The organism is Litoribaculum gwangyangense, assembly GCF_039543505.1.
Classification (GTDB): Bacteria; Bacteroidota; Bacteroidia; order Flavobacteriales; family Flavobacteriaceae; genus Litoribaculum; species Litoribaculum gwangyangense.
This window is the reverse complement of record NZ_BAABJW010000002.1, coordinates 633749-691419: the sequence shown is the minus strand read 5'-3', so window position 1 is coordinate 691419 and position 57671 is coordinate 633749. Positions and strand designations below refer to the sequence as shown.

General features: G+C 33.5%; 57 protein-coding genes and 1 other RNA gene (2 of these 58 running past the window's edge). 27 read left to right on the top strand and 31 right to left on the bottom strand.

The window, feature by feature from the left end; translation table 11 throughout:
• From ABD963_RS08670 to ABD963_RS08650, 5 genes are all read right to left on the bottom strand, one after another.
• Positions 1 to 586: the start of an acyl-CoA carboxylase subunit beta gene (locus ABD963_RS08670; protein WP_345276556.1), read on the bottom strand. It extends 965 nt beyond the left edge of the window; the window shows 586 of its 1551 coding nt (coding positions 1–586); the start codon lies at positions 584 to 586; its stop codon lies off the left edge, out of view.
• A gap of 68 nt (positions 587 to 654) precedes the next feature.
• Positions 655 to 2094, bottom strand: a complete 1440-nt coding sequence (gene accC / locus ABD963_RS08665; RefSeq protein WP_345276555.1) for an acetyl-CoA carboxylase biotin carboxylase subunit — start codon at positions 2092 to 2094, stop codon at positions 655 to 657.
• Between the two features lie 4 nt (positions 2095 to 2098).
• A complete protein-coding gene (locus tag ABD963_RS08660; protein ID WP_345276554.1) occupies positions 2099 to 2581 on the bottom strand; it encodes an acyl-CoA carboxylase biotin carboxyl carrier protein subunit in 483 nt (160 codons plus the stop codon).
• 149 nt (positions 2582 to 2730) lie between these two features.
• Entirely contained in the window at positions 2731 to 3285 is a 555-nt protein-coding gene (locus tag ABD963_RS08655; RefSeq protein ID WP_345276553.1) for an NUDIX hydrolase, read from the bottom strand.
• A 32-nt stretch (positions 3286 to 3317) separates the two neighbouring features.
• Entirely contained in the window at positions 3318 to 4406 is a 1089-nt protein-coding gene (locus ABD963_RS08650) for a M42 family metallopeptidase (protein WP_345276552.1), read from the bottom strand.
• 103 nt (positions 4407 to 4509) lie between these two features.
• Here ABD963_RS08650 and ABD963_RS08645 point away from each other — a divergent pair, with 103 nt between their 5' ends.
• Genes ABD963_RS08645 through ABD963_RS08635 form a run of 3 tightly spaced genes read left to right on the top strand, consistent with a single transcriptional unit; the run spans position 4510 to position 6319 of the window.
• Positions 4510 to 5193 carry a DUF4294 domain-containing protein gene (locus ABD963_RS08645; protein WP_345276551.1) on the top strand — a complete coding sequence of 228 codons (684 nt, stop codon included), beginning with the start codon at positions 4510 to 4512 and terminating at the stop codon, positions 5191 to 5193.
• Between the two features lie 3 nt (positions 5194 to 5196).
• Positions 5197 to 5823, top strand: coding sequence for a PAQR family membrane homeostasis protein TrhA (gene trhA / locus ABD963_RS08640; protein WP_345276550.1), 627 nt, complete (start codon positions 5197 to 5199; stop codon positions 5821 to 5823).
• Position 5824: 1 nt separating this feature from the next.
• A complete protein-coding gene (locus ABD963_RS08635; RefSeq protein WP_345276549.1) occupies positions 5825 to 6319 on the top strand; it encodes a GNAT family N-acetyltransferase in 495 nt (164 codons plus the stop codon).
• Here the strand turns inward: ABD963_RS08635 and ABD963_RS08630 are convergent.
• The 3 genes from ABD963_RS08630 to ABD963_RS08620 form a co-directional block, all read right to left on the bottom strand.
• Entirely contained in the window at positions 6316 to 6744 is a 429-nt protein-coding gene (locus ABD963_RS08630; RefSeq protein WP_345276548.1) for a DUF4268 domain-containing protein, read from the bottom strand. The genes ABD963_RS08635 and ABD963_RS08630 overlap by 4 nt on opposite strands.
• Positions 6745 to 6828: 84 nt before the next feature.
• The gene (locus ABD963_RS08625) at positions 6829 to 7503 is read right to left on the bottom strand and encodes a ZIP family metal transporter (protein ID WP_345276547.1); all 675 of its coding nucleotides are present in this window, start codon (positions 7501 to 7503) and stop codon (positions 6829 to 6831) included.
• Positions 7504 to 7554: 51 nt separating this feature from the next.
• Positions 7555 to 8286 carry a class I SAM-dependent methyltransferase gene (locus tag ABD963_RS08620; RefSeq protein WP_345276546.1) on the bottom strand — a complete coding sequence of 244 codons (732 nt, stop codon included), beginning with the start codon at positions 8284 to 8286 and terminating at the stop codon, positions 7555 to 7557.
• A 197-nt stretch (positions 8287 to 8483) separates the two neighbouring features.
• Between ABD963_RS08620 and ABD963_RS08615 the strand changes: the two genes are divergently transcribed.
• Positions 8484 to 9641, top strand: coding sequence for a THUMP domain-containing class I SAM-dependent RNA methyltransferase (locus ABD963_RS08615; RefSeq protein WP_345276545.1), 1158 nt, complete (start codon positions 8484 to 8486; stop codon positions 9639 to 9641).
• A 43-nt stretch (positions 9642 to 9684) separates the two neighbouring features.
• On the opposite strand, the gene ABD963_RS08610 is transcribed toward ABD963_RS08615, so the two are convergent.
• The 3 genes from ABD963_RS08610 to ABD963_RS08600 all read right to left on the bottom strand — a co-directional run bounded on the left by ABD963_RS08610 (position 9685) and on the right by ABD963_RS08600 (position 14419).
• A complete protein-coding gene (locus tag ABD963_RS08610; protein WP_345276544.1) occupies positions 9685 to 12054 on the bottom strand; it encodes an alpha/beta hydrolase in 2370 nt (789 codons plus the stop codon).
• Positions 12055 to 12142: 88 nt separating this feature from the next.
• On the bottom strand, positions 12143 to 13168 hold the full coding sequence (locus tag ABD963_RS08605) for a glycosyl hydrolase (protein ID WP_345276543.1): 1026 nt from the start codon (positions 13166 to 13168) through the stop codon (positions 12143 to 12145).
• A 30-nt stretch (positions 13169 to 13198) separates the two neighbouring features.
• Complete coding sequence (locus tag ABD963_RS08600; protein ID WP_345276542.1) at positions 13199 to 14419, bottom strand: acyltransferase family protein; 1221 nt, start codon at positions 14417 to 14419, stop codon at positions 13199 to 13201.
• 233 nt (positions 14420 to 14652) lie between these two features.
• Between ABD963_RS08600 and ABD963_RS08595 the strand changes: the two genes are divergently transcribed.
• Positions 14653 to 14859: a hypothetical protein gene (locus tag ABD963_RS08595; protein WP_345276541.1), complete on the top strand. Its 207-nt coding sequence runs from the start codon at positions 14653 to 14655 to the stop codon at positions 14857 to 14859.
• Positions 14860 to 14871: 12 nt separating this feature from the next.
• Here ABD963_RS08595 and ABD963_RS08590 read toward each other — a convergent pair whose 3' ends face one another.
• Both ABD963_RS08590 and ABD963_RS08585 read right to left on the bottom strand, forming a co-directional pair.
• Positions 14872 to 15912: an agmatine deiminase family protein gene (locus tag ABD963_RS08590; protein WP_345276540.1), complete on the bottom strand. Its 1041-nt coding sequence runs from the start codon at positions 15910 to 15912 to the stop codon at positions 14872 to 14874.
• Positions 15912 to 16799, bottom strand: a complete 888-nt coding sequence (locus ABD963_RS08585) for a carbon-nitrogen hydrolase (protein ID WP_345276539.1) — start codon at positions 16797 to 16799, stop codon at positions 15912 to 15914. The genes ABD963_RS08590 and ABD963_RS08585 overlap by 1 nt, the downstream gene beginning before the upstream one ends.
• A gap of 114 nt (positions 16800 to 16913) precedes the next feature.
• Here ABD963_RS08585 and ABD963_RS08580 point away from each other — a divergent pair, with 114 nt between their 5' ends.
• Positions 16914 to 18434: an energy transducer TonB gene (locus ABD963_RS08580; protein ID WP_345276538.1), complete on the top strand. Its 1521-nt coding sequence runs from the start codon at positions 16914 to 16916 to the stop codon at positions 18432 to 18434.
• 1 nt (position 18435) lies between these two features.
• On the opposite strand, the gene ABD963_RS08575 is transcribed toward ABD963_RS08580, so the two are convergent.
• From ABD963_RS08575 to rlmD, 3 genes are read right to left on the bottom strand one after another with little or no spacing between them, the layout of a single operon-like run.
• On the bottom strand, positions 18436 to 19161 hold the full coding sequence (locus ABD963_RS08575) for a DUF6048 family protein (RefSeq protein WP_345276537.1): 726 nt from the start codon (positions 19159 to 19161) through the stop codon (positions 18436 to 18438).
• Positions 19127 to 19675 carry a DUF6452 family protein gene (locus ABD963_RS08570; protein WP_345276536.1) on the bottom strand — a complete coding sequence of 183 codons (549 nt, stop codon included), beginning with the start codon at positions 19673 to 19675 and terminating at the stop codon, positions 19127 to 19129. The genes ABD963_RS08575 and ABD963_RS08570 overlap by 35 nt, the downstream gene beginning before the upstream one ends.
• Before the next feature lies 1 nt (position 19676).
• Positions 19677 to 21089, bottom strand: coding sequence for a 23S rRNA (uracil(1939)-C(5))-methyltransferase RlmD (rlmD, locus tag ABD963_RS08565; protein ID WP_345276535.1), 1413 nt, complete (start codon positions 21087 to 21089; stop codon positions 19677 to 19679).
• A gap of 137 nt (positions 21090 to 21226) precedes the next feature.
• Between rlmD and ABD963_RS08560 the strand changes: the two genes are divergently transcribed.
• From ABD963_RS08560 to rocD, 3 genes are all read left to right on the top strand, one after another.
• A complete protein-coding gene (locus tag ABD963_RS08560; protein WP_345276534.1) occupies positions 21227 to 21784 on the top strand; it encodes an RNA polymerase sigma factor in 558 nt (185 codons plus the stop codon).
• Entirely contained in the window at positions 21774 to 22160 is a 387-nt protein-coding gene (locus ABD963_RS08555) for a DUF6768 family protein (protein ID WP_345276533.1), read from the top strand. Before ABD963_RS08560 ends, ABD963_RS08555 begins: the two co-directional genes overlap by 11 nt.
• Before the next feature lie 205 nt (positions 22161 to 22365).
• Positions 22366 to 23646 carry an ornithine--oxo-acid transaminase gene (gene rocD / locus ABD963_RS08550; protein WP_345276731.1) on the top strand — a complete coding sequence of 427 codons (1281 nt, stop codon included), beginning with the start codon at positions 22366 to 22368 and terminating at the stop codon, positions 23644 to 23646.
• A 69-nt stretch (positions 23647 to 23715) separates the two neighbouring features.
• On the opposite strand, the gene ABD963_RS08545 is transcribed toward rocD, so the two are convergent.
• The 3 genes from ABD963_RS08545 to ABD963_RS08535 are packed head-to-tail and all read right to left on the bottom strand — an operon-like array spanning position 23716 to position 26324.
• The gene (locus ABD963_RS08545; RefSeq protein ID WP_345276532.1) at positions 23716 to 24033 is read right to left on the bottom strand and encodes a CCC motif membrane protein; all 318 of its coding nucleotides are present in this window, start codon (positions 24031 to 24033) and stop codon (positions 23716 to 23718) included.
• A 9-nt stretch (positions 24034 to 24042) separates the two neighbouring features.
• Positions 24043 to 24318 carry a DUF2752 domain-containing protein gene (locus ABD963_RS08540; protein ID WP_345276531.1) on the bottom strand — a complete coding sequence of 92 codons (276 nt, stop codon included), beginning with the start codon at positions 24316 to 24318 and terminating at the stop codon, positions 24043 to 24045.
• Positions 24319 to 24377: 59 nt separating this feature from the next.
• Complete coding sequence (locus tag ABD963_RS08535; RefSeq protein WP_345276530.1) at positions 24378 to 26324, bottom strand: T9SS sorting signal type C domain-containing protein; 1947 nt, start codon at positions 26322 to 26324, stop codon at positions 24378 to 24380.
• 141 nt (positions 26325 to 26465) lie between these two features.
• On the opposite strand from ABD963_RS08535, the gene ABD963_RS08530 reads away from it, so the two are divergent.
• A complete protein-coding gene (locus ABD963_RS08530) occupies positions 26466 to 26660 on the top strand; it encodes a hypothetical protein (RefSeq protein ID WP_345276529.1) in 195 nt (64 codons plus the stop codon).
• A 2-nt stretch (positions 26661 to 26662) separates the two neighbouring features.
• The gene (locus ABD963_RS08525) at positions 26663 to 27226 is read left to right on the top strand and encodes a Smr/MutS family protein (RefSeq protein ID WP_345276528.1); all 564 of its coding nucleotides are present in this window, start codon (positions 26663 to 26665) and stop codon (positions 27224 to 27226) included.
• On the opposite strand, the gene ABD963_RS08520 is transcribed toward ABD963_RS08525, so the two are convergent.
• Positions 27219 to 28118 (bottom strand): hypothetical protein, encoded by a 900-nt coding sequence (locus tag ABD963_RS08520; RefSeq protein WP_345276527.1) that lies wholly within the window; start codon positions 28116 to 28118, stop codon positions 27219 to 27221. The genes ABD963_RS08525 and ABD963_RS08520 overlap by 8 nt on opposite strands.
• 100 nt (positions 28119 to 28218) lie before the next feature.
• On the opposite strand from ABD963_RS08520, the gene ABD963_RS08515 reads away from it, so the two are divergent.
• Positions 28219 to 29358 (top strand): cysteine desulfurase family protein, encoded by a 1140-nt coding sequence (locus ABD963_RS08515; protein ID WP_345276526.1) that lies wholly within the window; start codon positions 28219 to 28221, stop codon positions 29356 to 29358.
• A gap of 214 nt (positions 29359 to 29572) precedes the next feature.
• On the opposite strand, the gene ABD963_RS08510 is transcribed toward ABD963_RS08515, so the two are convergent.
• The 3 genes from ABD963_RS08510 to ABD963_RS08500 are packed head-to-tail and all read right to left on the bottom strand — an operon-like array spanning position 29573 to position 34936.
• Positions 29573 to 30760 carry an aspartyl protease family protein gene (locus ABD963_RS08510; RefSeq protein WP_345276525.1) on the bottom strand — a complete coding sequence of 396 codons (1188 nt, stop codon included), beginning with the start codon at positions 30758 to 30760 and terminating at the stop codon, positions 29573 to 29575.
• A gap of 14 nt (positions 30761 to 30774) precedes the next feature.
• Positions 30775 to 33237, bottom strand: a complete 2463-nt coding sequence (locus ABD963_RS08505) for a TonB-dependent receptor (RefSeq protein WP_345276524.1) — start codon at positions 33235 to 33237, stop codon at positions 30775 to 30777.
• A 13-nt stretch (positions 33238 to 33250) separates the two neighbouring features.
• Entirely contained in the window at positions 33251 to 34936 is a 1686-nt protein-coding gene (locus ABD963_RS08500) for a M23 family metallopeptidase (RefSeq protein ID WP_345276523.1), read from the bottom strand.
• Positions 34937 to 35111: 175 nt separating this feature from the next.
• On the opposite strand from ABD963_RS08500, the gene ABD963_RS08495 reads away from it, so the two are divergent.
• The 4 genes from ABD963_RS08495 to rny all read left to right on the top strand — a co-directional run bounded on the left by ABD963_RS08495 (position 35112) and on the right by rny (position 37507).
• The gene (locus ABD963_RS08495; protein ID WP_345276522.1) at positions 35112 to 35402 is read left to right on the top strand and encodes a hypothetical protein; all 291 of its coding nucleotides are present in this window, start codon (positions 35112 to 35114) and stop codon (positions 35400 to 35402) included.
• Between the two features lie 15 nt (positions 35403 to 35417).
• The gene (locus ABD963_RS08490) at positions 35418 to 35711 is read left to right on the top strand and encodes a cell division protein ZapA (RefSeq protein ID WP_345276521.1); all 294 of its coding nucleotides are present in this window, start codon (positions 35418 to 35420) and stop codon (positions 35709 to 35711) included.
• 57 nt (positions 35712 to 35768) lie between these two features.
• Positions 35769 to 35875, top strand: a non-coding RNA gene (ssrS, locus tag ABD963_RS08485) — 6S RNA.
• A gap of 57 nt (positions 35876 to 35932) precedes the next feature.
• Entirely contained in the window at positions 35933 to 37507 is a 1575-nt protein-coding gene (rny, locus tag ABD963_RS08480) for a ribonuclease Y (protein WP_345276520.1), read from the top strand.
• Positions 37508 to 37555: 48 nt separating this feature from the next.
• On the opposite strand, the gene xerD is transcribed toward rny, so the two are convergent.
• On the bottom strand, positions 37556 to 38452 hold the full coding sequence (xerD, locus tag ABD963_RS08475) for a site-specific tyrosine recombinase XerD (RefSeq protein ID WP_345276519.1): 897 nt from the start codon (positions 38450 to 38452) through the stop codon (positions 37556 to 37558).
• Between the two features lie 161 nt (positions 38453 to 38613).
• Here xerD and ABD963_RS08470 point away from each other — a divergent pair, with 161 nt between their 5' ends.
• Both ABD963_RS08470 and ABD963_RS08465 read left to right on the top strand, forming a co-directional pair.
• Positions 38614 to 39192 (top strand): porin family protein, encoded by a 579-nt coding sequence (locus tag ABD963_RS08470; protein WP_345276518.1) that lies wholly within the window; start codon positions 38614 to 38616, stop codon positions 39190 to 39192.
• A 214-nt stretch (positions 39193 to 39406) separates the two neighbouring features.
• Entirely contained in the window at positions 39407 to 40027 is a 621-nt protein-coding gene (locus tag ABD963_RS08465; RefSeq protein ID WP_345276517.1) for a porin family protein, read from the top strand.
• Positions 40028 to 40409: 382 nt separating this feature from the next.
• Here the strand turns inward: ABD963_RS08465 and ABD963_RS08460 are convergent, their stop codons facing one another.
• Positions 40410 to 40742 (bottom strand): TM2 domain-containing protein, encoded by a 333-nt coding sequence (locus tag ABD963_RS08460; RefSeq protein WP_345276516.1) that lies wholly within the window; start codon positions 40740 to 40742, stop codon positions 40410 to 40412.
• Between the two features lie 48 nt (positions 40743 to 40790).
• Between ABD963_RS08460 and ABD963_RS08455 the strand changes: the two genes are divergently transcribed.
• From ABD963_RS08455 to ABD963_RS08445, 3 genes are read left to right on the top strand one after another with little or no spacing between them, the layout of a single operon-like run.
• Positions 40791 to 41669: a hypothetical protein gene (locus ABD963_RS08455; RefSeq protein ID WP_345276515.1), complete on the top strand. Its 879-nt coding sequence runs from the start codon at positions 40791 to 40793 to the stop codon at positions 41667 to 41669.
• A gap of 24 nt (positions 41670 to 41693) precedes the next feature.
• Entirely contained in the window at positions 41694 to 42113 is a 420-nt protein-coding gene (gene aroQ, locus ABD963_RS08450; RefSeq protein WP_345276514.1) for a type II 3-dehydroquinate dehydratase, read from the top strand.
• Between the two features lie 39 nt (positions 42114 to 42152).
• Complete coding sequence (locus ABD963_RS08445) at positions 42153 to 42635, top strand: porin family protein (protein ID WP_345276513.1); 483 nt, start codon at positions 42153 to 42155, stop codon at positions 42633 to 42635.
• A 49-nt stretch (positions 42636 to 42684) separates the two neighbouring features.
• Here ABD963_RS08445 and lpdA read toward each other — a convergent pair whose 3' ends face one another.
• The gene (gene lpdA, locus ABD963_RS08440) at positions 42685 to 44061 is read right to left on the bottom strand and encodes a dihydrolipoyl dehydrogenase (protein WP_345276512.1); all 1377 of its coding nucleotides are present in this window, start codon (positions 44059 to 44061) and stop codon (positions 42685 to 42687) included.
• Between the two features lie 106 nt (positions 44062 to 44167).
• Here lpdA and ABD963_RS08435 point away from each other — a divergent pair, with 106 nt between their 5' ends.
• Together ABD963_RS08435 and ABD963_RS08430 are read left to right on the top strand one after the other, a co-directional pair.
• On the top strand, positions 44168 to 45445 hold the full coding sequence (locus ABD963_RS08435) for an NAD(P)/FAD-dependent oxidoreductase (protein WP_345276511.1): 1278 nt from the start codon (positions 44168 to 44170) through the stop codon (positions 45443 to 45445).
• Between the two features lie 90 nt (positions 45446 to 45535).
• Positions 45536 to 46468, top strand: a complete 933-nt coding sequence (locus tag ABD963_RS08430; protein ID WP_345276510.1) for a nuclear transport factor 2 family protein — start codon at positions 45536 to 45538, stop codon at positions 46466 to 46468.
• A gap of 66 nt (positions 46469 to 46534) precedes the next feature.
• Here ABD963_RS08430 and ABD963_RS08425 read toward each other — a convergent pair whose 3' ends face one another.
• Positions 46535 to 47086, bottom strand: a complete 552-nt coding sequence (locus ABD963_RS08425; protein ID WP_425562795.1) for a DUF1572 family protein — start codon at positions 47084 to 47086, stop codon at positions 46535 to 46537.
• Between the two features lie 13 nt (positions 47087 to 47099).
• The gene (gene msrB / locus ABD963_RS08420; protein ID WP_345276509.1) at positions 47100 to 47573 is read right to left on the bottom strand and encodes a peptide-methionine (R)-S-oxide reductase MsrB; all 474 of its coding nucleotides are present in this window, start codon (positions 47571 to 47573) and stop codon (positions 47100 to 47102) included.
• Between the two features lie 157 nt (positions 47574 to 47730).
• On the opposite strand from msrB, the gene ABD963_RS08415 reads away from it, so the two are divergent.
• Together ABD963_RS08415 and ABD963_RS08410 are read left to right on the top strand one after the other, a co-directional pair.
• Entirely contained in the window at positions 47731 to 48567 is an 837-nt protein-coding gene (locus ABD963_RS08415) for a M48 family metallopeptidase (protein ID WP_345276508.1), read from the top strand.
• 51 nt (positions 48568 to 48618) lie between these two features.
• Positions 48619 to 49917, top strand: a complete 1299-nt coding sequence (locus ABD963_RS08410; RefSeq protein ID WP_345276507.1) for an MFS transporter — start codon at positions 48619 to 48621, stop codon at positions 49915 to 49917.
• Between the two features lie 215 nt (positions 49918 to 50132).
• Here the strand turns inward: ABD963_RS08410 and ABD963_RS08405 are convergent, their stop codons facing one another.
• A complete protein-coding gene (locus tag ABD963_RS08405) occupies positions 50133 to 52679 on the bottom strand; it encodes an ATP-dependent Clp protease ATP-binding subunit (RefSeq protein WP_345276506.1) in 2547 nt (848 codons plus the stop codon).
• A gap of 260 nt (positions 52680 to 52939) precedes the next feature.
• Here ABD963_RS08405 and gyrA point away from each other — a divergent pair, with 260 nt between their 5' ends.
• Positions 52940 to 55498 (top strand): DNA gyrase subunit A, encoded by a 2559-nt coding sequence (gene gyrA / locus ABD963_RS08400; RefSeq protein ID WP_345276505.1) that lies wholly within the window; start codon positions 52940 to 52942, stop codon positions 55496 to 55498.
• Between the two features lie 17 nt (positions 55499 to 55515).
• On the top strand, positions 55516 to 56763 hold the full coding sequence (locus tag ABD963_RS08395; RefSeq protein ID WP_345276504.1) for a tetratricopeptide repeat protein: 1248 nt from the start codon (positions 55516 to 55518) through the stop codon (positions 56761 to 56763).
• 47 nt (positions 56764 to 56810) lie between these two features.
• Here the strand turns inward: ABD963_RS08395 and ABD963_RS08390 are convergent, their stop codons facing one another.
• Complete coding sequence (locus tag ABD963_RS08390) at positions 56811 to 57560, bottom strand: C40 family peptidase (protein ID WP_345276503.1); 750 nt, start codon at positions 57558 to 57560, stop codon at positions 56811 to 56813.
• 6 nt (positions 57561 to 57566) lie between these two features.
• Positions 57567 to 57671 carry the 3' end of an acetyl-CoA C-acyltransferase gene (locus tag ABD963_RS08385; RefSeq protein ID WP_345276502.1) on the bottom strand. The gene runs 1074 nt beyond the window's last position, so the window shows 105 of its 1179 coding nt (coding positions 1075–1179); its start codon lies beyond the right edge, outside the window — the gene reads right to left on this strand; it ends in the stop codon at positions 57567 to 57569.

The window sequence follows — 57671 nt, the reverse complement described above, 5'->3', positions numbered from 1 at the left end:
TAACAAACATATAACTGGTGTTTTCAACCATAAAAGTAAAATCAGTCATGGCTGGAGAATATACCGCTCCACCAGCACAGGGTCCCATAATCGCTGATATTTGAGGAATCACCCCGGAAGCTTGCACATTTCTGAAAAAGATATCGGCATATCCACCAAGCGAACGAACCCCTTCTTGAATGCGAGCCCCACCAGAATCATTTAACCCAATAATAGGCGCACCTACTTTCACAGCCAAATCCATAATTTTACAAATTTTTTCAGCATGGGTTTCAGATAAAGCACCTCCAAAAACCGTAAAATCTTGGGCATAAACATAAACCAATTTGCCATGTACTGTGCCGTAACCAGTAATGACCCCATCACCATAATAAATCTCATTTTCCATACCAAAATCGGTCGTTCTGTGGGTCACTAATGCACCAATTTCTTCAAAAGAGCCTTCATCCATAAGATAGCTTACACGTTCCCTGGCGGTTAGCTTCTTTTTAGCATGTTGCTTATCAATACGTTTTTGTCCACCACCTAAATGTGTTTTGGCATTAAGTTCGTTAAGTTTGCTTATTTTATCTTTTTTTGAATTCATGTTTTTATAGTGAATTAGGATTCCTTCATTTACTTCGATAAAATCGGTTTTATGATTCGGAAAGATTACTAGTTAGGTAACCGTAACAACTTTTTATCTGCTAAATATTGCTTTACAGCTATTAGAGCAGCAATTCTTGCTTCATTTTCTGTTTCTGATCTCAACGCTTCAGGTGAATAATATTTTTTTACGAAATGCGTATCAAAATTACCCGACCTAAAAGCCTCATGTTCGCAAACATATTTCCCAAAAGGTAAGGTAGTTTCAACACCTTCTACATGATAATCTTCAATAGCTTTTATCATTAACTGAATGGCTTCTTCACGGGTTTTTCCATATGTAATTAATTTTGACAGCATGGGGTCGTAATATATAGGAATATCCATACCCTCTTCAAAACCATTATCTACACGAATACCTTTTCCAATAGGAAGTTTATAAACATCCAAATGTCCTACACTTGGTAGAAAATCATTCAAAGGGTCTTCGGCATATACACGCAATTCCAGTGCATGTCCATTAATTTTTAAATCCTCTTGTTTGATGTTGAGTTTTTCACCACGTGCTACTTTAATTTGCAACTCGACCAAATCGACTCCAGAAATTAATTCTGAAACAGGATGCTCCACTTGCAGTCGGGTATTCATTTCAAGGAAATAAAAATTGTGGTCGGCATCTAGTAAAAATTCAACCGTTCCAGCCCCTAAGTAATCACAAGATTTGGCTACTTTTATAGCAGCTTCACCCATTTTAGCCCTTAATTCTGGGGTTAATACTGAAGACGGGGCTTCTTCGACTACTTTTTGATGTCGGCGCTGAATACTACATTCCCGCTCAAAAAAATGCAAAACATTACCATGGCTATCTGCCATGACCTGAATTTCAATATGGCGCGGTGAGGTTACGTATTTTTCTATAAATACGGAACCATCCCCAAAAGCGGAGGTTGCTTCACTAATAGCACGATTCATTTGCGATTCCAAATCACTTTCTTTTTCAACAATGCGCATTCCTTTTCCACCGCCTCCTGCAGACGCTTTGATAAGAATAGGAAATCCAATTTTTTTAGCAATGGTTTTCGCTTTGGCAACATCTGTTATAGCTTCATCAATACCAGGAACCATGGGGGTATGGTATGTTTTCACGGCTTCTTTTGCTGCCAATTTACTCCCCATAATTTTTATAGCTTTGGATTTAGGACCAATAAAAATGATGTTTTGTTCTTCACACAATTCCGCGAAAGACGCATTTTCACTTAAAAAACCATAACCTGGGTGTATAGCATCTACATTCAGTTTTTTTGCTACTTCAATGATTTTATCGGCTTTTAAATAGGATTTATTGGATGGTGGTTCACCAATGCATACCGCTTCGTCAGCAAATTTAACATGTGGTGCATTTCTATCGGCAGTTGAAAACACAGCCACGGTTTTAATACCCATTTTTTGAGCCGTTTTCATTATTCTAATAGCTATTTCGCCACGATTGGCAACTAGTATTTTTTTCATAACATTAAAACGTGATTAATAACTGATTTTTATCTACGGCATCTCCTTTAACTACCGAAATTGATTTTATAATTCCAACTCTTGGTGAGGTAATTATATTTTCCATCTTCATAGCCTCCAAAATTATAAGGGGGTCATTTTCTTTTACTTCTTGTCCAACTTTTACATTAATTTCTAAAATTAAACCAGGCATAGGAGCTTTAATTGTATCAATATGTTTTGTACTACCAATGCCAAACCCCATGTCTTTTATCAATAAGTCTAAATCATTATAAATGTTTATGTTATAGTTATTATTGTTAACTTTTACTTCATATGATTTATTATTGAAATTAGATTTGGTTATTTCTGTTTTATAGGGTTTGTTTTCCTCGAGAACATGAAATGTTGAATCAGAAGTTTGTAAGATATCTAAATTAAAAACATCATTTTCAAGTATATCAAATTCTAACGTGTTATTTACCTTGGTTTTAAAAATTTTACTCATTGCAATTATGGATTATTGGATAGTAAATATAAGAATTATTATGAGCGAAACTTGCTTAAAAATTAAGCTGAATAATTACATTGGAAGATATCTCTAAATTAATTTATTAATCATAGATTGAAATGAAGCAACTTAAAAATGAACAGTACTTATTTGGATATTCTTTTTATCGAGTCTAGAACTATTGAATAATATGATTTATTTGATGGCACAAAGTGATTGCCATTATGACCAATAGTCTGTATTAATTTTTGGAATTCTTTAAAAGACACCAATTTCAAGGCTTCAACTTCTTCTTCTTGAGGTGTTAATTCTGAAATAGGAACTTTGAGTAAGGCTATATAAGTGTTATGGAATTCGTAATCTTTTAGTCCGGTTTCATACGATTGAAAACATTCGAAAACTCCTATTTTATTTAAATCTTCTTCCAAAATCCTTAAACCTATTTCCTCCAAAGTTTCTCTTATAACTGCTGCTTCTGGGGTTTCTCCAGCATCAATATGACCTGCAACCGATACATCCCACATCAAAGGGCAGATGTTTTTTTTGGCTGAACGTTGCGATAATAAAATCTCATCATTTTTAGAGTAAAACCAAACATGCGCCGTATGGTGGTAATACCCATTTTTATGAACCTCACTTTTAGGTTTTGAAAAACCTAAACTTTTGCCTGATTTATCAACAATGTCTATATATTCTTCCATAATAAAAAAGCCTCGATTAAGAGGCTTGAGTTTTATTTAAAATAACTAAACGTTTCACCGTACTTGATATTTAATAATGTTTCGTAAATCAGTTTTATCACATTTTCAACATCGCTTTTGTGCACCATTTCTACAGTAGTATGCATATAACGAAGTGGAAGTGAAATTAATGCTGATGCAACGCCCCCATTACTATATGCGAAAGCATCCGTATCGGTTCCTGTGGCTCTGGATAGAGCAGATCTCTGAAATGGAATTTTTTTGGCTTCTGCGGTATCCGTAATCAAATCACGAAGCTTTTGTTGTACTGCTGGAGCATAAGCTATTACTGGTCCTAAACCAATTTCTAAATGTCCTTCTTTTTTTCTGTCTATCATGGGTGTTGTGGTGTCGTGTGTTACATCTGTAACGATGGCCACATTGGGTTTTATGGTTTGTGTAATCATTTCAGCACCACGTAAACCAATTTCCTCCTGGACAGAATTGGTAATATACAAACCAAAAGGTAATGTCTTTTTGTTTTCTTTCAATAAACGTGCTACTTCGGCAATCATAAATCCTCCCATTCTGTTATCCAGTGCGCGACACACAAATTTATCACCGTTTAGAATATGGAATTCATCTGGGTATGTGATTACACATCCTACAAAAACCCCCATTTTTTCGACTTCTTTTTTATCTTTTGCACCAATATCTATGGTAATATTTTCTGGTTTTGGAGGTTCTTCCTTCGATTTATCTCGAGTGTGGATTGCTGGCCATCCAAAAACGCCTTTAACAATGCCCTTTTTTGTGTGAATATTTACAATTTTACTAGGTGCGATTTGGTGGTCGCTGCCACCATTTCGAATCACATAAATCAAGCCTTCATCTGATATATAATTAACATACCATGAAATTTCATCGGCATGTCCTTCAATAACTACCTTATATTTAGCTTTGGGGTTTATAACGCCTACAGCTGTTCCGTAGGTATCCGTTATAAATTCGTCAACATAAGGTTTTAGGTAATCCATCCACAGTTTTTGTCCTGTCCATTCATAGCCTGTTGGGGCTGCATTGTTTAAATATTTTTCTAAAAAGTCCATCGACTTTTTGTTAAGAATGCTTTTGTCTACCATTTGTAAAAGTTTTGCACTAAAATAATAATATTAATAAGAATTTAAGGTTAATGAATATGTAAATTAGTAATTTTGATGTGTTAAAAGCTCCAGTATTTTTTCGATGAACTTTTTAAAATATATTTTCTTACTATTCCCTTTTTTTTTAGATGCTCAAGTGAATAAGGTTGAACAAGATACTATAGCTGTGGAGTATTTAATTATTGAAGGTGATTCGGTTCCTCGCACTACCATAAATTTGGATGAGGTCATGCTTTTGCACAAGCTAAAGTTTGATAGTAGGGATGACAGGATTAGGTATTTAATTCTAAGAAGAAAAACGCTTAAAGTATATCCATACGCTAAATTGGCATCCCAACGATTGGATTCTATGAATGCGAGGATGGCCACTTTAAAAAGAAACCGCGATAAAAAAAAGTACACCAGAAGGGTGCAAAAATATATAGAAGGGGAGTTTTCGGATGAATTGAAGAAACTCACAAGAACCGAAGGACAGATTTTGGTTAAGTTGATTCATCGCCAAACGGGTACTACTGCATTTGACTTGATTAAAGAACTTCGAAGTGGATGGCGTGCTTTTTGGTACAATACCACAGCAAGTATGTTCGATATTTCTTTGAAACGGGAATTTGACCCATGGAATGACAAGGAAGATTATTTAATTGAAGATATTTTACAGAGAAACTTCCAAAGTGGGGTTTTGGAAAGGCAGGAATCAGCCTTAAAATTTGATTTTTTTGAACTAACTAATAAATGGTTGCATTCTGAAGAACCAAAGAAAGATTAATCCATGCGTAATCAAACTCCTTTTGAAGAAAAACTAAACGCCTTATCGCACGGCATAGGAGCTCTGTTTGGTATCGTTGCATTGGTACTCCTCATTATCCACAATGAAAACAAAACTGATTGGAGTTTATTTAGTGTGATTGTTTATGGTATTTCTATCATCATTTTATTTAGTGCCTCTACGTTATATCATGCTGTAGAAGGCGAGAGGCGAAAGCATTATTTTAGGATTGTAGATCATATTAGTATTTATTTATTAATAGCTGGTACTTATACCCCGGTATGTTTAATTGCGTTAGAGCAAAGTTTGGGTTGGCCACTCTTTTGGGCGGTATGGGCAATAGCTGCTTTTGGGGTGATTTTAAAACTGTTTTTTACAGGTAAGTTTGAAATATTTTCTACATTATTATATTTAATAATGGGTTGGCTCATTGTTTTCGATTTTTCATATTTATCGGGTGCTATGGGTAATTATGGTGTTTTGTTGCTGTTTTCAGGAGGTTTGGCATACACGGTAGGTATCATATTTTACGTCATTCAAAAAATACCTTTTAACCACGTTATTTGGCATTTGTTTGTTCTAGCTGGGGCCGTTTTTCACTTTTTTATGATTTTCTTTTACGTGATTTAATATGATTGACATAATCCCAGCGAAAAACCAAAAAGACTATTTAATGATAGAGCGATTGGCTGATATCATTTGGCGCGAACATTATATTTCCATCATCAGTTTAGAACAAATTGAATACATGCTCGAAAAGTATAATTCTGTGAAAGCTATTACCCAAAAGGCACACCAGGGCACCTTGTTTTATTACATGAACTATCAAAATACCCCTGCGGGTTACTTTGCGATAGAAATAAAACCCGATTATCTATATGTAAGTAAGCTCTATGTTTTAAGTGAATATAGAGGTAATAAAATTGCTAAAAAGACAATGCTGTTTGCTGAATCGATGGCCAAAGAACAAGGCAAAAAAAGCATTAAATTGCATGTAAATAAATACAATGCTAACTCGATTTCAGCCTACAAAAAAATGGGATTTGTTAATTCAGAATCGGTGGTTACAGATATTGGTTGTGGATTTATTATGGACGATTATTTGATGATTAAGCAGTTGGATTAATCCTCAATAACCTCTCTATATTCCTCAAAAAAAGCCTCAAACAAACTCATCTTCTCATTAAAAAATTCCATCACCTCTCGCCAAGTGTTCTTATCATGAATGGAGACTTTTTGTTCTAAAGGCACATAAATACGGGAGATTTCTTTATCGTTGTCCAAAATATATTCTTCCTCAAAAATGGCCTCAGGTAAATAATCATCCAATAAAATAGATTTTAGAGCTATTAATTTCCCCCAAAATTTTATACGATTTTCAAGATCATCTTCAATGTCTAATGCTACCAAAGCGATTTTGGTATCAAAATGAAATTTAAAACTAAAGCCTTTCAACTTGGTATTGTACAAAATCCATTTTCGAGTAAACGATTTTCCAAAACTCGTCCAAAATTCTTGTCGTAATATGCGTGATTCTTCTTTGCTAAACATAAACTACTTTAGAGAAAAGGCTACCATAAGAGGCGATATAAGTATTTAGTAACAATTCTAACTTATTTTTTGTTCTTTCTCATTTTAAATCATATAAGCTACCACCACCCCTAAAATTATGGTAATGAATTTGGATAAGTTAAACTTATGTCCTTCACCACTTTCGAATAATATAGTGGTTGAAATATGGAAAAAGATTCCAATAACGATGGCATTAATAATATTGATATAATTGGTGACCACTTCAGAATTATTGGAAATAAACGTCCCTAAAGGTGTCATACAGGCGAAAACTGTCAAAAACACCCCAATTTGCCATTTGCTAAAGCTAGATTGGAACAAAAATACACTTATTAAGGTTGCAATAGGAATTTTATGCACCAATACCCCGTAAACCATATCGTTGTGATCATGAATGGAAAACCCTTCCAGAAAGCTGTGGATGCATAAACTAATAAACAATAACCAAGGAAAAGCAGTTTCGTGTTTGTGGATATGGATATGTCCATGTTCGGCACCCTTGGAGAAAAGTTCCAAAACAATTTGTAACAAAATACCTACCATGATAAACAGTCCGGTAACTTTGGTTTCTAAATGCTCATAAACTTCAGGTAAAAGTTCAAAAAGTGTTAATGCCAATAAAAAAGCACCACTAAAGGAGAGTAGGAGCTTGGTGTTCCAAGATTTTTGTTTTTTTGTAAAAAACGCTAAAACAACCCCTAAAACAACTGCTAAAATTGGTAGTAAAAATTTATTCATTTTAAAAATTATCACACTATCGTGGGCTTGATTAAAAGCCAGTTGTTGAACCTATTTAAATATCATGATTAAACGTTCCGATGTTTTTGAATGAAACTTTCGTAGTTTATAATCGCCAAAAACATCTAATAAATAAACGCCAGCTTCTTCAAAAAGCGCTTCAAAATCACTCAACATAAACGCTCTTACACGTTCCTGAAAATGATAATCTTCACCATCAACGGTAAATTTAATATCTTTTATAATATACCCATCATCCACAAAGCGTTTTAAATAAAACTCAATATCATCTATCATTTTTACTTCCTCAGATACAATATTAGCAATTACTTGCTCACTATTCATGAAATCGATAACAGCTAAACCTTTTTCATTTAAATTGGTTTTAATGGATTTAATGGTATTTAAGTTATCCTCATCATGTTCAAAATATCCAAAACTGGTAAACAAATTAAATACCGCATCAAACTGTTTTGCGAACGGTTTACACATATCATGCACCACAAAATGCAATCGGTGGTTTTCAAACTGTTTTGCAAAGGCAATACTATTTTCACTCAAATCGGCCCCCGTAACGTCGTAACCAATTTTATTTAAATACCGTGCATGTCGGCCTTTACCACAAGCTAAATCCAAAATGGTTCCACCTTCGGGAATGTTTAAATAATCGGTAAGCGTATCCATAAAAGCTTGCGCTTCAGCAGTATTTCTATCCTTATATAAAATATGGTAAAATGGCGTATCGAACCAAGATGTAAACCATTTAGTAGTTTGTTTTGTCATAAATTATTCCGCAATTACAGGAAGCCTTTTCTTGTTTAATGTGGGTTACCCTGAAAAAGGGATCGGACTTTTTGTTATTTTTTTTCCTATTGAGAACACAAAAAAGAATACCACTGTAATCCTTAACCCTTAATGATCAATAATCTTTATGTTTGCCGTAAAATTACGTTATTTTTGTAAGGTATTTTATAACAACCATGGAAGAAAATTTTAATATGGTCGCCAAAACCCTTTTTGGCTTTGAAGATTTATTGGCAACAGAGCTAACCAATTTAGGCGCTCAGGATGTAAAAAAGGGCATTCGAAACGTTTCCTTTGTGGGTGATAAGGGATTTATGTACAAAGCTAATTTAGCCTTGCGTACCGCCATTAAAATTCTAAAACCCATTCATTCGTTTACTGTAAATAACGAAAAGGACCTCTACAATAAAATTTATGCTATGGATTGGAGCCAATATCTAAAATCCACAGGAACTTTATCAGTTGACGCTACGATTCACTCAGATTTGTTTTCACACTCCTTATTTATTGCCCAAAAAACTAAAGATGCCATCGTAGATAAGTTTCGTGATACCGAAGGACGACGCCCTAATGTAGATTTAAAATTCCCCGATATTAAAGTAAACGTGCATATAGATAGGCGACAATGTACCATTTCCCTTGATTCGTCTGGTGATTCTCTACACAAACGCGGGTATAAAACGGCCACCAACATAGCTCCCATAAATGAGGTATTGGCAGCAGGATTAATCATGCTTTCGGATTGGGATGGACAATGCGATTTTATGGATCCTATGTGTGGTTCTGGTACCATGCTTATTGAAGCAGCAATGATAGCCTGCAACATACCGCCAAACTTAATGCGTAAAGAATTTGCTTTTGAACGTTGGCAAGATTGGGATGTGGATCTGTTTGAAAAAATAGAGGAATCTTTGCTTAAAAAAACCCGCGATTTTCATTATAAAATTTTAGGCTATGATAAGGCACCTAGTGCAGTAGCCAAAGCGAAAGAAAATGTTAAAAACGCTCAATTGGATGATTTTATTACTGTAAAACATGAGGATTTTTTTAAAACCCAAAAAGGTGGCGATGCTAAATTACATATGGTATTTAATCCGCCCTATGGAGAGCGACTAAATTTAGATATGGAAATGTTTTACAAAAACATAGGTGATACCCTAAAACAAAACTACCCAGGTACCGATGCGTGGTTTATTACAAGTAATTTAGAGGCACTCAAACATGTAGGTTTACGACCCTCTCGAAAAATACCATTATATAATGCCAAATTAGAAGCTCGTTTGGTTAAATATGTGATGTACGAAGGGAGTAAAAAGGAAAAGTTTAATACATAATTCATCATCTTCTTGAGCAATGCTAGCAATTGAATTGTTTTAATTAATAACCTATACTCTTCATAAATCCTATATTGTCAATTGTGACCACCCCGCTTTCATTTTTATCGAAAATGAATTTTATGTATTTAATATTGGAAAGCATAAAGTTTGGATTAATTTTTTTAAACTGCTCTATTGGAAAATAGAATGTCTGAAATACCTTTTCAGATTCCTTGTTGTCTTTAATAAATCCTGTTTTCATAATCACCACTTCAATGGTTCTTTGTAAAGGTGAAAAAGTGCTTAAGGGAAATGAAACCTTTTGTCCGAAAGAGTCGCTCAATTGAATAGTAAAATCTATGGGTTTTTTGGGTTCGTCTTTATCGTCTTTTTCCTCATCCTTATCAGTATCCACAGCATCTTCCTCGTTATCTTTATTTTTATTGTTGTCGCTATTTTTATTTACCCATTTCCCTTCTGATTTAGGGTTGGCAGTTTCTTTAGATTCGGCCATTGCGAAAACCAATACGGCTGAAGAATCAATAGCGGTAGAAGAAAGATGGATAGTATAGCTGGCTATCAGTGAATCTGGTACAGATTCAATCGATTCCTTTTCATTATCAAGTTCGTAGTTCCATCCTACAAAAAGGGCTCTACTTCCCTTTTTCTGCCACTTAAGTTTTATCTCTTGCTCGCGCCATACAGACAGGTTTTTGGTTGTTATTTTTCCACCTTTTTGGGTGATGGTAGACACATCGAAGTCTTCATCAAAATTGGCAACAGGCTTTAAATTTGAATCCTCAAATTGGTTTAGGTAGATCGTTTCGGGTAACCAATCTTTCCCCTTTCTTGCATCTACGAATAACGGCAGATAATCTCTATTGTTTTTCAATGTTATGTCTAGAAATGAACTGATGTAAACCTTCGCAATTTTCTGTTGATCTTCGGCAGAGAGCAGCTGTTTGAGATTAAGGAGTCCTGAAAAAGGATTGCCTGTATCGTTATTGCCCCAGCTGGTGTTAAATTGCCCGTGATTGGCCCCATATACGTAAACTCCTGATTTAAAATGATAGAGGCTATCTGTAAAAGTTATCCTTTCATATTGCTGAGAACCCATAAAAGAGCTAACATCTGCGTCTTGCGCTCCATGAAGCACAAAATAACTGACATCTTCAATTTTTGTTCTGCTATCTCCCGGTTCATATTGCCCATCCACCGGAGCTATAGCTACAATGGACTTAATATTATAGTTGTAGTCAAATTTAATGGAAGCGTCATCTGGATAAAACGGAAGTTTATTGAACATGGCAGCATGAGCTACAGCTGCGCCTCCTCGAGAGTGTCCTATAAGTCCAAGGTTAGCTGTGTCAATTTTTTTATAAAACAGATGACCTTTCGTTCTATTCCACTCATGAAACACTTTTAAATGTTCAAGTAATAACCATCCGCGTGCATCATTTTCTTTTTCTAACCCCCCAAAAATGTCCGACCAAGACCCATTTATAAAATTCTCATCTACAGATGCCAGGATAATTCCTCTTGAAGCAAGTAATTCTCCAAGGTATTTGTATCCCGGATCTGAATAATCTTGCATGCTGTGATTTCCATGTACAATAAGTGCTAAAGGAAAGGGTCCTGTTCCTTCTGGATACCATACACGGGCATTTATTGGCAGGGACTTGGGATTAAATCCCCAGTATTTTTCACGCCACCAACCTCCAAATCCTTTCCAATTATCTAGAAAGGCTAAGCCGTTTACAGAATCGGTTTTAAAATCGACTTCCTCGCCGAATTCGGGTCGATGAAGATCCTTTCCACTCCCATATGTAGCCGTCTTCACCTGGTAAGGTCCTTTTCCGGCAGGTGAAATCGCCTTTATTTGTTGAATATTTGATTCAACCGATAGTGCGGCATTGATGATGGGATCCAGATCAAAACCTACCCGACCATATAGAAATCCAAACCCAACGAAGCCACCAAATCCAATAACCATCCCAATAACTGTAACTATCTTTTTTGGCTTTGTTAGCTTTTGAAATCCGTTTTTTTTCAAAACCAGTATGGCTGCCCCACAAAGTGAGGCAAGTACAACAATGAATACAGGAATTAACCAATCAAAACTCATAAAAAAAAGTAGTGGAACGGTAATTAAAAGCGCTAATTTGTAGAACTCTGGAACACTACATAAAAGTTTTATTAACCATCTAGAGACAAAACCAAATATGGTTACTACCAGAACAAATACAAAGCTAAATAAGAGTACCCATCTATCATTGAGACCGTTATATTTTCCTATGGAATATAGTACCCAAAATAGGCCAGTTGTAATCAGCAAGCCTAATGCCGCTCCCTTAGCTGCATTGTTTCCTGGTATAATCCTTTTGATTTGGTTCTGTATCCTGTGGATGATTTGTTTGAATTTTTTCTTCATATTTAATTTTGATAGCGGTAATTTATAATTATAAATTAAAACAATTTAAATATTCAATACTTTTTCACAATCCCTATTTGTTTGTAATTTAATGTGTAAAGTATATTTTTTTGAATACATGTGGAGAGGATTTTAAATATCTGGGTTTATTTATTTCTTCCAGCCATTTTTTAGAAATATAGTCGCTTACTTGAATACGAGAATCTACTTTTTTAAAAACAGGATTGTTTTTCCACATGGGTTGCGCAGACCAATTTACATTTATATAAGAAAAGGCCTTAATGACATCTTTATTGCTATTTAAAGTATTTATAAAGGGTACAAACCATGCGTCCCAAACTTTTTTTGCTATTTTAGGTTTACCAAGGCATGTGTCAAAAAATAGTCCGTTGTCTTCCATAACTGGCGTAGCTTCTGCAATAAATACAGGCTTATTATGTTTTCTGGCAAAGACTAGCATTTCTTGATCGGGGTTACCAAAATAAGAGTAGCCACACCAATCTACCAAATCGTCACCGGGATACCAATCTTCTAGCACTTCTTGGTTAGAGCCAGAACCTTTAGATTGCCAAACAAACGCCACATTATTTACATCCATATCCTTAAACATGTTATGAATATGTTGCCAAGCCATTAAATAGTGTTTTTTGTTATAATTGTTCCATTCCCAACCATCAAACTCATAACCAATTCTTAAAAAAACGGGCCGGTTTATAGATTTTATCCAATTTCCTAATTCTTTGATTAAGTTATCGTGATTGCCATTGGCTACTTTTTTTTCATGATTCACTATGGATAAACCAATGGCTATCATGGTATTGTTAAAGGTGTTATTATTTATAAAGCACTCCGCACAAGAGTCTTCTGCGCCCCAATTAGCTATGGTTTTTATACCATCGTTTCCCTTTAAATAGTAACCAAACGATTCATCTCCAGGTGAAAAATTGGTATATAAGGTTATCCCTGCTGGGATTTCAAAATAATTACAATAACCGTCATTGTAATTTTCAAGGCCACCTATAGCTTTTAGATCTTGACCAATAAAAAAAAGACATTCACCATTCTCCGGTTCAAATCTCGTTTTTAATGATTGGGATGAATTCCTAGAATACACAAATAATGAGATTAAAAATTAGGGAGTTTTTTATGCATTGGAGGTGCTTGCAGAAGCCCTAAAATTTGGATTTTTAGTTGGTTCAGGTTTTATGTCTTTTAGCTTTCTACTATAGGCTCGGCCATTTAAAAATTTACCTATAAATGTATTTCTTACGAAATAATGGTAGGTTACAAAACAGATTACACCTGTTGTAATGGTAACAAATAAAAATTTGAGAACTCCTGAAATATTCCAGTCTACAATTAATGCAGGTATAATTATAGTTAAAGGGAGGTGCATTAAATATACCCAATAAGATGAATCTGATATGTAACGCATTTTAGCAGAATGTTCACTTCCAAATCGAATAAAAAGACCAGTAATGCCAAATAAAAGCAACCAGCAACAAAATGATCTAATTGTTATTATTATCCATAAGTCCAATGATCTTAAATCTGTAAAAAAGTACCACGTAAAAAGTGCTGTGCCTAAAAAGGTAAATAACCAATCGTTTTTTTTAAAACTGTTCAAAAGTGATTTAGATTTGAAAAGCATCCAGCCAAACATATAGAAAAAAAAGTAAAAAATGAATGTATATAAGTCTGGAATCAAGCTTGTTGAGGTATTTACCCAGTAGCGATCCATAATAAGCAGAATAATTATTGTTATAAGTGTAAACACCATAAGTCTTAGTAGAGAATGATTAAAAATTGAATGAAACGTATTATGAATAAATTGTGATGTTTTAGGTAACTTTTTAAACAATAATCCCAATGCAAACGACAAAACAGAAAACATAATTAGATAATATAAAAACCACAAGTGTACAGTGCTTGTTGGTAAAAAACTGTTAAGAGTTGTGTATTGCTCTAAGGTATCTGTAAATGCGTTTGGGTTTGATGAAAATACACTTTTTGTATAATTCATTCCTCCCGTCACAGGAACAAAAAGAACCACAAGAAAAACAAAAAACGGATAAGTGATACGACTCATTCTGTTTCTAAACATTCGTTGCGAGCCACGTTCATAAAACAAAAGAGCAGCAAAAAATCCTGCAACGACCATGAAAATGGGCATTCTGAAAATATGAATAATAGCATTTATCCACTCTAAATTAGTATTGAAATTATTTGGGTCTCTTATAGGCCAAGCGGTGTAGGGTTCTCCACCAATGTATGTTATTACTGAGTGTAATACAATTCCCAGCATCATCATGATGGCTCTTAGGGAATCTAAAGCATGTAAACGTTCTGTTTTGTGAGGATTCATTCTTGGTTGGTTAGTGGTTAGTATTTTGAAAAAAGCTAAGTTAATTTTATAATCTTAAAAAACGAAAAATTATAAGTACTTAATTTCGAATAACTTCTAATCAAATAAATATTTATAACTTATTTCTTAATTAAACAATTACATTATTAAAGTTTTTGTTATTTATGTTGAAAACAGTCAGAAGTTTCTAAAAACTTCGGATTTATGAAAGTTAATTAAGGACTATTACGGACATGAACCAATTTTCATTCACAATTGATTATGGTAAAGTAAGATTATTTCATTCTGAATCAGGGTATATTGATACCTTTATGGACGTATTGAATTTATTCCGACATTATACGACGGTGTTGATAGAATCAACAGGAGATGTGATACAAAAAATCCCTGATGATTTTCCAACAGAGAACCCTGTAAGTATTAGAAAATATTATAAATAAATTGTAGTGTAATTACTTTGGAATCTGTTGGCTTAAACAATGCAGTGTGCCGAAACCCCAAATAAAATCAATGGCAGAAATACCAATCACTTCTCTGTTTGGAAAACATTCAGCTAATGTGTTTAAGGCTATACGGTCGTTGGCATCGTTAAAGGTTGGCACTAAAACGGTTTTTTTACAAATTAAGAAATTGGCGTAACTAGCCGGTAGTCTAACTCCATCAAAATCTATACGTTTTGGCATAGGCAAGGTTACAATATTTGGTGCTTTTCCGTTTTCCAAAATAGCGTTTTGCAATCGTTTTAAGTTGTCTTGTAACGGTTTGTAATTTTCGTCTTTTGGATTGGTCTCAACTACGGTAACTATGGTATCTGCATTAACAAAACGCGCTAAATCATCAATGTGCCCATGGGTGTCATCACCTACGATGCCGTTACTTAACCAAATAACATTGGTTACACCTAAAAACTGGTTAAAAGCACGTTCGTAATCAACTTTGGTAAATCCTTCGTTTCTAACCTGAATGGAAGGATGTAGTAAGCATTCTTCTGAAGTGATAAGCGTTCCCTTTCCATTAACATCAATGGCGCCACCCTCTAAAACAAAAGGTTTTTCGTTAAATATAGCTTGCTCAACAGGAATATTTAAGGTTTCGGCTACTTTTGTAGGAACCCCTTTATCCAATTGGTAATTACTGTATTTCGCCCATCCATTGAAATTAAAATTAATGGCTTTTCGTTGATTTCCTTTTTTTACGATAATAGGACCAGAATCGCGCATCCAACTACGGTTGGTTTTATGAATAATAAAAATTACATTTTTGGTATTTACATCTGCCGTTTTTAGCATACCCAGCACCTTATCTTGAAGCTTGGAGTTGGCAACTACTAAAAAAACGGTTTCAACGCTAGCAACTTTTTTAATAAATTCTACAAACGCCCATTGAATAACTTTATATTTCCCTGGCCAATCGTAACCGTTATGCGGAAAACACAATAAAACACCTTGTTGCTGTTCCCATTCGGCAGGAAATATCCAGTTCTCCATTTTCATTAATCAATAACGCGTTTAACTAGATCGCCATATTTATCGATACGTCTGTCCCTTAAAAATGGCCAGTTTTGGCGAACGTTTTCTTGAAGATTTAAATCGACTTCCGCTATTAAAATTTCTTCCTTATCAACCGAAGCTTGGGCTAAAATTTCACCCTGGGGACCAGCGATAAATGAAGAACCCCAAAACTCGATACCGTTGGTATCTGGCAAATACTTCTCTAATCCAATGCGGTTTGCCGCAGCCACATAAATGCCATTGGCAACAGCATGACCACGCATTACATTCATCCATGCTCCTTGTTGGTTGGCACCGTATTCTGCTTTTTCCTGCGGATGCCAGCCGATTGCTGTTGGGTAAAACAACACTTCGGCACCTTGTAAGGCCGTTAATCGGGCAGCCTCTGGGTACCATTGATCCCAACAAATTAAGGTACCAATATTTCCTTTTTTAGTAGGGAAGGACTTAAAACCGATATCACCCGGTGTGAAATAAAATTTTTCGTAAAAATGTGGGTCATCGGGTATGTGCATTTTTCTATACAACCCAGCTTCAGAACCATCTGCATCGATAATATATGCGCTGTTATGGTACACGCCAGCCATTCTTTTTTCAAAAAATGGCACAATAATAACAACACCTAATTCTTTAGCTAAACTACTAAAGGCATTAAAAGAAGTACTGTATAAAGGTTCCGCGAAGGTAAAATTATCAACATTTTCACTTTGGCAAAAATAATGGCTACTATACAATTCGGGCAAGGAGATAACTTCTGCGCCTTGTTTGGCAGCTTTTTTTACCCATTCCAGACATTTTTTAAGATTGTTTTCAGGAGTGTTATTCAAATTTAACTGAATAACAGCTATGTGGTATGTATTTTTTGGCATTCCTAAAGTTAGTTATTTGCAAGCAAAGATAAATAATTTTTAAGTGGTTGGTTTTATTGATTTGTGTAAGATTTTTTCTATTTTTAAAAAATTGATTCCAATACAATAATTTTGATGAAAAAAGTATTCTCACTTTTATTACTGTTTTGCGTCTATCTATGTTATTCTCAAACTCATACCAACAAATTTAAGGATAAATATGAAGAGTTTGGTTTTTATGCACAACCATCAAAATTTAACGAACTTTCTAAATTCTTTAAAAATCATATAAATACCGATTTACTAAAAGCGGTAAAATTCCAAAAAGACATTGAAAACGAAAAAAGAATCTTTTTGACTTTTCGTTTTAATGACAAAGGTGATATGGTAAACATTTATGCCACATCGGCTTATTCAGAATTAAATAACAATATTGTTGAAGCTTTTAAAAAGTATGAAATAGAAAAGTTAAATATTCCTGAAAAAAGTCCTAAAAATAAATATGTGTTACAAATTATTTCTTCTGAAGAAGATATCGCAGTTATTAATTGCAGTTCAGTTATCGTATATGATAGAATGCCAGTTTTTGAAGGTTGTGACTCTGAGAATAATTATAATAAAATAAAACAATGCCTTAGAAGGCAAATTGAAAGTCATATAATCAGCAACTTATCTCTAATTGAAGTGCAGAAAGCCAAACTTTTAGGCGAGATAAATTTGAAAATAAATTTCACAGTTGAAGCCAATGGTAATATTATAAATGCCCATTGTAAAGGTTCAACTGAAGCTTTTAATAATGAATTGGATAGAGTTATTGGAACACTTCCTAGATTTAAAATACCTCCAACAAGAAATGGTATACCAACTTCTTATGATGTTAGCGAAGAGATTTTATTTATCATTGAATCTAAAACGGAATCTTACAAGGAAAATGTGCTTGAAACGAGAGACTCTGTTTTTGAACGTAATGAGGATTTAGAGCAGCATTTTACAAGAAACCTTAGCGAAAAGGAGCTCGATAAAATTTTTTTTCCATTAAAGTCTAATGCCTTAATGATTAATTTTAGTCTTGATAAAAAAGGAAAAATGATAGATGCTAGAACAAACTCTAATAACCCAGAACTCAGTAAAAAACTAATAAGAATTTTTAATAGTTATCCTCTCGAAAAGTTGAACATAACAAACAATGATATCTTAAACATGTATTCATACCATTTAATAACTAGGTTTGATAATAAAAACATTGTCCGATGTAATAAAGCACCCATAATTATGACTCCACCAATGTTTAAAGGATGTGAAAAGTCGAAGAGCCCCGATCTGATGAGAAAATGTATGTCCGAGTTGGTAGGACGTATTATAAAAAAAGAATTCGATACTAATTTGCGTTACAAGACAAGTTTAACAGGAATAATTAGAATACTTGCCCATTTCAAAATTGATAAAGAAGGAAAAATTACAGGTGTTAAAGTAAAAGCACCTAATCCATTTCTAGGTAATGAAATTGAAAGTATTATTCAAAATATAACACCTGCCATAAAACCAGGATATCAAAATGGTAAGCCAGTAGTCGTTCCTTTTTCAGTTCCTATAGTTTTTAGTGTTGGAGATTATAAACCCCTAGACTCATTCAAAGAGTTGAATAAAAAATTTTAATTTACTTATATTTTTTGTAAAGCGGAATTCTATATGCCAGGAAATAGCTATAACCTGCACCTATTCTGCTACTATCATATGTTTTTCCAAACCCAGGAATATAAACATTTTCAAAACCATCCGGTACGGTTTCGGCGGCTAAAATTTTAAGTTGCACGTTTAGGCCCAAATACAAATTATTGAATAGTTCCACTTTCATACCTAACATAATTTCTGCCCAAAATGCTGTTAGGCCATTAAATTCTTTGAGTTCAGTTGAGGAAAACTGGGGTTCCCAATATTGATTGGTACTGTAAATGGTAAAATTGTTTCTATCATGACTAAACGAACTGGCACCCACACGAAAACCAAAATAAATCATATTATCCATATCCAACCAGTTTTGGTAAGAATTGTAATCGATACCCCCTTTTAAATAACTTCCATTTGTGGTTATATCAAGATAATCTGTTAAAGTTTTTTTCTCTTCAAAACCAAGTTCGCCAGCTAAGTATAATTTCTTTTTAAGACGAAAATCTACCATAACTTCAAAACCGCTGTAGTTATCATCATAAAAAGAACGTGCCAATTTGCTTAAATCGGCACCTATGCGCAATCCATATTTTTCTTTTATAATCAATGTGTCCTTGGTCACATTCGGTATGCTATCATTTTGTGCATAAACAGACACACTCAATAATAGTATGATGCTACTAATGAAATATATTAAAGTGTGTTGTTGTTTCATCTTCTACAGATTGGTTTGGGTTCAAAGGTTGTTGTGAGAGTAACCACCTATCACCATCATCCTCGATGGTAATTGTTACATTCTTAAAAATGGTTTTATATCCACACGCACGGGACACATAAACTTCCTCACGACTATAATTTATGGTGATTATATCTTGATTGCCGCCAATAATATCATCAGTGGTATCATCAGGGGTGTCATTATCATCAAAAATGTATTCCTTATGGAGTATATACTGAGTTGTATTTTCATCCGTTTTTAATGGAAGGACCAGTTGGTTAGTTGTGACTATATTATACCCTGGTAAAACTAAATTTCCGCCCTCACGAATACCAGCAACCACTAAGCCAAAAACATTTTTACTTGTTTCTTGGGTTTCAAAATCTAACATGTCAATAATGACTCGTGGGGTAGTGGGTGTGCTGCCCGGACAAATATCATCGCGTTCACAACTTATTGATAAAAACACTATCAAAAGTATTGGAATTATAATGATTTTAAAGTATTTCATTTTATCGCTTTTCTAAAAGTACAACATTTTCCACATGGAAGGTTTGCGGAAACATATCAACAGCTTGGGTTTTGATTACTTGGTATTGCTCATCCATAAGTGCTAAGTCTCTAGCTTGTGTAGCACTATTACAACTTACATAAACTACTTTTTTGGGTGCAATATTCAATATTTGCTGTACCACATCTTTATGCATGCCATCACGAGGAGGATCCGTAATTATAATTTCTGGTTTTCCGTTTTTGTTAATAAAATCATTATTGAAAACGTTTTTCATATCACCCACAAAAAACTCAACGTTTTTTATCTGGTTTAATTGTGCATTCTCTTTGGCAGCTTTAATGGCATCGGGAACAGCCTCTACACCAATAACTTTTTTTGCTTGTTTTGCTATAAATTGAGCAATGGTTCCGGTGCCAGTGTATAAATCGTAAACCAATTCCTTGCCAGTTAAGCCTGCAAAATCGCGAGCTATTTTATAAAGTTCGTAAGCTTGGTTCGAGTTGGTTTGATAAAACGACTTTGCATTTATTTTAAATTTCAAACCTTCCATTTCTTCAAAAATATGGTCTTGGCCTTTGTAGCAAATTATTTCTTGATCGTATATCGTATCATTTGCCTTGCCATTTATTACATATTGAAGGGAGGTGATTTCCGGAAATTTCTCAGCAATAAAATTCAATAGCAACTCGCGTTTCGGTTGGTCTTCCTTAAAAAACTGAACCATCACCATAATATCTCCAATACTTGAAGTACGAATCATCATGGTACGTAAAAAACCTGTTTGATTTCGTGTATTGAAAAACTCTAAATTATTTTCAATGGCAAATTGTTTTACAGCATTTCTAATGGCGTTTGAGGGATCTTCCTGTAAGTGGCACTCCTTTAAATCAAGTATTTTATCCCACATGCCTGGGATGTGAAATCCTAGAGCGTTTTTTTCTCCCAAATCAGCATCCGATTGTATTTCTTTTTGTGTTAACCAGCGGCTATCACTAAAGGAAAATTCCATTTTGTTCCGGTAAAAATATTGTTTTTTTGAACCCAAAATGGGAGTGACCTTGGGAAGTTTGATATGCCCAATACGAGTTAAATTATTCGTCACTTCTTTTTGTTTGTAATACAATTGGTGCTCATATGCCATATCTTGCCATTTACAGCCTCCACAAACCCCAAAATGCTCACAAACCGGTTTTACTCTTTTATCTGAAAGTTTGTGAAAAACAGTCGCTTTTGCCTCATAGTAAGCAGTCCGCTTTTTAAATGTTTGCACATCAACCACATCACCAGGAACAGCATTTGATAAAAAAATTACTTTACCATCAGGTGCTTTAGCTATGGTTTTACCTTTTGCACCGGCATCCATAACTTCTATATTTTCAAAAACCTGTTTTCTTGTTTTTTTTCTAGACATGCTGCAAAAATAATAATCGCGCTAAATAAATGTTACTTTATTTAGATTAACTTTATGAATGAATTTACTTTCCTTAAAAATAAAATGAACCTTTTTAAATTTTCTTCGTCTTTAAGTTATAGGCTGATCATTTTTTAATGAATAACAAAAAACGTTTATTAGATAGCAAACTGGTATTGGAATATCAATCAGGCAATATTTATGCTTTTAACTTATTGGTAAAAAATTGGCATAAAACCTTTTGTGAAAAAGCCTTTTGGTTGGTTAAAGATGCTGATGTCGCTAAAGATATAGCACAAGATAGTTGGAAAACAATTATTGAAAGGATTAGCCATTTGAAAAACCCTGAAAGTTTTGGGAGTTGGGCATTACGAATTGTGTACACTAAGTCTTTAGATTGGTTGAATACTAATAAACAGAATTATAGGTGTTTACAATATTTGGAACATAATCAAAAGACAATAAATGATGAGGTAATTAGTGACAATGAAAAGCTAAAAAAGAATCTTTTGGTAGCAATTAAAAAATTACCAGAAACCCAACAAACAGTAATTAGGTTATTTTATCTTGAAGATTATTCATTGAAGCAGATATCTGACATTTTAAAAATATCTATTGGAACCGCTAAATCCAGATTGTTTCATGCCAGAGAAAAATTAAAACAAAATTTAAAAAACAGAAATTATGAAAACTAACATGGAAGACATTGACAAGTTAATTAAAGAAACCTTAACACAAGAAGAAGCAAAGTTTTATGATGCACTTGATGAGCAAAACCTGTTTCAAATGTTAGGGGGCATTTTTAAAGGCAAAAACACATGGTTAGCAATACTAATGAATATTGTGAATATCGTTGTTTTCGGATTCTTAATATATTGTATTATTCAAAGTATGAACGTAGAAAAAACTAATGATTTAATTCTTTGGGTAGGAGCTATTATCTTGTGTTTTTCCGCTATGAGTATGATTAAAATATATATGTGGATGCAAATACATAGAAATGCTCTTCTTAGAGAGATGAAACGGTTAGAGTTACAGATTTCTTCACTATCTGGAAGATTGTCTTCTTAGTGTTTCTAGATAATATTAATATTTATTAACTTGCACCATTATTCAGGGATGATTTCTCTCCCACGCTGCTTTTTCGGATTCTCGAAAGAATAAAGGTACAGAAGGAATGGTTATTTTACTCGCCAAGCGAGGTTTAATTAGAAATGTTTACATCATAAGTATGGTAAACATTGCCTTTTGGGCATTAACTTTAATTTATTTTAAAATGGCTGTTTTAGACCAATTAACTTCGCAACAAGCGATCGATTTAGAAAACAAGTACGGTGCTCATAATTATCATCCGTTGCCCGTGGTATTAAATAGGGGAGAAGGTGTTTATGTTTGGGATGTAGAAGGGAAAAAGTATTACGATTTTTTATCGGCATACTCTGCAGTGAACCAAGGACATTGTCACCCAAAAATTATAAGTGCCATGGTACACCAGGCACAAACATTAACCTTAACATCGAGAGCTTTTCACAACGATATGCTGGGGAAGTTCGAGAAATTTGCTTGTGAGTTTTTTGGGTTTGATAAGTTGCTCCCTATGAATACAGGAGCAGAAGCGGTTGAAACTGCAATAAAAATTTGTAGAAAATGGGCCTATGAAGTAAAAGGTATTGATGAAAATGAAGCACAAATTATTGTTTGCGAAAACAATTTTCATGGTCGTACAACAACCATCATATCTTTTAGCAATGACCCAGTGGCGCGTAAAAATTTTGGACCTTACACCAAAGGATTTATCAAAATTGAATACGATAATTTAAGAGCTTTAGAGAATGCTTTAAAAAATAATCCTAATGTATCTGGGTTTTTAGTGGAGCCTATACAAGGAGAAGCAGGGGTTTATGTACCTTCTGAAAATTATTTAACTAAAGCTAAAGCATTATGTGAAGCGCACAATGTATTATTTATAGCAGATGAAGTTCAAACGGGTATCGCTAGAACAGGACGATTATTAGCAACTTGTGGACATTGCTCTTGTGAAAATAAAAACTGCTCCAACACTCCAGATGTAAAGCCAGATATTTTGATTTTAGGTAAAGCTATAAGTGGCGGGGTATATCCCGTATCGGCAGTTTTAGCTAATGATGCTATAATGAACGTCATAAAACCAGGAAACCATGGTAGTACTTTTGGAGGCAATCCTGTAGCTGCGGCGGTTGCTATGGCGGCATTGGAAGTTGTTAGAGATGAAAAGTTAGCTCAAAATGCTTTTGAGTTGGGAAATTTGTTCAGAAGTGAATTGAATAAATACATTAAAACAAGTAATATAGTTCAATTAATTAGAGGGAAAGGTTTGCTTAATGCGATTGTAATAAACGATGGTGAAGAAAGTGATACCGCTTGGAATATTTGTTTAGCCTTGCGTGATAATGGTTTGTTAGCCAAACCAACGCATGGTAATATCATCCGTTTTGCCCCTCCTTTAATAATGGATAAAGAGCAGTTATTGGATTGTGTTAACATCATAACAAAAACACTTAAAAAGTTTGAGAAATAAGAGATCAATTGAAACACAAAAAAAGCGACCAATAGTCGCTTTTTTTATTTAATATATAAAAAGTAAAGTTTATTGGTTTTGTTGAGCTTGCTCCATGGCTTCTTCAAAAATTCTTCTCAATTCATCCCAATCACTTGTTACAAGAACATAAATAATTCTTATAAGCATCAAACTACTTAATATAGCAGATATTAAAGCTACAATCTTAGCTGTTTTCATGGCTTTTAAATCTCCTTCATAGTCATCAGGGTTTAATTCAGCATCTTTTACTTTGTTATGGGCAATAATATATGCAGGAACAGATAGGACAGCACCACCAAGGCAGCAACATATAAAACCTAAAATAGACAAAACATAAATCAAGGTTGGGTTGAGTTGTTTTTTCATAAAATTCTTTTAAAGGGTTATTTTAATAATATAGCTAATAACAATCGTAGCCACCGATAAAATAGCTAGTGCGCCAATAACTATATTTGAATTTTTAAATTTAAAGAAAATGTTTAAGCCGATGGTAAAAAAAAGAGCTATTAAGCTATAAATAGCTGGATACATATAAAAAGCCTCTAAAAATTCTCCTTGAAAAATTAATTGGACAGATCTTTGAATACCACACCCCATGCACTCAAAACCAAATAGTTTTTTGTTTAGGCAGGGTAGCATATAGTTTTCCATAAATTGAAATATATAGGCTAAAATAGTAAAAGTGAATTAAGAAATAAATGCAGTTATAACTATTTTTTGTTATTAATCATTATTTTCTTTGTGAAACCCTCATTATTTGAAGATTCAATTTTTACAATATAAACGCCATCACTTAGAGATTTTGTAGAATATTGATATTCTCCATTTTGTGAATTTTCATTGGCTGATAAAACTCGTTTACCTGAAACATCAAACACACTAACCGACTTGATATTTAAGTTATTAGAGTTTATAAGTTTCAATAGAGATAAATTGTTGTTTTGAATTACTTTAAAATTATCAAATGTATTTTCTTCAACATTTAAGTTGTTTTTAGCAAAAGTAACTTCAAAACGGTTATTATAAGTTCCTTTATTTAAAGTCACTTCATAAGTACCATTTTTAACATCATGATATGCGTTGGTCTCTTTATCAAAAACAAAAACATTAACATCAGATGGAACGTTTTTTAACCTATGGATTTTAATACTGAAAAATGTATTGTCATTGGCGGCTTTCAATCCCAGAGGTAATCTAGTTGTTTCATCATAATTTATGGACTTGATAACCAAATCTTTATCACTAGAAATCAGGTATGCATCCGATGCTAATTCATTGATGTTTCTACCATCATAAAATTTATTGTAGGTATTGTTATTTGGTGTGCTTTCTCTAAAGGCAATCACATTTTCCTTGTAATAAGTATTGTTTATTTGAGTATGGATCCTAATTTCTGGTATGATAGTAGGCTTACCTACAATGCTTTTATAGTCAATTCCGTTGTGCGACATAGGCGCAATTTTTTCTTTTCCATTGTCGCCTTTAGAATTTGTGTTTTTCGCAAAAATAGAGCCATCACCACCCGGAGTGGAATCTTCAGGAAAATATACACGCATAGAATTGTCAAACGTTGCGAAGCCACCGTTAACATTACTGGCAACAACAAAACCTTGACCTACTGCTGCAAAACGTCTTTGGTTATTTCCACTAAAGTCAATGGTGTTTCCAGTTGTATTGTTATTATCACTCCCATCACCATTATAATTCTCGAAAGCTGCAACCGAATAGGTTCCATTATCTGATAAATTCATTAAATCACCAGGTGTGTAAACTCCGTAGCCCCCTTCATAATCTGCTAAAAAATGAGAGTTTTTTTGCTTTTGTTCCCAGAAATATATTTCACCATTTAAATTTATTTGATTATCGGGGTGGGCCATAAATAGTTTTAAATCTAAAGCTGAAGGATAAGGATTGCCTGTTAAAGTTTCGGCATGATTTGCTAAACCAGATGGCTGATTATCAACACCGTCAAAAGAACAACTTACTATGATTGTACCATTATTCGGGCGTCCTCTAAAATCTAATACATTATTTGGGTTCGGACTTCCTTTCATTGTAAAACCATATCCTGTTCCTATGCTACCAGCGTCTAAAACTTGGTTCCAGCTGTAATATCCCTCACCACTAACTAAGGTGAAAATCCAATAATTTGAAAGTGCAGTAGCTGTTCCGTTGTAAGCAGTGGTAAAATTATAAGCACTGGAATTAACATTGGTTAAATCTGCATCATCTGCAGGGTCATGAATATTAGTGCCATTAAAATCTACATTGGCTTGGGTAGTACCATCAACGCTAACACCAACAGGAGAACACCAATAGTTATATTCATAAACATTGGTGGTTTGGTTTTGGTAAATGGATAGCTCACCTAAATCGGAGTTTTTTATATCGTTGTTTTGTAACAATTGTGCATTACCCCTAAAGTAAAGATGAGAGGTATCAGTTTCAAGTCTTATATCGTTATTTACAAAAACTACGGCATCTCTGGCATATAAGTAACTATTATCACCAACATATAAATCTTGGCCAAAAGAATTATGAGTGAAAACGAACCAAATTAAATAAATTAAAGTTGAAATGAATTTTTTTAATATGATGTGTAAAATAAAACTTGTGCGATAGGTGCTCAAAAGATTTATTGAGAGTGTTCTAGTCATGATTTAAGGCCTAATTAATCCTTCCAAAGGTACAAAAATATTAATTTATGGGTTTTGCGTTACAATTAGTACTTAATAGATTTTACTATTGGGTTTTACTGGCAACTATTTTAATGTATTTTTGTAGGAATAATTTTTTAAATGAAATTTCTAAATTATATACTAATTATTTTTGGAGCGCTGATTGCCATGTATGCCAAAGCGGGTGCTAACCAAAATCAATACATACTTATTTCGGGTATAGTTATTCTTATGATTGGTATTTACCGGATTTCCAAAACCATACCTAGTAGAAATGATACTGAAAATGATGAAGGAACAAATAAAAATGTGTAATCATGGGGTTTAAGAAAGGTGATTATGTGTTTGTTTTAGATGAAGACCTATCTGGAGTTGTTAAAAATGTGTTTGGGAATACGTATACCATTGAGACTGCTGACGGCTTTTTATTGGATTTTAGAGGTAATGAATTGATTAAGAAGCAAGAAAAGGAATCATTAAAATCAAAAGTGTTTTCCATTGAAAATTTAGAGACTGTTATAGTTGAGAAAGAATTAGCGCCAAAAAGAAAACAAGTTAGAATAAAAGCCAAAGAAAAATATGAGCCTACCATGGAAGTTGATTTGCATATCAACCAGTTGGTGAAATCTTCTCGGGGAATGACCAATTATGACATGCTAACTCTTCAATTGGAAACGGCCAAGCGCCAACTCGATTTTGCCATAAATAAACGCATTCAAAAAATAGTGTTTATACATGGGGTAGGCGAAGGCGTTCTTAAGTTAGAACTCGAGTATCTTTTTGGAAGGTATAACAACGTTAAATTTTATGATGCCGATTATAAAAAATATGGTTTAGGAGCCACCGAAGTTTATATTTACCAGAATGCACTCCCTAATTGAAAGGAGGTGTTACTGTTCTAGACTTTAAAACAGTTGGTATTTCACTCGAATTTAAATTGCCAAAATTTAATGGTTCCTGTGATATAAAATCAAAAGAAACTCCGTTTAGCGATATGTTTACGGTATATGTTCTTGAAATACTGTGCTGTCTGAATCCAGTAGCTGGTTGGGTGGTGGATATATCTGGGTTTAAAAAATCAGCCCCCACATCCGGATTGGTTATGTCGTTTGCAGGATTATTATCTTGGGAGGCGTTTTCTTCATCTCTTGTTTTGACCATATCTCCATCATCGTCATCATCCAAATAATCTGGTGTGCCGTCGCCATCAGTATCTTGTGCATCACTTAAATTACCATCATTATTGGTGTCTGGGTTTTCATCTCTGGTCAAAATATTATCGCCGTCATCATCAGCATCAATGTAATTTGGTAAGCCATCTCCATCCGTATCATCATCCTCTAAATTACCATTTCCGTTGATATCTTCAAGTATAGCTAAAATTCCATCGTTGTCATCCTCCACCAGGGTGGTATTTATAATAGCGGTAACAGAACTTTCATTATTAGAAATTATATTAACATTAGGAGGGATTTCATTGCAAAATAAGTTGTTAGGTAAATTGGTTTCACTATAGGTTCGATAATAAAGTGTGGCAGATTTTGGTGTATCGGTATTTAATTCCAAAAGTTCATCCAGAGAATAATTTGGAATGAGAACCGATAAGGATTCAGAAGGATCTTTCTTTGTTTTGTAAAGTACCAAATCATTAACCCCTTCACAAGCACTGAATGTTTCACCAAAATCTAACTCTACGGTTATAATATCGCCGTCATCACAAGAATACATACTTAAGAGGTTGATTGATAAAAAGATGAAAAATAGCTTTCGCATTGTATTTGGGTTTTACGCAAAAATAAAGGAATTGTTATTTATAACGCAGCTTATTGGTAATAATTTTATTTCAAGTATTTTTGCAGCATATTAAATCCGTATGCAAAACGTTTATTTTGATAATGCTGCCACAACGCCTATGCGTCAAGAAGTGATTGAAGCCATAATCGAAGTTATGAATAATAATTTTGGAAACCCTTCATCTTCACATAGTTTTGGGAGGTCATCTAAATCTTTAATTGAAAAATGTAGAAAAACTATTGCTGGATTTTTAAATGTATCAGCCAGTGAAATCATATTCACATCAGGAGGTACAGAAGCCGATAATTTAATTTTAAAAAGTGCAGTTAGGGATTTAAATGTAAAACATATTATTACATCAAAAATTGAACATCATGCTGTTTTACATACCGTTGAAGCTCTGCAAAAAGAACATCAAATAAGGGTAAGTTATGTGAATTTAGATGAAGCGGGTTTTATAGATTATTTTCATTTAGAAACCTTGTTGCAAAGTGAGGAAAAAACGTTGGTAAGTTTGATGCACATAAACAACGAAATAGGCAATATTTTAGATTTGAAACGTGTAGCACTTTTATGTAAAGCTAATAATGCCTTATGTCATAGTGATACGGTGCAATCTGTGGGTCATTTTAAATTGGATTTGAGAGAGGTGCCTCTGGATTTCTTGGTAGGAGCGGCACATAAATTTCACGGACCAAAAGGTGTAGGTTTTGCTTTTATCAGAAAAAATTCAGGTTTAAAGCCTTTGGTTTTAGGTGGCGAGCAGGAGCGTGGTTTACGCCCAGGTACAGAAAGCCTTCATAATATTGTTGGCTTAGAAAAAGCTTTGAAGATAGCCTATGAAAATCTAGAAAAAGAAACATACTTTCTGAGAGATTTGAAAAAATATTTTATAAACAGTATTAAAGCTGAAATACCAAATATAAAATTTAACGGAGCTTCTTTTGATAAAGAAAAAAGCACTTACACTCTTGTTAATGTATGTTTGCCAATTTCTCACGAAAAGGCTTCTATGTTATTGTTTCAATTGGATTTAAAGGGTATCGCTTGTTCTAAAGGGAGTGCCTGTCAAAGTGGAAGTTCGCAAAACTCCCATGTTTTGGCAGAAATTTTGAGCCATGAAGATTTAAAAAAACCATCAATAAGATTTTCATTTAGTATTTATAATACCAAAGAGGAGGTAGACTATGTGGTTGGAGTTTTAAAAGAATTAATTTAAAGTTTAATTGGTTTTCTTAATATTATTCAGAATATCCCTAATCTCCTCAAGTAATATATTGGTTTTCTCATTGGAAGATATGGCCTGTTTATGTCCTTTAAGGTTTGATTGAATAATTTCCCTTTGATTTAATACTTTTTCTTTAAATTACAAAGAATCTATGATACCAATTAGTTTCATATCGCTTCCTTTTGGGTTGCTTTGACCAGTAGTTTCATTTCTTAATTATTTCTAATTTATAGGTTTCTCCTTTGTTGTTTTTGAAAACAATATTAAGGGTATCATTATTTTTGAATATGGATTTTTTATTAATGAAATCACAAATATTTTGGCTTTGAATATCAATTTCATTTACTTCAATAATTTCATCGCCAAATTTAATGTTCTCTTTTAATGAGTCATTCCAAACAAAACCTACAACAAGCTTATTATTTTCAATGGTTGGCGTGAAACCTAAAAGTTTTTCGTCTAAGACGTTAACAGGCTCAAAAGCTTCAAAATAAAAAATCTTTTTTATGAAATTTAAAGTTACAGTGCCATAATTTAAAATATCAGAACCAATTCTAGAGTTATTATCATCTCCTGTTTCGGTAACAACATTTTTGAAAACTTGGTTGTTTATTTTTAATTCAGGTATTTTTAAAAGATATTGATCATTGTTATTGGCTATACCAAATAAGCCAATAGTTGACGATCCATTGCTAGTAGAAATGACTTCAGCTATTTTCTTTTGTTTTAAAATATTGTAATTCCTTTTGCATAAGTCATATAAACCACTTGCTCCAGTATCAAATAAAACATTTTCTGATCCAGTTTCCTCACCGTTTAAATTAATAGATATGTAAGGGCTACTTTGTTTCCCAACAAGTATTAGATTAGAAGCATAATCCTTATTAAGATTTAGTTTTTTTGAGTCATTGGTTAGAATTAGCAAATTAGTTTTTGATTGTATTTGAACAATAGATTTTCTTAATAAGTTACTACCAATAATACCTTGAATATTAAAACAATTGAATAATATATTATTCTCCCCGTTAAACACGAGAGCAGTTGTATTTTTAAACGATAAATCACCGATAGTTAATTTAGGTATCTTTACAATTTCCATCTGTTGTTCTTTGTCGTTGGCATCTGAAACAGATATGGTTTTAGCCGATTTTGATGTAATTGTTTCCCAAAGATTTTTCGAAATTAGGTTTGGTGCTCCAGTATCAAATAGAAAACGATAGATTTTTCCTTCAATAGCAATTGGAATGATTATTTTACCATTTACATCTTCGTATTTAATTTCTGTATAATAATTTTTTGGAGATGGAATCCCTGTTTTGAATTGGTAATTTTGCCCAATAGCAATTTGAATGAAAATTATGGATAAACAAAAGCTTATGATAATTTTTGTCATATCAATTAAGTGAATTAAAATTTCATGGTAGTCCTAACATTAAAAACACGTGGCGTTAAATAATTGGGAATAGCGAATTGACGTTTGCTTGAAACATCTCTTACCCAAGTATTGGTAATGGAGTTTTGTACATCAAAAATGTTGAATATTTCAAAACCAAAAGAGAGTTCCTTAAAAGGTTTTTTCCAACCATTATTGAATTGTTTTTTAGCATCAACTAAAACAAACTGCAAACCTAAATCTGCACGTTTGTAAGCCGGTAATCTATTTTGATATTCATAAGGGTCTGCATAACTGGGGGATCCACCAGGTAAGCCCGTATTATATACTAAATTTAAGTACAATTTGAGGTTGGGTACATTAGGCACATAATCTTGAAAGAGTGCCGCAAACTTTAAACGTTGATCTGTTGGTCTTGAAATATAGCCTCTATTCTCGATGTTTTCCTCTGTTTTTAAATAACCAAAGCTAAACCAAGATTCAGTTCCAGGAACAAATTCTCCATTTAATCTCATGTCCAAACCATAAGCGTACGCTTTAGCACTATTGTTGGCCCTATACCTAATACGAACATTTTCTAATGTATATGGGTTAACATCGGTTAAATTTTTATAATAAATTTCTGAGGTAAGCTTAAATGGTCTATCCCACATTTTAAAACTATAGTCGTTACCTAAAACTAAATGAAATGATTTTTGGGCTTTAACATTTGGTTGAACAACCCCGTTTCGATCTCTTAATTCTCTATAAAATGGCGGTTGATAATATATACCCGTTGCTACTCTGAAAAGCATATCTTTTTTCCAGTCTGGTTTTATTGCAAATTGAGCTCTTGGACTAAAAACGGTCTGGTTTGAAGATGAAATACCATCACCACTAACAGACCAATTATGAACTCGAAAGCCCGCATTATACCAAACATCAGCGGCTCCTAGAGTACTTCGTTTACTCCATTGTGCGTATGCTTGCAATCTATTAATTTGTGTGTAATTGGTAGCTCTTACATTTTGAAAAGGCTCCAATGGCCCGCTAAATGGTATGTATGGCTGTTCATTTACTGGCGTTGTTCTGGGTGGTCGGATGGAAAATCCAGCGGAATCGATAACTTCCCATTCCACCAATCGGTCACGGATATCTTCATTGGTATATTTAACGGACCATTCAATCCTGTTATCATTAATGATGTAGTCCCCTTTATGCTCAATGTTAGTGATGAGCGCATCCAAATCGTTTCTGCCGTGATTTAACTGACTTCCTACACCTTCACTAAATTCAACCTCACCTAAATCTTCATCTCCTATATTGTTGTTTACTTCTCCAAGTCGGTATTGAGCCAAAATATCAAAATACTCTTCTTCAGTAGTATGGTAGGTTGATGTGATGAGATGTAGGGTTAAATCATCGTTTGCAAAATAAGACCCTTTAAAAGCTCCAAAAAGTGTTTGGTATCTATCTTTTTCTTGTCCCTGATAGAACACCAAAAGCGCCACAGGATCTGCTAAAGTTCCAAAATTGGTTTGGCGCGTTAGTGGCTCGTAATTGTATTTGTTTATCGAGGCATTTCCAAGAAAGCTTAAATGAAATTTATTGTTGAATTTATAGGTAAAATACCCTTGTGCATCAGCAAATGATGGTCTGAAATTGGTTTCGGTTTCTTTGGCATTTACCAATAAGCTATTATCTCTGTAACGCAGTCCTACAATACCTGAAAATTTAGAATCTTTACTTATATTTTCTATTGAAAAGCTACCACCTAATAAACTTAAATCGGCATTCACTTCAAAATCATAAGGATTTTTGTAAGTAATATCTAAAACTGAGGATAGTTTATCACCGTATTTGGCTTGAAAACCACCCGCTGAAAAATCAACGTTTTGAACCAAATCGGTATTAACAAAACTTAATCCTTCTTGTTGGCCCGAGCGCACTAAAAAAGGACGATACACTTCTATACCATTCACATAAACCAAATTTTCGTCATAATTTCCTCCACGAACAGAATACTGTGTACTCAATTCATTGTTGTTGCTAACACCCGGAAGTGTTAATAGTAAATTTTCAACTCCCGCATTGGCCCCAGGAATTTTTCTAATGGTCTCCGGCTTCAAGGTTATGATACCCTCAACTTCCTTTCGTCTATTATTCGTGACAATAACCGTGGCAATTTGTTCTATTGAAGTGCTCATAACTGGATTAAATTCCAGCTCTTCACCATTTTTTAAATTAAAAGTACTAACAATTTTTTTGTGTGAAATATGAGTAAACTCAATGGTTATATCCAAATTGGCTGGAATATCTAAGATAAAAAAACCGTTAGCATTGGTTTGTGTTCCAGTGGTTGTGGTTTTGATATTAACATTTTCTATTGGTTTATTATTTTCATCTAAAATAACCCCTTTTATAGTTGCTGTTTGAGAAAAGCTTATTGAAATAATAGCTAGATGCAGAAAGATGGTAAGTAAAAGTTTTGTCCTCAAAAGTAGATAAAGTTTATTTTCTGTAAAATAACGCCTCTAAAGTAGAATTATTTCCAACATTATCGGTAACAATTACTTTTAAATTATTCTTCGTATCAGTTACTACCCCATCATTAAAATCGTAAGTAAGGGTTTTGGTTTTGTAATCATACTCCATTAAAATCCATTTGCCATTAACAGTGGCCCTATAATTTGAAATGCCAGAACCTTCATCGTCAATCTTAACTTTTAAGTAGCGGTATTTGCTTAACCATTGATCGCTTTTAAAGTTTATTGGTTTTATTGAAGGTTTTATGGTATCTGTCGCTAAAGAGTACTTTCCCAGAGTTTTGGTACTAGCTATTAAGGCATTTTCTTTTCTTTTAGTGTAGGTGTAAAGTGGGTAGTTTTTGTAACCAACTAACCTAGCAATGTATATTTTATTCTTATCTTCGTTTGAATACTTACTAACATCAAATGTTATATTGAAGTTTTTCATAGCTGGAATGATATCATCATGTAAGGTAAGAGTGTCATTTTTAACATCAAAATCGATATAAAAGTCTTCATAAAAAGTGTCTTTAAAAAAATCCACAGTTACAGATTCTTTATTTAAACTGGTAGTTTGGTCGGCTTTCACTAGGTAGGGGGTGATTTTAGGTTTTTCAGGTTCCGTGATGTTGTTTTTTGAACCTTTGATATTGATGGTTACCCATGACTCATTATTTTTATAATCGGCTACCCTGATTTTATAAACATTATTGGTGCTATCTTCAATATTTAACAACCCATTATCGGAATTAGAAATTAAAATACTTAGCGGATTATTTTTGTTGAACAGCTTTTGAATGCGTTCTTTTTTGGTAGAATAGTATTCAAAATCAATGAGTTGATTAATATGTTGAGATTCATCAAACGAGAATCGTTTAAAATCGATTTCATAAATTTTATTCCCATTAACAAAAGTTTGTATGTTGTAAACGCCGTTAGAGTTTGCCGCTAAATCCTGTCTGTCGAATGTTTCAATGCCAAAACCAATTTGCCCTATAGCTTCAATACTTTCAACGGCATAATCATTATTTTTTAAAGGTATTAGTCTTAATTTCTGTCTAGAATTAGATTTATTAATAAAAGAATTCTCATTAATTGGGTAAGCAAATATGGATTCCACAACCGGATTGGTACTATCTTTTACATCGATACCAAAAAGCATTGGATTTATAGGACGTTCTTCTTTATCACGAATCTCGTAATGTAAATGTGGACCTGCAGAACCACCTGTGTTGCCTGTAAAAGCCACCAGGCTATCTTTTGAAACTGGAAGTGTTTCGGGAGTTGGGAACAATTCAATCTCATAAGATTCCTTTTCATATTGATGCTTCTTAACATACGCCTCTATTTGTGGGGCAAATTCCTGTAAGTGGGCATATACGGTAGTGTAGCCGTTGGGATGTGTAATGTACAAAGCTTTCCCATAGCCAAAATGTGATACTTTTATCCTGCTTACAAAGCCATCAGCTGAGGCTTTTACTCTTAAACCTGTGCGTTGTTGGGTTTTTATATCTAAACCAGAATGAAAATGATTGGAGCGTAATTCGGCAAATGTACCTGCCAATATGGTGGGTATCTCTAAGGGATTGCTAAAATAATTTTTGGGATAATTATCTTGAGCATTTACAATAAAAGAAATAAGTAATAAGAGGGGTAGAAAAAATCTCATATAAAAATATTAAGCTAAAATATTAATTTGACCCGAATATGCCAACTATAAAACAAAAATCAAGCCATTGTATGGTGTAAGCCACTTAACAAATGAATTTAAAATTTTATGATAAAACAATTGTAATTTATGCTAATGTATGTTAACTTTGTAAGGTAAGTATTGAAATTTGTAAATGAGTAATATTGAAGATATTGTAGATTCTCTAGAAAACAAGATTAGTAAAGTATTACACAAATTAGAGCTTTTAAAGCAGGCAAATTTGAAATTAAATGAAGAATTAGAAATTTCAAAGCGATACATTTCAGCCCACGAGAAACAAATTTCTGATTGGGAAGAAAAGTACGAAGCTCTAAAAATGGCAAATACAATACTTGGTAGTGACGATAATAAAAGAGAAACTAAGCTTAAAATAAACGCATTAATTAGGGATATAGACCATTGTATAGGTCAATTATCAGATTAAGGCAAATTGAATTCAATGTCAGAAAAGCTTAAAATAAAGCTATCTATAGCCAACAGAGTATATCCTTTAACTATTGAGGCAAATCAAGAAGAAGGATTGCGTAAAGCGGCTAAGAACATTGAATTTATGATTAAGCAATTTGAGCAAAGTTATTCTGTTCGTGATAAACAAGATGTATTGGCCATGTGTGCATTGCAATTTGCTTCTCAAGTTGAACAGAAATCAATTGATAAAGCAAATGTCAATAAGCATGTGCAAGAAAAGTTAAATGCTTTAAACGATTTATTGCAATCTCATTTAGTTTCTTAAAACGTTCTTTAAAATAAACTAAAAGTTACTGCCTACATTGGTTATTTTTTTTGATAAACTCAACGTTAATTCTTTAAAAAGGGTGAGTTTAAGTTGTAAAAGCACGCTGCCTTGAGCAGATCCTTGATCAGCTTGTTAGCCCTAAACTTGTTTTTAAGGAGTTTATACAAAACTTTATACTGGTGTAGGCTTTTTTATATACACAAATCAACTAAATAACGATGGATAACTCAATTATATTTGTAGTAGGCGGTGTTGTTTTAGGGCTAGTAATTGGCTTTATAATAGCCAAAATACTTGAAAGAAACAACGCATCAAAGCTTGTTAAAGAAGCTAAAAAAAGTGCCACCTTAATATTAAAGCAAGCCAATAGTGAAGGTGAAAGCTTAAAAAAAGATAAAATACTTCAAGCGAAGGAAAAGTTTTTAGAACTTAAAGCGGAGCATGAAAAAGTCATCTTATCCCGCGATAAGAAAATGGCAGAAACCGAAAAGCGTATTCGTGATAAAGAATCCCAAATATCAAGCGAACTTTCAAAAAGCACAAAGCTTAATCAAAGTCTAGAAGATAAGATTAAAGACTATAACCATAGACTGGATGTACTGGAAAAGAAACAAGAAGAAATAGATAAGCTTCACAAAAACCAAGTACAACAATTGGAAGTTATTTCAAGTCTTTCGGCAGAAGAAGCTAAAGAACAATTAGTGGAGTCTTTAAAAGGTGAGGCAAAAAACGATGCCATGGCTTTTATACAAAGCTCCATGGAGGAAGCTAAATTAACGGCTGAACAAGACGCTAAGAAAATAATTATAAATACCATTCAACGTATTGGAACAGAAGAAGCGGTAGATAATTGTGTGTCCGTTTTCAATATTGAATCGGATGATGTAAAAGGACGAATTATTGGTCGTGAAGGACGAAATATTCGTGCCATTGAAGCAGCAACTGGTGTGGAAATTATAGTAGATGACACCCCTGAAGCGATCATTTTATCTTGTTTCGATTCTGTTAGACGTGAAATAGCTCGATTGTCATTGCACAAATTAGTGACCGATGGTAGAATACACCCTGCTAGAATTGAGGAAATAGTTGAGAAAACTAAAAAACAAATAGAGCAAGAGATAATTGAAGTTGGAAAACGTACAGTAATCGATTTGGGAATTCATAATTTGCATCCAGAGCTTATAAAAATGGTTGGTAGGATGAAGTATCGTTCTTCATATGGTCAAAACCTATTGCAACACTCTCGCGAAGTTGCTAAACTTTGCGGTGTTATGGCAGCAGAATTAGGGTTAAATCCAAAACTCGCAAAACGTGCTGGATTGTTGCATGATATAGGTAAAGTGCCAGATGCTGAAGCCGATATGGAAACTCCACATGCTATTCTAGGGATGCAATGGGCTGAAAAATTTGGAGAAAAAGACGAAGTATGTAATGCTATTGGTGCTCATCACGACGAGATAGAAATGAAATCCTTATTAGCACCAATCATTCAGGTTTGTGATGCTATTTCTGGTGCTCGACCCGGTGCTCGTCGTCAAGTTTTAGATAGCTACATCCAAAGGTTAAAAGATTTAGAAGATATAGCCTTCGGTTTTAACGGTGTTAAGAAAGCTTATGCCATTCAAGCGGGAAGAGAACTCAGGGTAATTGTTGAAAGTGAGAAAGTTGACGACCAGAAAGCGGCTGAATTATCATTCAGCATTTCACAAAAAGTACAAACCGATATGACTTATCCAGGGCAAGTTAAAGTAACCGTTATTAGAGAAACTAGAGCGGTAAATATTGCTAAATAGATTTTATAATATTTTTTTTATAACGAAAGCCTCTATTCATGAGGCTTTTTATTTTCTTGGATGGTATTTTTCAACCACTTTAGTTAAATGACCTCTATCTAAATGGACATATATTTCGGTAGTAGTAATGCTTTCATGTCCTAACATAAGTTGTATAGAACGTAGGTCAGCATTGTTTTGTAACATATGGGTAGCAAATGAATGTCTGAAGGTGTGTGGCGATATGCTTTTTTTTAATCCTATTTTTTCGGCCAATTGTTTAATAATGGTAAAAACCATGGCGCGAGTTAATTGTTTGCCTCTTCTGTTCAAAAATAAAGTATCTTCATAACCATCCTGAATTATCATATGATTTCGGATTTCGCTTTTATAGATGTTAATATATTTTTGGGTAACTTTTACTATGGGCACAAAACGTTGTTTATCACCTTTACCAGTTACTTTAATAAAACCCTCATCAAAAAACAAATCAGATATTTTAAGATTTATGAGCTCACTAACACGTAAGCCACAGCCGTAAAGGGTTTCTAACATAGCTCTGTTTCGCTCACCTTCAGGAGTACTCAAATCTATAGCATTAATAAGTTGATCAATTTCAGATTCAGAAAGCGTATCAGGAAGTTTTCTACCAATTTTTGGAGACTCTATAAGTTCTAGTGGATTATCTTTTCGGTAGTCTTCAAAAACTAAATAATTAAAAAAACTTCTTAAGCCCGATATGATGCGGGATTGTGAGCGAGCGTTTAGGTTTTTAGCAACATCATAAATAAATTGCTGTATAGCTTCTGAATTTATTGAAATAGGGGAGGCACTTATATTATTAACTTCTAAATAATCAATAAGCTTTTCTACATCTAAAGAATAACTACTGATAGAGTTTTTAGATAATCCTCTTTCAATTTGTAAGTATAATTGGTAATCTTTAAGTGCGTTTCTCCATTTCATAGCCATAAAAGTAAAATAAAAACAACTAAACTAATAACTATTTACATTGTGAATATTTTAATTTTTAATATTAAATTCACACTTAAATTATAATATTATTAAAATTGCATGTAATTTTTTATTACATTTATAATTAATTAACCAATTAAACGAATCGTATTATGAAAAAATTATTATTATGTACCGCTATGGTGGTATTTGGATTGGCAAGCATGTTTGCTCAAGAAGTAAAATTTGGGGCAAAAGCTGGTTTAAACTTAGCGTCTGTTACAGGTGATGAAACAGATGGCTTAGACAGTAGAACTTCTTTTCACTTAGGATTATTAGGTGAAATAGTAATTTCGGATAAATTTTCTTTACAACCAGAATTATTATATTCTTCCCAAGGGGCTAAAGAAAGTTTTGAAGGCATAGATATAGACCTCAAGCTTGATTATATTAATTTACCTATAATGGCGAAGTTCTATGTTGCTGACGGGTTTAGTTTAGAATTAGGACCTCAATTAGGGTTTTTGATGTCTGCAAAAGTAGAAGGCGAGGGCGAATCTGAAGACATCAAAGATTTTGTTAAGGGAATTGATTTTGGAGCTAATTTCGGTGTTGGGTACAAATTGGAAAGTGGTTTGAATTTTGGAGCACGTTATAACTTAGGACTTTCAAATATTAATGATGGGGAAGACGCTGATCAAATAAAAAATCAAAATAGTGTTATTCAAATTTCAATTGGTTATTTCTTCTAAAAGACAATAATTATTAAAAAAACCAAACTATTTGCTATTTAGTAGGATTTAGATTTTAATATTTTAATTCATTTTAATAAAACGAAGCCAAACGGCTTCGTTTTTTGTTTATCCAATAAAATTATTTTAAAGCAAAAGGATTTAACAAAACTGATTTCTCTCATTTTTCTCGTTGTTGCTTCAATGTATCTTTATGAAGTAAAATATTAAAATTATGAAAAAAATTACTCAATTAATGGTTGTCTTAACATTCTGCTTTATGGCAAATGCACAAGATGAAACAACTTACAAATCCCAAATTAATTTTGGCATAAAGGGAGGTATGAACTTCTCTTTGATTGTTGGGGATGATACAGATAATTTTGATGGTAAGATTGGGTTTCACTTAGGAGGAGTTTTAGAATTTCCAATCTCAGAAAAGTTTTCTTTACAACCTGAATTATTGTATTCCTTGCAAGGAGACAAGAGCACTTTTGATGGTATGGAAATTAAATTCAAGCTTGATTATTTAAATCTTCCAATGATGGCCAAATATTATGTTACTGAAGGATTTAGTTTAGAAGCAGGACCGCAAGTAGGTTTTTTAATGTCTGCGGAAGCAGAAGGTGGTGGTATTTCACTTGACATTAAGGACATTATAAAGGATGTAGATTTTGGTTTGAACTTTGGAGTAGGTTATGAGTTAGCAAATGGTTTGAACTTTTCAGGAAGATATTATGTTGGAATTTCAAATATTGTTGAGAATAGTGGTTCAATCTTAGGTGAACCTGTAGACGCTGATCAAATAAAAAATCAGAACAATGTATTCCAACTTTCAATTGGTTATTTTTTCTAAAGGATAATATTTATTCAAAAAAACTGAAGTTTTGGCTTCGGTTTTTTTTTGCCTAATTTTAAAATATTTATCAAATGAAAAAACTAATCATTATCTATGGTTCCAATCTTAAATTTATAAGTTAAACTTGGGACAGCTATTTATAGAAGATTATTTTTTACTTGTTTTTTGATGAGATAAAGGAAAATCTTATCATCCCGGTGTCTTAAGATATTTTGTTGAGACCGTCATTAATGGAAACATTAGTAATTTATAAAACGGAAAAGGTATGAAATTTGGATTTTGTTATAACGGATGCTTTACCATTTCATTTTTTTAAATTAAATAAAAAGAAGCAGCTTTATGGCTGCTTCTTTCAAATATTTTGTTTTATTGATTATTTTTAGAATTTACCTGAGAGCATATTTATTAAATCAATAATCCACCAAACACCCAATCCTCCAAGTGTTAGAATAAATAAAATATTCCATCCTACAGGTTTTCCATAATACCATCTATGAGCAGCTAAACCTCCTAGGAAAAACCATAATAAAACACCAACAACCAAATTTTTCTCTGCAACGGAAGAGACTATTGGAGTTAATACTTCATTAGTATCCGATACAATCTCGGAATCAGATACATTGGATACTGTTCTTTTTACAGGAAAAGAGGCATAACTATTAGCACACATTAAAAATACTACAAATAAAGAAAGCAAAAGTTTAATTTTCATAAGTAATTGGTTTAAATTAGTTTTTTAAATTTAATCAAAATATTTAGGGTGACCAAAAACTTTATTTTTTCTCTATTCATATTCATATCATTTAATTGTAGTTATTCTCAAGATACTTATGAATTTATTGGAGGTATAAAACTAAATGATACAACATCAATTACTTATAGAGTTTTACTCAATCTAAATCATAGTGAAGTTTATGGATATTCAATTACAGATTTAGGCGGTGAACATGAGACGCGATCAAATATATTTGGAGAATATGACAACGATAAGAGGGAATTAAGCTTTAGGGAAACTGGGATTGTATACACTAAATCTCCCGTTTCACAGCAAGATTTTTGTTTTATTAATACTACAGTAAAAGGATTTTTGTTTGGCAAAACAAAAATGATTAAAACGAAATTTGTAGGTTTATTTTCGGATAATACAAAATGTATTGATGGAGAATTATTTATGAGTTCGGTTGAAAAAGTTGAAAAACAAATGGAAAAAGTAACAAAGAAATTAAATAAAACGAATAGGATTCCTGATAGCATTAAGCAGAAGATAAATCCAATTAAATTGATGGATTCTCTAAATATGAATATATTGAGAAAGAATCAAGTTTTAAGCATGTTTTCTAAAGCGAATCAAGTAAAAATTAATATTTACGATGGCGGAAAATTAGATGGAGATAAAATTACTATTATGGTTAATGGTAAGCCTTATTTAACAAATTACGAAGCGCAGTCTCATAAAAAAAATTTGGTTTTAAATTTAATTGAAGATAAAACTTCGGTTGTTATAAAAGCATTGAATGAGGGATCCATTAAGCCAAATACCATTGTTGTAGAATTAGATGACCAAAAAAATACCATAAAGGCGTTATCAAATTTGAAGACAGGTGAAACCACTCGAATAGACATTTTAAAAACCAATTAAAACGCAATTTTATATATTTATGAAATGAAAAAACTAATCATTATCAATGGTCCTAATCTAAATTTATTAGGTAAACGAGAGCCAGCTATTTATGGAAGTTTGTCTTTTACTGATTTTTTAGAAGAAATAAAACAGAAATATTCAAATAATGAGATTGATTACTTTCAATCAAACATTGAAGGGGAAATCATTAACAAACTTCAAGAGGTTGGTTTTAGTTATGATGGTATTATTTTAAATGCTGCCGCTTACACTCATACATCGGTGGGTATTGGTGATGCTATAAAAGCCATTGAAACTCCGGTAGTCGAGGTTCATATATCCAATACCTATGCAAGGGAAGAGTTTAGGCATCAGTCTTACATATCACCGAATGCTAAAGGTGTTATCCTTGGGTTTGGTTTACAAAGTTATGAGTTAGCTATTCAGAGCTTTCAACTATAATAATCTTGTTAGAGGTTGATTATTTTAAAATCATTGGAAATGATAAAGCTTCTTTATGTTTTTATTCTATGTCTATTTGGAATTACTGCTTCTAAGGCTCAAATACAAAGTGATTTTGGGGTAAAGGGTGGATTTAATTTTACTTTTTTCAAAGTTCAAGAATCGACATTTGGATTTAATCAAGATACCGAAACTGGTTTTTATGGCGGTTTATTTATGGATTTTGATGTAGATAATACTTTATCATTTCAGCCAGAAATATTGTACATAGGGCTTAATGATTTTCGATTTTTAAACGCTCCTATTTATATGAAATATGAAATTGTAAATAATTTGGATGTTATGGTTGGACCTAGTATTAATTACTTTTTCGATTTTTTCTTAAATAAGTTAAAAATACGAGCAGATTTAAGCACGGCGTATAACATGACATCAAAGTTTGATATTCATTTAAAATATACTCTTGGGTTTCAAGAAATAACTCCTAATGGTTTGTTTTTAGGACTTGGTTTAAAACTATAAAAAAAGGCGATTCAATACATGAATCGCCTTTTTTAAAATTCCTTATTTTTTATAAATGTATCACTTCACCATAAGCATCAGCAACAGCTTCCATAACAGCCTCACTCATTGTTGGGTGTGGATGTACCGCTTTTAAAACCTCATGCCCAGTAGTTTCCAGTTTTCTGCCTAAAACAGCTTCTGCAATCATATCGGTAACGCCAGCACCAATCATATGGCAACCTAGCCATTCACCATATTTAGCATCAAAAATAACTTTTACAAATCCATCTTTGTTTCCACCAGCGCTTGCTTTTCCTGAGGCTGAAAATGGAAATTTTCCAACTTTGATATCAAAACCTTTATCCTTGGCTTGTTTTTCAGTTAAACCAACCGAGGCAATTTCAGGAGAGCAATACGTACATCCCGGAATGTTTCCATAGTCTAAAGCTTCCACATGGTGTCCAGCAATTTTTTCCACGCATAAGATACCTTCAGCAGAAGCCACATGCGCCAACGCTTGGCCTGGAGTAACATCACCAATGGCATAATAGCCTGGGATATTGGTTTGATAAAAATCGTTTACAATAATTTTGTCCCTGTCAACCACAATACCAACATCTTCTAAACCAATATTTTCAATATTAGTTTTAATACCAACGGCACTTAAAATAATATCAGCCTCTAAAACTTCTTCGCCTTTACTTGTTTTAACAGTGGCTTTTACACCATCGCCCGAAGTGTCTACTTTGGTAACTTCAGCTGAGGTCATAATATTAATTCCAGATTTTTTAAAAGAACGCTCCAATTGTTTCGAAACATCTTCATCTTCAACAGGAACAATATTAGGTAAATACTCAACAATGGTAACTTCGGTCCCCATAGAATTATAGAAATATGCAAACTCTACACCAATAGCACCAGAACCCACTACAATCATCTTTTTTGGTTGCTTGGGCAACGTCATAGCTTCTCTGTAACCTATTACCTTTTTACCGTCTTGTGGTAAGCTTGGTAACTCACGAGAGCGCGCTCCGGTAGCAATAATAATATTATCAGCGCTATATTCAGTACCTTCAACTTCAACCTTTTTTCCTGGTTTCAGTTTTCCAAAACCATTTATAACGTCAATTTTATTTTTCTTCATTAAAAATTGAACACCTTTACTCATTCCGTCTGCTACACCACGACTACGCTTTACAACGGCATCAAAATCGTGCTCTGCATCTTTCACTTTTAAACCGTAATCTTCCGCATGTTTCAAATATTCAAATACTTGGGCAGATTTTAACAAGGCTTTAGTTGGGATACAGCCCCAATTTAAACAAACGCCACCTAAACTTTCTTTTTCAACAATAGCTGTTTTAAACCCTAATTGAGATGCTCTAATTGCTGTTACATAACCACCGGGACCACTTCCAAGAACTATAATATCGTATTTACTCATGTGTTAATTTTTAGGCTACGAATTTACGAAATCGAATTTTAATAAAGAATTTAGAACGCTTTAAATTTACATCTTTATATTACCTTTACGCTGTAAGTTTTAATTTATGAACATACCCAGAACAAGTTTTCCCAGAGTAGTTATTATTGGAGGTGGTTTTGCAGGTATTGCATTGGCCAAAAAATTATCGAAACAAGAAGTACAGGTTGTACTTATGGATAAGCACAATTACCACACCTTTCAACCTTTACTATACCAAGTGTCAACTGGGGGGTTAGAGCCAGATTCCATTGCATATCCCATTAGAAAAATTTTAAAGGATTTTCCAAATTTTTACTTCCGATTGGCGCATGTAAAAGAAATTGACATTGAAAAAAATAGAGTTATTACTGATATTGGTAAATTGAAATTTGATTACTTGGTGATTGCCTCGGGATCTGAAACCAATTATTTTGGTAATTCTGAAATTGAAAAATACAGTATGGCTATGAAAACCATACCACAATCTTTAAATCTTAGAAGTTTAATACTAGAAAATTTCGAGGAAGCACTTTTAACTTCTGATTTAAATGAACGCAACGCATTGATGAACTTTGTTATTGTTGGAGGCGGACCCACGGGGGTAGAACTTGCAGGTGCATTAGCTGAAATTAAAAAAGGTATTTTACCCAAAGACTACCCAGACTTAGATACTCGTTTAGCACAAATACATATTATTCAATCCAGTGATTGTATTTTAAAAGGAATGAGCGAACAGGCTTCAAAAAAAGCAGAAGATTTTTTGGAAAAGTTAGGTGTTAATATTTGGAAAAATGTAAGGGTAACAGGTTATGACGGTAAAACGGTTTCAACTAATACGGATTTAACTTTTGAAACGGCCACTTTGGTTTGGGCAGCAGGTGTAAAAGGTGCTACCATTAAGGGTTTGGATGCTGATACTTTTGTAACCAAAGGTAACAGACTTTTGGTGAACGAGTTTAATCAAGTTAAGGGGTTCAATCATATCTTTGCTATTGGTGACATTGCTAGTATGGTAAATCATGAATTTCCCGAAGGATTGCCTATGATGGCGCAACCTGCTATTCAACAAGGCAAACAACTAGGTGATAATTTATTGCGTTTAATTGATGAAAAACCTATGAGAGCTTTTGTTTATAAAGATAAAGGTGCCATGGCTACCATAGGCAGAAATAAAGCTGTTGTTGATTTAAAAAATTGGAAATTTCAAGGAGTTTTTGCTTGGTTTGTTTGGATGTTTGTACACCTGTTTTTCTTAATAGGTTTTAGAAATCGTATGGTGGTTTTTGTAAATTGGGTATATAATTATGTTCGTTTTGATAGGGAAGCCCGATTGATAATTCGGCCGTTTAAAAAGAAACTTTAAACATATAATTAAATATATTTTTTTAATTTATTGTTTTTCAGGTATTTTATTTATCTTCAAGGAATACAAACCAACAAAAATATTTTAAAAATGAAAAAACATGTAATTATTTTAATGATGATATCATCTGTCATCATGTATTCACAAACAAAGAAAAATGGAACCGTTTATAATGAGCATCCTGCAATTAATGCAGTAGAATCTATGATGCAAGCCTATTTTTCTGGAGACACAGATAAAGTTGCCAGTTACTTAGCTGATGATTTTAAATCCTATCAAGGAACAAGTCTTAATAAGGATGATAAAGGAAACGACAAGGAATGGTTTTTACGAAGTGTTAAATGGGTTAACGAAAATTGGTCTTATGTAACTTTTAAAAGAACACCTGGAGCTTATCCTGATGCTATCGAGTATAAAGGTGATTCCGGATTGTGGGTGCAAACGTGGGACCATTTAAAAGCTATTGATAATAAAACAGGCGTTAAACTGGATATGCCAATACATCGTCTTTATCAAATGGCTAGTGACAATAAAATTAAAACGATGATCACCTATGATAATGATTTACCATGGGCAGAAAGGAGAAGAAGTTTTGCGCCACGAACAAATGGTACTATTTATAATAACCATGATAATATAAATACCGTTAGATTAGTGGTGGGAGCACTAGAAAATGGTGATGCTGACAAAGCCTTTTCTTATTTTACAGAAAATGCAATGTTCACAAATTTAGACATGGCTGATGGGGAGTCTAATACCCTTGCAGAAGAAAAGGCAGGATTTTTGGATATGCTTAAAAATTGGACGATTGAAAGTATTGATGTTCAAGGATACCCTGATTATTTAGAATATGAATTGGGTAATGCTAAAGTTGTTCAATCATGGTGGATAATAAGAATGGCAAGAAAATCTGATGGTAAAAAAGTAAAACTACCTGTTATGCTTATTCACGATTTTAATGACGAGGGTATGATAATAAGGGAAGCTGGGTATTATACATTGGCTGCTTTAAACGTTAAATAAAGTTAGAATTCAAACATAAAAAAATGCTTTTAGAAAGTTCTAAAAGCATTTTTTTATTAAACTTTTTTATCCTTCCTCAGTAAAATGTCGTTTTCGTTTTTCTTGACCAAACTTTTCTTGGTTGAATTTTGAAGAAAAATCCTTAGGAATTGATAACGATTGCCATTTTTTACCTTTTAATAGCTTACCTAAAAACACAATTTGCCCAACATGATAGGCATAGTGGGATACTTGTCTATTGATAGCTTCCAACACTGTATGGCCTTCATTTCGTATATAAATAATTTTTTCTAAATCATTGTAATTTAATGGTTTAATAGCATTAAATAAACATTCACAACCTTTATTCCACTCATTAATAAGTTCTTCTTTTGAAGCGTATGAACGTTCAAATTCTACATCCCGGTTTCTCCATGATTTTTCTCCATCTTCAGTTAAAAAATTAGTCCATCTACTTAGCATATTTCCAACCATATGCTTAGTAATTATAGAGATGGAGTTGGAATCTTCTACAAATTCCTTTTGTAACTCATCAAAACTCAGTTGCTCAAAAGTTTTATCACCCAAACTTTTGTAGTATTCAAATTGTTTTATAATGCTGGCTAAATAACTTTCCACTAAAAATATTAATCTATTTTTTAGGAATGAATTTTAAAGCCACCCCATTTATACAATGTCTTTTTCCTGTAGTTTCCCTGGGGCCATCATTAAAAACATGCCCTAAGTGCCCACCACATGTGGCACAATGCTCCTCCGTTCTGGCATAGCCTAAATCGTAGTCAGTCGAGAACTCTACATTCCCTTCAATTTCTCTATCAAAACTTGGCCACCCAGTACCTGAATCAAATTTATGTTCACTTTTAAATAAAGGTGTTTCACAAGCAGCACAAACGTAAGTACCTTCTTTGTAATTTTTGTTTAGAGGACTCGAGAAAGGACGTTCTGTTCCCGCTTTTCGAAGTACGTAAAATTCTTGATCCGATAGCTGAGTTTTCCATTCTGCTTCCGTTTTGGTTATCTTAAAAGTTTTTAATGGCTTTTTTTGGGTGTTTCCCTTACAATTAAATATCAATATGGAAATAACAAATATTAGTAACTTTTTCATAGTTTTAAATTTATTTCTAAAATAGTCGTTTTTCCACAAAAAACATAACAACATTTCGATAATAAAAATTTGTTGCTTCAAATTGAATAAATGTAAAACTAGACCTGTATGAAAGGTATGATTTTTGTATTTTTATCTTAAAATAAAACATTAAACAATGAAACTTACTAAATCTATATTGGCTTTTGGAATAATTTTATTTATTATTTCGTGTGCTACGAATCCTTTTACAGGAAAGAAAACAATGGCGTTACCAGGTACTGAAAATAGCTCGTTATTTCCGATGGCTTTTCAACAATACAACCAATTCATAAATGAAAATAAAGTGGTCACAGGTACCAAAGATGCAGAAATGATAACAAGAGTTGGACAGCGTATTGCTGTAGCCGCTGAAAGATGGCTCAATGCCAATGGACATCAAGGTTATTTGAAAGACTACAAGTGGGAGTATAACTTAATAAATGACAAAACGGTTAATGCTTGGTGTATGCCTGGGGGTAAAATAGTATTTTATACGGGGATTTTGCCTATCGCTGAAAATGAAACTGCTATTGCTGCCATCATGGGGCATGAGGTGGCCCACGCACTGGCAAACCATGGTCAACAGCGGATGAGTGCTGGTATGTTACAACAGCTTGGTGCCGTTGCGGGAAATGTCGCTATTCAAGATGAAAAATCAAGACAAATGTTTAATCAAGCGTATGGCGTTGGTTCTCAAGTGGGAGTGATGCTTCCTTTTAGTAGGAGTCATGAAACAGAAGCTGACAAAATAGGATTGTATTTAATGGCTGTATCGGGATATAACCCTGATGAAGCAGCTGAACTGTGGAAAAGAATGAAGGCTAATAGTGGGGGGCAAGCGCCACCAGAGTTTTTAAGCACTCATCCATCAAACGATTCTCGCATTGAAGAACTCATCAAATTGGCCCCTCAGGCTAAGGCTGAGGCTCAAAAATTTGGTATTACGACATTTAGATCTTTAGGAAAATTCTAGTTAAAAATATTTGTTTACTTTAGAAGCTGCCAATTAAAGGCAGCTTTTTTTATGAGACAACTGGATAAAGGTAGTAAGAAGCTTCTAAATGCATGGGCATTTTATGATTGGGCAAACTCGGTTTATACATTAACCATCGCCTCATCCATTTTTCCAATTTTTTATTCGGCATTATTTATTTCAGAAATAAAAACAGTTGAGGCTTTTGGATATGAATTTAAAAGTACCGCTTTAATTACGTTTGTAACGGCTTTTACTTTTTTGGTGGTCGCATTTACTTCACCAATTCTATCTGGAATTGCCGATTATGTTGGAAATAAAAAGAATTTCATGAAGTTCTTTTGCTATTTAGGTAGTTCAGGATGTATTGGTTTGTATTTTTTTAGTTTGGAATATATTTACCTAAGTATATTGTTCTATTTTATGGGCTTGATCGGTTATTGGGGTAGTTTGGTTTTTTATAATTCTTATCTTCCTGACATTGCTTTTCCTGAACAACAAGATAGAGTGAGTGCCAAAGGATTTTCATTGGGGTATTTTGGGAGTGTTTTACTTTTGATTTTGAATTTGGTAATGGTTATGAGTCAGGATGATGCGGAAACAAAAATGCAAATGATGCGCTATTCATTTGTTACAGTAGGCTTATGGTGGATATTATTCAGTCAATATTCATTTTATTGGTTACCTAAAGGAACTTCAAGCGGACATAAAGTTACCAAAACCGTATTGTTTAATGGGTTAAAGGAATTGAAATCCGTTTGGAAACAACTTAAACAAAACCTTAGATTAAAACGTTACTTGTATGCGTTTTTTGTATTCAGCATGGCTGTACAAACCATTATGTTGGTTGCAGTTTATTTTGGTGAAGAAGAAATAGCTTGGGGTAGTGATGAGGCCAAAACAACAGGATTGATAGTTAGTATTTTGGTAATTCAATTGGTGGCCGTATTAGGAGCTATTTTAACATCTAGAGCATCATCAAAATTTGGAAATATCAATACGCTTATTGTTGTAAATTTAATTTGGATGAGCTTATGTTTTTATGCGTATTTCATGAAATCACCATTGCAATTTTACATAGCAGCTAGTATTGTTGGTTTGGTAATGGGAGGTATTCAATCATTAGCTCGTTCAACATATTCAAAATTTTTACCCGAAACCGATGACACGACATCTTACTTTAGCTTTTATGATGTTGCCGAAAAAATAGGTATCGTTATAGGGATGGTTATTTTTGCTTTTATAGACCAAATAACGGGAAGTATGCGAAATGGTATTTTGTTCTTATTTGTGTTTTTCTTGGCAGGAATTATTCTGTTATTTAGAATTCCACAACGGAAATCATCCTAAAAGTGTCATCTTTAATTTCACAAACTTCAAATTACCAACTAGAATATCTTGTCTAAACGATGAATAATTTTGTTTAGGTTGTAAAGTTTGTAGTAAATTTTAAATCTTATTTTGGTTGCTATATTTACAAACCATTATTAGATTGTTATAGTTCATAAAAAAAATTCCCACATCAAAATTAATGTAGGAATTCAATTCGTAGTTTTATTTTAAAATTAAGATTCCGTAGGCTTTTCAGCTTTCTCAATAGATATACTTAACTCCTCAGTTTTCTTATCTAAATCAATTTTTATGCTATCACCTTCTTGTAAATGTGAAGCCACAATTTCTTCAGCTAAAGCATCTTCCACATATTTCTGTATGGCTCTTTTTAAAGGTCTTGCTCCATATTGTTTATCAAATCCTTTTTCAGCTATATAGTCTTTGGCACTTTTTGAAAGTGTTAAGTTATAGCCCAAACCTTTAATTCTGAGTAATAGTTTCTGTAGTTCAATATCAATAATTTTATTGATATCTTCTTTTTCCAGAGGATTAAATACCACTACATCATCAATTCTATTTAAAAACTCAGGAGCGAACGATTTTTTCAGAGCATTTTCAATTACACTTCTGGCATTGGCGTCTTCCTGGGCTTTTTGTGAAGCCGTACCAAAACCTATACCAGTTCCAAAATCTTTTAATTTACGGGCTCCAATATTAGATGTCATGATAATGATAGTATTTCTAAAGTCTATTTTTCTTCCTAAACTATCGGTTAAATACCCATCATCCAATACTTGAAGAAGCATATTGAATACATCTGGATGTGCTTTTTCAATTTCGTCTAGAAGAATAACAGCATAAGGCTTACGTCTAACTTTTTCAGTTAATTGCCCACCCTCTTCATAACCAACATATCCTGGAGGCGCACCAATTAATCTGGAAATCGCGAATTTTTCCATGTATTCACTCATGTCTATTCTAACCAGCGAATCCTCACTATCAAATAACTCTCGAGATAATACTTTGGCCAATTGTGTTTTACCAACTCCAGTTTGTCCTAAAAATATAAATGAACCAATGGGTTTATTAGGGTCTTTAAGTCCAGCACGGTTACGCTGAATAGCTTTTACTACTTTAGCCACAGCTTCATCTTGACCAATGACTTTACCTTTAATTAATTTAGGTAATTCGGCTAATTTATTAATCTCGGTTTGTGCAATTCTATTCACAGGAACACCTGTCATCATTGAAACCACATCGGCAACATTATCTTCAGTAACAATCTCACGATGTTGTTTGGTGTCCTCTTCCCATTTTTCTTGGGCGATGGCTAACTCTTTTTCAATGCGTTTTTCGTCATCTCTAAGTTTTGCTGCTTCCTCATATTTTTGTTTTCTCACAACAGCATTCTTAGTTTCTTTAATAGCCTCTAACTGTTTTTCAAGCTCAATTATCTGTTTTGGAACTTCAATATTGGTGATGTGCACACGAGAACCAGCTTCATCTAGAGCGTCAATGGCTTTGTCTGGTAAAAAACGCTCGGTCATATACCTATTGGTTAATTTTACACAAGCTTCTATAGCTTCAGGTGTATAATCAACATTATGATGTTCTTCATATTTGCCTTTGATGTTATTTAGAATCTCGATAGTTTCCTCAACAGTAGTGGGTTCGACGATAACCTTTTGGAAGCGACGCTCTAAAGCACCATCTTTTTCAATATACTGCCTGTATTCATCCAGGGTTGTTGCGCCTATACATTGAATTTCACCTCGTGCCAAGGCGGGTTTAAACATGTTGGAAGCATCTAAGCTACCTGTAGCACCACCAGCTCCTACGATGGTGTGAATTTCATCAATGAATAAAATAACATCATCATTTTTTTCTAGCTCATTCATAACCGCTTTCATGCGCTCCTCAAACTGCCCTCTGTATTTGGTTCCTGCAACCAAACTTGCTAAATCTAAAGTAACAACGCGCTTATTGAAAAGAATTCTCGAAACCTTTCTTTTAATGATTCTTAGAGCCAATCCCTCTGCTATGGCAGATTTACCAACACCAGGTTCACCAATCAAAAGAGGATTATTTTTTTTACGCCTGCTTAATATTTGCGAAACACGTTCTATTTCTTTTTCTCTACCTACAACAGGGTCTAACTTGCCTTCTTCAGCCAATGCTGTTAAATCACGTCCAAAATTATCTAAAACAGGGGTTTTTGATTTTTTGTTGGATTTTCCAGCTGGTGCATTAAAAATATTATCTTTTGCAGCATCATCTTCAGGATTGGTATCATCATCTTGAAATTCCGCTTTGGGTTCTATATAATCGTTGTCGTTTGTGATCATAAATTTGAATTGTTCTTTAACATTATCGTAGTCTACTTTTAATTTATTTAAAAGTTTAGTAGTAGGGTCGTTTTCGTTTCTCAATATGCAAAGTAGTAGATGCGCTGTATTTATAGAAGTGCTTTGGAAAAGTTTTGCTTCTAGGAAGGTTGTTTTTAAAGCGCGTTCAGCTTGTCTAGTTAAGTGTAAATTCTTTTTTTGGTTCGAAGCTATGGCTATGTTAGGGTTGGCTGGACTTAATATTTCAACTTTACGTCTTAAATGGTTTAAGTCTACATCTAAGGCATTTAAAATGTCAATTGCTTTTCCGTTTCCATCACGCAAAAGTCCAAGCATTAAATGCTCTGTACCAATAAAATCATGGCCTAGGCGCAATGCTTCTTCTTTACTGAAAGCAATTACATCTTTTACTCTTGGGGAAAAATTATCATCCATAAATAGTGTCCTTTCTGCATTAAAAATAGTAAAACATTTTACTAAAGGCAAAAACTATACCTAAAAATACATGTTTGATGCTAATTGACGAAAAAAACTTAATAAAATCAAAACTTTTCAAGTGATTTTTATTAACTAAAAAAAGGGTTAAAATTGTTAATAAAAAAACGTTAAAAAACCTATCGAAACACCTACCAAAACTATTGAAATACTTATATTAGCATGTTTTGAAATACACATAAAACTAAATTAAATTTTATATGGCAGAAGGAGAAAAATTGATCCCTATTAACATTGAGGATGAGATGAAATCGGCTTACATTGACTACTCAATGTCAGTCATTGTGTCACGTGCTTTACCAGATGTTAGAGATGGTTTAAAACCTGTTCATAGACGTGTTCTTTATGGCATGCATGAACTGGGTGTTAGATCAAACACAGCACATAAAAAATCCGCAAGAATAGTTGGAGAAGTTTTAGGTAAATACCACCCACATGGAGATACATCGGTTTATGACGCGATGGTTCGTATGGCTCAAGAGTGGAGTTTGCGATACATGCTTGTAGACGGGCAAGGAAATTTTGGTTCTATTGATGGTGATAGTCCAGCAGCAATGCGTTACACAGAGGCGCGCATGCGTAAGATATCTGAAGACATGTTGGCAGATATTGAAAAGGAAACCGTTGATCATAAATTAAATTTTGATGACACGCTACAAGAACCAACCGTTTTACCTACACGAGTTCCTGGACTTTTAGTCAACGGAGCATCTGGTATAGCAGTTGGTATGGCTACCAATATGCCACCTCACAATTTAACGGAGGTTGTGAATGGTACTATTGCTTACATTGATAATACAGACATTGAGATAGATGAACTTATAAAGCATGTAAAAGCTCCAGATTTCCCAACTGGAGGTACAATCTATGGGTATGATGGTGTCAAAGAAGCGTTCCAAACAGGTCGAGGTAGAATAGTTATAAGAGGAAAGGCGAATATTGAAGAAGTTGCTGGAAGAGAATGCATTATAGTTACTGAAATTCCTTACCAAATCAATAAAGCAGAAATGATCAAAAAAACTGCTGATTTGGTAAATGAGAAAAAACTTGAAGGTATTGCAACCATTCGTGATGAATCAGATAGAAACGGTATGCGTATTGTTTACGTTTTAAAGCGTGATGCTATACCTAATATCGTTTTAAATAAGTTATACAAATACACGGCTTTACAATCATCTTTTAGTGTTAACAATATAGCTCTTGTAAATGGAAGACCTCAATTATTGAACCTAAAAGAGTTAATTCACTATTTTGTAGAGCACAGACATGAAGTCGTAGTAAGACGTACCACTTACGAATTACGCAAAGCAGAAGAACGTGCTCACATTTTAGAAGGGCTAATTATTGCTTCAGATAATATAGATGAAGTTATCGCCCTCATAAGAGCGTCTTCAAATGCTGATGAAGCCCGTGAAAAACTAATCGAACGTTTTAAACTCTCAGAAATTCAAGCCAAAGCTATTGTTGAAATGCGTTTACGCCAATTAACAGGCTTAGAGCAAGACAAATTACGTTCTGAGTATGAAGAATTGATGAAAACCATTGAAGATTTAAAAGATATTCTTGACAAAAAAGAGCGTAGAATGGACATTATTAAATCTGAATTGGAAGTTATTCGCGATAAATATGGTGATGAGCGTCGTTCAACTATTGAATATGCGGGTGGCGATTTAAGTATCGAGGATATGATTCCTGACGAGCAAGTGGTTATTACCATTTCACATGCCGGGTACATTAAACGTACATCACTTACTGAGTACAAAACCCAAAATAGAGGAGGAGTTGGTCAAAAAGCATCAACTACGCGTAATGAAGATTTTTTAGAGCATTTATTTGTTGGTACAAACCATCAATACATGTTATTCTTTACCCAAAAAGGAAAATGTTTCTGGATGCGTGTTTACGAAATTCCTGAAGGAAGTAAAACCTCAAAAGGAAGAGCCATCCAAAATCTCATCAATATTGAGCAAGATGACAAAGTCATGGCTTTTATCTGTACCCAAGATTTAAAGGATGAAGATTACATTAACAACCATTATGTAATTATGGCTACCAAGAATGGTCAAGTAAAAAAGACGTCATTAGAACAATATTCACGCCCTCGTACCAATGGAATCAATGCTATTACCATTAAGGATAATGATGAATTGCTTGAGGCTAAATTAACTACTGGTAATAGTCAAGTCATGTTGGCATTAAAATCAGGCAAGGCTATTCGATTTGAAGAAGCCAAAACAAGACCTATGGGTCGAAGTGCTTCAGGGGTTAGAGGTATTACTTTAGCAAATAGTAAAGATGAGGTAATTGGTATGGTTACTATTGAAAATCCACAGGAAGAAACAGTACTGGTAGTGTCTGAAAATGGTTATGGAAAACGAACTTATATCGATGATCCTGAGGATGGAGAAGAGGTGTATAGAATTACCAATAGAGGAGGAAAAGGAGTGAAAACTATTTCAATTACTGAAAAAACGGGTAAATTAGTGGCTATTAAAAGTGTAACCGATAATGATGATTTGATGATCATCAACAAATCGGGTATAGCCATTAGATTGGCTGTTGAAAACTTACGTACCATGGGTAGAGCTACTCAAGGCGTTAAATTAATAAACTTAAAAGGTAACGATTCCATCGCTGCTGTTGCAAAAGTAATGCGTGATGAAGAAGATGAAGATTCTGAAATAGTTGAAAACACTAACGATTTACAAGATGGCACAACTCTTGATAATTCTACAGAAGAAAATAAAACAGAAAATTAAACTAAATATTATTTAAAATGAAAAAACAAATTATCATTGCTTTAACATTTTCAATTAGTGCTTTTTCATTTGCACAAAAAAAAGAATTGAAAACAGCTGAAAAAGCTATTAAAGCAAAAAGTTATGCGGAAGCAAAAACGGCACTGAAACAAGCAGAATCGTTAATCTCACAAATGGATGACAAGCTTAAAGACCAGTATTATTATTTGAGTGCTGAAGCCCTATATGCTGGTGGTGTTGGATCTATTAACGATATAGATGCCGCAAACAAGAATTTAAACAATGTAAAGAGCGGCTATGCAGCGGAAATAAAAGAGTTGAAGAATTCCATGGTGAATGGTATTTTAACCAAAGGAAATAAATTTTATGAGGATAAAGATTATTCGACTGCTTCTAAATATTTTGAAAAGGCTTACCGATTAAGAAAGAAAGATACGGTATTTCTTTATTATGCTGCCGCAACATCTGTAAATGTTCAAGAATATGACAGGGCCTTATCTTTGTATGAAGAATTAAAGCAACTTGGGTATACAGGAATAGAAAAACAATATTTTGCAATTGAAAAAGAGTCTGGTCAAGAAGTTGTTTTAGATAAAAGTACCCGAGATATTTATGTAAAATCTGGTAGCCATATAAAACCAGGAGAACGTTTAACAGAATCAAAAAAACCAGAAATCGTAAAAAACGTTGCTCTTATATACGTTTCACAAGGAGATAATGATAAAGCCTTAGCAGCCATGAAAGATGCTCGAGCAGAAAGTCCGAATGATATCAATTTAATTTTATCTGAAGCAAATGTGCATTACAAAATGGGTAATAAGGAATCGTTTAGAGACTTGTTACAAGAGGCCACTAAAATGGATCCTACTAACCCAGAGCTACAATATAATTTAGGGGTTATATCCGCAGAATCTAATCAACCTGAAGAGGCAAAGGCATATTACAACAAAGCTATAGAATTAGATCCTTCCTATGTAAATGCTTTTATAAACTTATCTGCTTTGGTATTAGCAAAAGAAGAACCGATTATTAAAGAGATGAATGGTTTAGGAACTTCCAAAGCTGATGATAAGCGTTATGATGAGTTAAGAGAACAAAGACAAAATTTATATAAAGAAGCTGTTCCTTATTTATCTAAAGCATTGGAATTAGATTCAAAAAATTTAAGTGCGGCTAAAACGTTAATGAACATTTATAGTATTCTTGGTGAAACAGATAAATATAAAACCATGAAAGCTAAAGTTGAGTCTATTGAAGGAAATTAAGAATCATAAGTTTGGATATAAAAAAAGCTGCTATTAAGCAGCTTTTTTTATATTACTTTTTTTATCACTCGTAATTTATGAGTGTGCATTTTTTTATCCACATTAAATATACCTGAATGGTCTAATCGATCTATTCTAACCTTACCATGGGCATGAATGATGTAATTATCTTTCATAATTATTCCTACATGGGTTATGACCCCTTCATTATTGTCAAAAAACGCTAAATCTCCAGGCTCACTTTCTTCAATAAAGCTCAATGCTTCTCCTTGTGTGGCTTGTTGAGAAGCGTCACGCAATAATTTGTATCCATTTAATTTATAAACCATTTGCGTAAACCCAGAGCAATCAATTCCAAAGGGTGTTTTTCCACCCCAGAGGTAAGGTGCATTTAAATATAAAAATGCGGTTTGAACCAGATGGTCTTTAGTTTCTTTTTTGGCAGTAATAGTGCCATCGAATTTATGGTTCAAAATGGATAAACCATTTAGTGTGGAACCTAAGAGTATAGGATGTAATTGTGAATTTTGGTCTTCAATAAACTCTACTAAATCAAGCGATAATTTTAGTGATTCCTTATTTAATATGTGATATTGTTCTTTACCTATTTCCTGGTATTGCTTGTTATCCACCCAGCCTTCATAATTATCAAAGGCTAGTCTTATTTTACTCCAATTTTTACGTTGGTCAATTAACTTAAAAATCTCGCCATATAAAACTTGCGAAACCAGCTCGCTAGTATCTGATGGCTCATATCTTAGGGGAACAATGTTTAAATTACAAATTCCGTATTGCATTAAATTTTAGTTACGTTCAATAATAACAGCAGATGCTCCACCACCACCATTGCATATAGCAGCGGCACCAATTTTGGCGTTGTTTTGCTCTAATATGTTTAATAAAGTTAT

Excerpts from the sequence above, each read along its gene's own strand:
- gyrA (WP_345276505.1), top strand. The coding sequence starts at position 52,940 with ATGGCAGAAGGAGAAAAATTGATCCCTATTAACATTGAGGATGAGATG.
- rocD (WP_345276731.1), top strand. The coding sequence starts at position 22,366 with ATGGCTGTTTTAGACCAATTAACTTCGCAACAAGCGATCGATTTAGAA.
- ABD963_RS08515 (WP_345276526.1), top strand. The coding sequence starts at position 28,219 with ATGCAAAACGTTTATTTTGATAATGCTGCCACAACGCCTATGCGTCAA.
- ABD963_RS08645 (WP_345276551.1), top strand. The coding sequence starts at position 4,510 with ATGAACTTTTTAAAATATATTTTCTTACTATTCCCTTTTTTTTTAGAT.
- ABD963_RS08590 (WP_345276540.1), bottom strand. The coding sequence starts at position 15,912 with ATGAAAATGGAGAACTGGATATTTCCTGCCGAATGGGAACAGCAACAA.
- ABD963_RS08390 (WP_345276503.1), bottom strand. The coding sequence starts at position 57,560 with ATGCAATACGGAATTTGTAATTTAAACATTGTTCCCCTAAGATATGAG.
- msrB (WP_345276509.1), bottom strand. The coding sequence starts at position 47,573 with ATGAAAAAGTTACTAATATTTGTTATTTCCATATTGATATTTAATTGT.
- ABD963_RS08615 (WP_345276545.1), top strand. The coding sequence starts at position 8,484 with ATGGAAGAAAATTTTAATATGGTCGCCAAAACCCTTTTTGGCTTTGAA.
- accC (WP_345276555.1), bottom strand. The coding sequence starts at position 2,094 with ATGAAAAAAATACTAGTTGCCAATCGTGGCGAAATAGCTATTAGAATA.
- rny (WP_345276520.1), top strand. The coding sequence starts at position 35,933 with ATGGATAACTCAATTATATTTGTAGTAGGCGGTGTTGTTTTAGGGCTA.
- ABD963_RS08575 (WP_345276537.1), bottom strand. The coding sequence starts at position 19,161 with ATGAAACAACAACACACTTTAATATATTTCATTAGTAGCATCATACTA.
- aroQ (WP_345276514.1), top strand. The coding sequence starts at position 41,694 with ATGAAAAAACTAATCATTATCAATGGTCCTAATCTAAATTTATTAGGT.
- ABD963_RS08560 (WP_345276534.1), top strand. The coding sequence starts at position 21,227 with ATGAATAACAAAAAACGTTTATTAGATAGCAAACTGGTATTGGAATAT.
- ABD963_RS08535 (WP_345276530.1), bottom strand. The coding sequence starts at position 26,324 with ATGACTAGAACACTCTCAATAAATCTTTTGAGCACCTATCGCACAAGT.
- ABD963_RS08500 (WP_345276523.1), bottom strand. The coding sequence starts at position 34,936 with ATGAGATTTTTTCTACCCCTCTTATTACTTATTTCTTTTATTGTAAAT.
- ABD963_RS08595 (WP_345276541.1), top strand. The coding sequence starts at position 14,653 with ATGAACCAATTTTCATTCACAATTGATTATGGTAAAGTAAGATTATTT.
- ABD963_RS08465 (WP_345276517.1), top strand. The coding sequence starts at position 39,407 with ATGAAAAAAATTACTCAATTAATGGTTGTCTTAACATTCTGCTTTATG.
- ABD963_RS08625 (WP_345276547.1), bottom strand. The coding sequence starts at position 7,503 with ATGAATAAATTTTTACTACCAATTTTAGCAGTTGTTTTAGGGGTTGTT.
- ABD963_RS08540 (WP_345276531.1), bottom strand. The coding sequence starts at position 24,318 with ATGGAAAACTATATGCTACCCTGCCTAAACAAAAAACTATTTGGTTTT.
- ABD963_RS08470 (WP_345276518.1), top strand. The coding sequence starts at position 38,614 with ATGAAAAAATTATTATTATGTACCGCTATGGTGGTATTTGGATTGGCA.
- ABD963_RS08630 (WP_345276548.1), bottom strand. The coding sequence starts at position 6,744 with ATGTTTAGCAAAGAAGAATCACGCATATTACGACAAGAATTTTGGACG.
- ABD963_RS08520 (WP_345276527.1), bottom strand. The coding sequence starts at position 28,118 with ATGCGAAAGCTATTTTTCATCTTTTTATCAATCAACCTCTTAAGTATG.
- ABD963_RS08405 (WP_345276506.1), bottom strand. The coding sequence starts at position 52,679 with ATGGATGATAATTTTTCCCCAAGAGTAAAAGATGTAATTGCTTTCAGT.
- ABD963_RS08545 (WP_345276532.1), bottom strand. The coding sequence starts at position 24,033 with ATGAAAAAACAACTCAACCCAACCTTGATTTATGTTTTGTCTATTTTA.
- ABD963_RS08530 (WP_345276529.1), top strand. The coding sequence starts at position 26,466 with ATGAAATTTCTAAATTATATACTAATTATTTTTGGAGCGCTGATTGCC.
- ABD963_RS08585 (WP_345276539.1), bottom strand. The coding sequence starts at position 16,799 with ATGCCAAAAAATACATACCACATAGCTGTTATTCAGTTAAATTTGAAT.
- ABD963_RS08435 (WP_345276511.1), top strand. The coding sequence starts at position 44,168 with ATGAACATACCCAGAACAAGTTTTCCCAGAGTAGTTATTATTGGAGGT.
- ABD963_RS08510 (WP_345276525.1), bottom strand. The coding sequence starts at position 30,760 with ATGACAAAAATTATCATAAGCTTTTGTTTATCCATAATTTTCATTCAA.
- ABD963_RS08555 (WP_345276533.1), top strand. The coding sequence starts at position 21,774 with ATGAAAACTAACATGGAAGACATTGACAAGTTAATTAAAGAAACCTTA.
- ABD963_RS08660 (WP_345276554.1), bottom strand. The coding sequence starts at position 2,581 with ATGAGTAAAATTTTTAAAACCAAGGTAAATAACACGTTAGAATTTGAT.
- ABD963_RS08445 (WP_345276513.1), top strand. The coding sequence starts at position 42,153 with ATGATAAAGCTTCTTTATGTTTTTATTCTATGTCTATTTGGAATTACT.
- ABD963_RS08570 (WP_345276536.1), bottom strand. The coding sequence starts at position 19,675 with ATGAAATACTTTAAAATCATTATAATTCCAATACTTTTGATAGTGTTT.
- ABD963_RS08635 (WP_345276549.1), top strand. The coding sequence starts at position 5,825 with ATGATTGACATAATCCCAGCGAAAAACCAAAAAGACTATTTAATGATA.
- ABD963_RS08495 (WP_345276522.1), top strand. The coding sequence starts at position 35,112 with ATGAGTAATATTGAAGATATTGTAGATTCTCTAGAAAACAAGATTAGT.
- ABD963_RS08430 (WP_345276510.1), top strand. The coding sequence starts at position 45,536 with ATGAAAAAACATGTAATTATTTTAATGATGATATCATCTGTCATCATG.
- trhA (WP_345276550.1), top strand. The coding sequence starts at position 5,197 with ATGCGTAATCAAACTCCTTTTGAAGAAAAACTAAACGCCTTATCGCAC.
- ABD963_RS08415 (WP_345276508.1), top strand. The coding sequence starts at position 47,731 with ATGAAACTTACTAAATCTATATTGGCTTTTGGAATAATTTTATTTATT.
- ABD963_RS08395 (WP_345276504.1), top strand. The coding sequence starts at position 55,516 with ATGAAAAAACAAATTATCATTGCTTTAACATTTTCAATTAGTGCTTTT.
- ABD963_RS08655 (WP_345276553.1), bottom strand. The coding sequence starts at position 3,285 with ATGGAAGAATATATAGACATTGTTGATAAATCAGGCAAAAGTTTAGGT.
- xerD (WP_345276519.1), bottom strand. The coding sequence starts at position 38,452 with ATGAAATGGAGAAACGCACTTAAAGATTACCAATTATACTTACAAATT.
- ABD963_RS08460 (WP_345276516.1), bottom strand. The coding sequence starts at position 40,742 with ATGAAAATTAAACTTTTGCTTTCTTTATTTGTAGTATTTTTAATGTGT.
- ABD963_RS08650 (WP_345276552.1), bottom strand. The coding sequence starts at position 4,406 with ATGGTAGACAAAAGCATTCTTAACAAAAAGTCGATGGACTTTTTAGAA.
- ABD963_RS08600 (WP_345276542.1), bottom strand. The coding sequence starts at position 14,419 with ATGAATCCTCACAAAACAGAACGTTTACATGCTTTAGATTCCCTAAGA.
- ABD963_RS08580 (WP_345276538.1), top strand. The coding sequence starts at position 16,914 with ATGAAAAAAGTATTCTCACTTTTATTACTGTTTTGCGTCTATCTATGT.
- ABD963_RS08525 (WP_345276528.1), top strand. The coding sequence starts at position 26,663 with ATGGGGTTTAAGAAAGGTGATTATGTGTTTGTTTTAGATGAAGACCTA.
- lpdA (WP_345276512.1), bottom strand. The coding sequence starts at position 44,061 with ATGAGTAAATACGATATTATAGTTCTTGGAAGTGGTCCCGGTGGTTAT.
- ABD963_RS08610 (WP_345276544.1), bottom strand. The coding sequence starts at position 12,054 with ATGAAGAAAAAATTCAAACAAATCATCCACAGGATACAGAACCAAATC.
- ABD963_RS08490 (WP_345276521.1), top strand. The coding sequence starts at position 35,418 with ATGTCAGAAAAGCTTAAAATAAAGCTATCTATAGCCAACAGAGTATAT.
- rlmD (WP_345276535.1), bottom strand. The coding sequence starts at position 21,089 with ATGTCTAGAAAAAAAACAAGAAAACAGGTTTTTGAAAATATAGAAGTT.
- ABD963_RS08410 (WP_345276507.1), top strand. The coding sequence starts at position 48,619 with ATGAGACAACTGGATAAAGGTAGTAAGAAGCTTCTAAATGCATGGGCA.
- ABD963_RS08620 (WP_345276546.1), bottom strand. The coding sequence starts at position 8,286 with ATGACAAAACAAACTACTAAATGGTTTACATCTTGGTTCGATACGCCA.